The sequence below is a fragment of the Pseudoalteromonas sp. McH1-42 genome, assembly GCF_022347845.1.
In the GTDB taxonomy this organism is placed as follows: domain Bacteria; phylum Pseudomonadota; class Gammaproteobacteria; order Enterobacterales; family Alteromonadaceae; genus Pseudoalteromonas; species Pseudoalteromonas rubra_D.
In genome coordinates this window covers 1-57,671 of the sequence record NZ_JAKRFU010000002.1, presented here as the reverse complement: position 1 = coordinate 57,671, position 57,671 = coordinate 1, and the positions used below count along the sequence as shown (strand labels likewise).

Genomic DNA, 57,671 nt, shown 5'->3' with positions numbered 1-57,671 from the left:
TAAGAGCACCCTATACGCTGAGAATATGGTAATGCCTAACGGCAGGTTTTAGATGTATAGCCGTAAATACTAACATAATTTGGTTACTTGGGATACCGGCAGCGCCAGGCTTTACGGTTTGACTGTGCCAGATAATGGGTCGGACAGGCTCACATCTTGTGTTTACAGGGCGAGGCAAGTAACATAGGGCAAATTTTGCAAGTTGTTTAGGCTCGCCAGACGGATATAAAAAGTTGTTCTGGCAGTGAACCAAATCGGCAATCCCCACTCATATAAAGACGATATTCGTTTACCGTAAATAAATATAACAGGGTTTGCTAAGGAGTTTTATTCGTGCAGTATTGGGTTCCAAAAGCACTGACTTTAGGTGTTTTACTTGGTTTAACGGGATGTAGTGTATTTCCAAATGATGCACATCACAGCAAAAACTACCGCGTTAGTGAAGCCATTAGCGTCCCTGAAGGGCTGGAACAGCCATATCAGGATCCGCAATATAAGATGGCCGTTGCTGATTATGACAATAACTCGGATGACGAAAATAAGCTGTATCGCCCCCCTCAGCAAGTGCTGACGCTGGCACAGGGCAGCTGGGCAGAGAGCAAAGATAGAGTTGCCAAAGTGTATTTCGATAAAAATGATGGTATTGACGATCTGGCTGGTTTCATCTGGCAGTCGTTGGATGGCGTTATGGCGAACCACAATACTCAGATTGCTAAGGATGCCCGTCAGGCAGGCACAGTCGAAACTGACTGGTATGCATTGATCAAAAAAGATGAAGGCTGGTTGTGGGAAGATATTGTTGAAGTATCACGGCAGCGTTTCGCTTTTACTGTTGAGCAAAAAGAACACCAGCGCACTGCTTCTTTGAGTGCGAAGTTACTTGATTATCAAAGTGAAGAGCAGCCGCTCACTGATATGCTTAAACAGCAGTTAGAAGTGCGTGCTCTGAATGAAGTGATCGCAGAATTTGATTATCGTTATCGACTACTGGCAGTTGAACTACGCAAACAGCAGGGCTTGTTATCTCTGGAAGGTGGGTTCGATCAGGATGGTAACGCTGCGATGCTGACACTGGTTGAAAAAAGTGCGGTAATGGATCGTCTGTCGAATTTCCTTGAGCGCGTTAACTTTACAGTCATTCGCCTTGACAGAGACAATGATTTGGTGAAAGTGCGTTATGAAGCTCCTGAGCAAAGCGTCTGGGATTCTATCTGGGGCGAGGAAGCGACGGTCTTGCCTCTGGCGGACGGCGATTATGTCGTGAAAGTATCTACAACGGATGATGGTCAAACGGCGTTGACCTGGTTGGATAGCGAGGAGCAAGTGCTGGATGCACCGACTATGGAGCTGTTGTTGCAATCTCTGTTAGAGGTGTTACGCAGTCGAGGTCTGCAAATATAATATTTTATATAAATCAAAATATTAAAATAAAAACAATGAGTTGAAGTAATATGAAAAAGAGCCTTACGCTCTTTTTCTTTTTAGTGGGTAATCATATGATGTCAGAATCTACGGGTTCAGCGTCGCCAAACTGGCGCACGCTATTTGCGTTTATCGTGCCTTCCCTGATTGGGGTGTTTTTGTTTATGACACCTGTTGCAATCGGCGAAGCCATGACCATTCCTATTGCTGTGATGGCAAAGGCTCTGCAAGGCTGGATAGCCCCCTTTGCGCAGGCTATGATAGTCGCCATAGTTTGCATCACCGGGGTAATGAGTGCTTTTGTTGCCCTGGTGAAACCCAGGCAATTACTAAAAAATCACTTATTCCGGCACTTATTTGCTGTCAGTCCAATTTGGTTAGTGACCCGACTGGCAGGTATGCTGTTCATTCTAATGACCTATTTTAAGGTGGGCCCTGAAGCCATTTACTCTTCAGGTACTGGTGCATTGGTGCTGCATGAGCTTTTGCCTGTGCTGTTTTCTGTGTTTGTGTTAGCAGGTCTTTTGCTGCCTTTGTTACTTAATTTTGGTTTGCTGGAACTGGTTGGTACGTTACTGACGAAAGTGATGCGGCCTTTGTTTGGGGTACCCGGACGCAGTGCGGTGAATTGTGTGGCTTCCTGGCTTGGTGACGGCAGCGTTGGTATTTTGATGACCTCTCGTCAATATGAAGACAAGCACTATACGCAAAGAGAGGCTGCCATCATCGGCACCACGTTCTCTGCGGTGTCTATTACCTTCTGTCTGGTGGTCATTGGTCAGGTTAAACTGGAGCATTTATTTGCTCCCTTTTATCTGACTGTATGTGCCGCTGGTATTACCGCCGCGATTATTGTTCCCCGCTTACCACCATTACGATGGAAAAAAGACTGTTATGTTGACGGCAGTGATGCAAACCCGGGTGCAGAGCTGGTACCTGAGGGTAAAACCCTGTTTGGTCATGCGCTGGACGTCGCACTGGCAAAAGCAGAAAAAGCCCCTGGGGTAAAAGGGACGTTAAAAGAAGGCGTGCATAATGCGCTGGATATGGTGTTTGCTGTTTTGCCTGTGGTGATGGCAGTCGGTACGTTCGCTTTGATCATCGCGGAGCATACGCCTGTTTTTCAGATCCTGGGTAAGCCGTTTATCCCTTACCTTGAGTTGCTTCAAGTACCCGAAGCTGCCAAAGCCGCTGAAACCATTGTCGTTGGCTTTGCAGACATGTTCATTCCGTCTATTTTGGCGGCCTCAAACATTGAAAGCGACGTGACTCGCTTTATTGTTGCAGCATTGAGCGTCACTCAGTTGATCTATATGTCGGAAGTCGGCGCGTTGCTACTGGGCAGTAAGATCCCGGTCAACTTGTTTGAGTTATTCTGTATCTTTATTTTGCGCACGCTGGTGACATTACCGGTGATTGCGCTGATGGCGCACTGGCTGGTAGGTTAAGCTAACTGAAGTAGGGCTGGCGCAGAGCGGCCCTACTTATCTTCCTTTTCCTCGGGTTTGGCCTCTGGCTCTGGTTTGGTTTGCTTATCTAGCTTGCCTTTAACATCAAAGCGGGTCATATATTTCAATAACATAATATTACTGATAATGAACCCAAGGACCATGACAATGATCAGTATCACGTGCCAGGTTGGTAAGGTGTTTTCCATCTTGACTTGCTCCCTATCGCAGGGCCTTCATTGGACGTTCACTTCCATTGTATATCTTAAGCGTTCAATACCTCAAGCATAGACCTGAGTTACTTACAAAACACCCTTGCTACTCACCGTATTAGGCATCAAAGAGCTGAGTCATTTTCCATAATAACAACGTGGTATAGCGCTATTTATGTGTTCTGGAAAGACGGTTTAGGCAAGCTTTGAGAAATATGAGGAACGCGATAATTGTTTGGTTGTCCATATATTAGGTAAGTTGGTGAGATTCTTGAGATCAGCAGCAGCTTTTTTAAGATGCAATTGGTATCATTCCGCTAACAGCGTTGCGACAATATTGATGGCAATAAGCGTGTGATATGACTAATAAGGTGGTTAATTCTTTAATGGAGCATGTTTTAATTTGGCCGGCTCAGTTTCCTTTGCTACTCAAAGGGCTGGTTGAAAATAATGGGGCATTTATCCTGGATGCACTGGAAGCCTGGCCTGAGTGTGAAACACTGACAGACCAACAAGGTGTACGCTCATCGGTTTTACCTCCATTGATGTATATTTTGTGGCTTAAACCATTGGAGCCATTCGAGTCTTGTCATTATCAGCATATTGATGACTACGATGAGGCGCACCAGACTTATTGTGATGACTTACTGGCGCATATTGCCAATGCAGGCGTTAGCCAGGATGAGTTGATTGCCAAATTGTTGGGTGTGTTTGCTCAGTATGCAGATATTAAGGCGCAGCTTGCGTATCATACTGAGGTCTCACCTGCGACACTGCTGCTGAATAAAACTTACACCCGCGCTCTATTGCTACTTCTGCACCACGGTTTAACACTTACAGCACAAGAAGCCTGTGATTTATGGCGTATTGCTGACGAAGAAACACGACAGCAGCTGAGTGATATGCTGAAATCAGTGTTGCAAGACACCGTAGCGACCTTACAGTTGGCCGTTGAGTGTCTGCAAAGCGATGAAGTCTATGTCGGGCTGTTGCAACATTTGTGTGATGGTGACGAAGTTGAACGCCTGCTGGATCAGGCACTCCTGGCTCATGTGATGTCTAAGCAGGCTAAGCAATCTATTGCTCTCAAACTCATAGAGAAAGGGGCCAGTGGACAAAGCAAAGATCAATCTGGTAAGTCGGCCATGATGTGGCTGGTAGAGCAGGGCTTTGTGAGCGCTGCTGAGGCGCTTAAAGAGCAGTATTGCCCCCAATCCTTGGATGATCTTGGCCGTAATCTGATGCACTATGCGGTGCTCTCTAATTCAACAGCCATGCTAGAGCTGGTTGAGTCTATGGGTGTAGACCCGAGACTGGCAGATGTCACTGGAATGACGCCTTATCGCTTGGCAAATCAGGCACAAGCGGTCGCAGCAAAGAAGTTTCTCGAAGCGCGGGGTATCATTGAGTTATCTTTTGCGGCCAAGTATGAGAAAGTCGCACGGGTTTACAGTTTGTATGCATTGGTAGCAATTCTGATGCCGGTGCAACTGAATTTCTTTTTTAATGAGTCACACAGTAACAAGCTGTCTGCAACCATCATGATCTCCAGTCTGACACTGCTGTTTTTCGCGCTTGCTCGTTGGCAAAAGCGCAGTCCGCTCTACCCGCAGGATGCGTCACCCTGGAGCCTGATTGGTGTTAATGTGTTGGCCTGGCTGAGTATGTCACTGCAATTTTTATTCAGTGTCGTGGTGTTGATAGCGGTGATGGGTAGCTAAAAGCAGAGCACAAGCTCTGCTTTTAATGGGGGACAGTAGCGAGAGAATCAAATCACTCGGTAAGTGGCGTATTGAATTCCGCCGGTTTATCAAAATCCCCTGAAATATCATTCAATGCATCACCGTTGAAATAAACCACCAGCTCTTTGCGTTGCTCTGAGTCTCTACCCAGATTGAACACATAAGAGTAATGCCAGATTTCGCTGTTAAACGCGTCTTTAGCCACAGGCGTGCCCAATACATATAAAACTTGCTCTTTTGTCATAGCAATTCTGAGCTTATCGACATCGGACTGCTCCAGGAAGTTACCCTGAGGCACATTTATCCGGTATACCCAGCTGGAACAGGCAGACAGCAATGTCGTTGCAAGAATAATACTAAGCCAAACAAAAAGGCGCTTTTTTAACTGCATGTATGTGTATCCTTATTTTTGGTTGTATGAATGATACAGAATGGATAAAGAAGGTAAAGTAGAATTATTGGTAAGTTTCGACTGTTCACCGTTAAAATAGTTCCATTAATTGTATTGAGTGGTCAAAGCAATGAGCAAACCCCAGCAGCCCTGGTACCTGTACATAATTGAAAATCGATTTGGTCATTGGTATACCGGCATCACCAACGATGTTTCTCGGCGTTTTGCCGAACATGATGCTGGCAAAGGCGCCAAGAATTTGCGTGGCAAAGGTCCGTTAAAGCTGGTTTACAGCTTGGCGGTGGAAGATAAGCGCACTGCAGCCCGGCTCGAATGGCGCTTTAAGCGGTTATCTAAGTCACGCAAGGTTGCGCTCGTTCAGGGGGCGGCTGACACCGATAACGCTGATATAAAAGCACTGATATGTTCCGACACCTGATTCAGTTTGGGCAGGTTTACCTTATCAAACTGGTCTTTTGGAGTGTGGTGATTGGGGTCAATGCCCACGCCAAAATAAGCGAAAGGTATTCCGACTTTATGGAAGGCATAGTGATCACTGGCTCGGAGCCAGTCTACTCGCGGCGTGTCTAAGCGACGTGCCATACTGGTCGCAGATGTATAAACCAGAGCACGGATCTGGTTGTCAAAAGCAGGCTCAATGGCATCGGTAAACTCACTTGCCTGTTTTGAGGCAAGGACATACAAACGATTTTTTCCGCTTACAGCGAGCATATCCAGATTGATATTCAGGGCAACCTGGCTGGGCGTCAGCGTGGCTGCGAAAAAATGTGCGCCGTAGAGGCCTTTTTCTTCGGCATCGGTGGCTACAAATGTGATTTCCCGGTGCCTATGCTGTGAGGCCAGGCGCTGCGCAATGTCCAGCATCACCACCACGCCAGAGGCATTGTCATTGGCGCCGGGATAATAACGCGAGCCCCTGCTGCCCAAATGGTCGTAATGGGCACTGATCACCAATGCTTTGTGGCATACCGGCGCGTTGCAGGGCAAGGTGGCAACAACATTGTGACCATGTCCTAGCTTACCGAGCCCCTGACGAAAGCGAAAAGACTGATAATAGGTATCTAACCCCGCCTCCGCGAAGCGTGTGTGAATATAGCGGGCACTTTCATTTATGGCGATGCCGCCTGAACCCCGACCCGCGTGTTCCGGGCTGGTCAGTACCTTTAGGTCTGTTTCCAGCTGCGTATTCGCATGCGCAGTAGCGGTAATACAACAAAGCCATAGGGCACTAATTTTTAGCCGTTGCACTGAGCCACTCCAGCTTGTTCTGATAGCGTTTCTTGTCATGGTTGAAACTAGCGTGGTTCAACGCCCGGTTTAGAAATGTTCTGCTCAGCTCAAGCTCACCCTGTATATAGTAGACTTTTGCCAGGCCAAAGTAACCTTCGTGGATTGACGCCGACAATTTGTTTGCGGCGCGGTAATGCTTCAGTGCCTGATCGTAGTTTTCAGCGGCAAAGGCTTCGTCACCGAGTGCAATTAAATAATAGGGGTTATCCTTACGCAGTGCATGTAACTGTGTTCTGATCTCTTGCGCTTTGTGTGGTCTGTCAGTCAGTTCGTATAACAGTGCTAAATTACCCAGCGCAGTTTTGTTTTCGTCATTGATGCGCAGTGCCTGTTGATACAGAGATTCGGCTTGTGCGTTGTGATCGTTAATGCGATAGAGCACGGCCAGATTCCCCCAGGCTGCTGAGTAGAGTGGATCAATGTCTATGGCAGCACGAAAGTAGCTATATGCCTGATCCATTTCTTTATTGATCATGTGCATGGCGCCTCTGTTGCTGTAAAACATGGCGGTGATACGCTCTTTACTGATTTTAGAGGTAGCGAATTTTTGTTGTCGGCTGTTGGGGTCAAAGTCAATAACAACCCGGGCCGGGCGCGTATATAGCACCTCGCGATTTTCGCTGTTTTTCCGGGCTCCGGAATTAGTCTGGGTCACCACTAAGTTAACGTGTCCGGTCAGCAGGCTGTAGCCTTTGGTTTGTGCCCAGTACTCTGGGATATGTACGCGTTGAAACTGGCCCTTAAAGCCCAGGTAATCCGATAAGCTATAAGCGAGGATCGACAGTGACAGGCAATTGGCATTGAGGTTATAAAAGGCATCTGAGGCACTGAGGTTGGCACCGCGCATATATGCGAGGCTTGAATCGCCATTTTCAACTAAAAATTGCAGTAACTGCTCTGCCACTTTGATATTAGAGCCATTGTTGCGTTCCAGGTAACGGTCTAATGTGGCCCGAATATTGGCATCTAGTGCAAAGATACTGCTTTGTGTTTCTACTTCATATTGTCTGAAGGGGGCATTATCGAGCAGTACCATGTTGATTTCAGGCTGGACCTTGGTTGTTTCACATCCGCTGAGTAACAAAGTGGAGGCGGCCAACAAAGGGCAAAGATAGCGTCTGGCAAAACGAGTATACGACAACATAAAGACGTTCCTAAATCTACAGCTTACTTTTAGTGTAGCTATTTTGACCGGTTAAGGAAGCAAAAATTGTTACAATCCATTGCAGTAAATACACGTTATATCGGGGAGATGGGCCTGTAAGACAGGTCATAAAAGAAACAATAAAGCAGGTTTTTTGTGTAAGTAAGTGGCCACATACAAGTGGCCACTTGGCACCTAACGCTAGAAGCTGGCAACCAGTTTATCGAGTGCTTTGGCCGAATTAGCCAGCTGCTGGATCGCCTGCTCAGTGTCGAGTTGCTCACTCATTACAGCGTCACTGATCACACTGATCTGCTCGATGCTGCGTCCGACATCTGCGACCACGTTACTCTGCTCCTCGGTGGCTGTCGCGATTAAAGTGGTCATATCGTTGATCTGATCGGCAGTTTCACTAATGGTATTCATCAGCTCTACTGACGTTTGCATATTGTTGACGCTTTGCTGCGCTTGATCAGAGGATTGTGCGATTTGTGTCACGATCGAATCCGATGCAGCGGTAAGCTCCTGGATTGTCGCCTGAATCTCGTCTGTTGATTGGGAGGTTCTACTCGCCAGTGCCCTGACTTCGTCTGCAACAACCGCAAAACCACGACCGTGTTCACCAGCGCGGGCAGACTCTATTGCTGCATTGAGTGCAAGGAGGTTGGTTTGTTCTGAAATCCCTCTGATCACATCTAAAATACTGGCGATGGATTGTGTTTTGCTCGCCAACGTTGCGACCTGATCTGCCATTTGTTGTATATCCAGTGCTAACTGATGCAAGGTAGATTGGCTTTGTTGCACACAACTGTGGCTGTGTTTGGTGTGCTCGCGGCTTTCATCGGTGAGTTTGGCGGTATTGTTGGCACTGCCTGCTATTTCCTGCACCGTTGCGGCCATCTGGTTTATTGCCGCTGCAACAGAGAGTGTTTGAGATTTTTGCTCATCCAATGACGATGAATTTTTCTTTGCCTGGGTAAAAACATGCTCACTGGCAATGCGTATATCGCTGCTTTCTTTCGCAACGTTACAGATCGCGGCTTCTATTTTTTCAATGAACTGATTAAACCCCTGACCCAGAGCTTGTAGTTCAGGTTGCTCCGCATTAGGCACCCGGTAATTCAGTTTTGCATCACCGCTACCGAGCTGACGGAACACGTCAGCCATTTTTAGCAAGGGTGCACTGAGGTTGCGTGCCATCAGCATACTCGCAATACAGACCACAACCACGACGACCAGTGACCAGATCACAATTTGCCACTGTAAAGAAGAGACTTGTGCAAAGACTTCTGATTTAGGCACTTGCGCAATAACAAGCAGATCGGTGCCTGCTATCGGGCTGGCAGCAACCAAAGACGGTGTGCCATTGGCCTCCAGGTCGAGCACAACAAAGTCGCGACTATTGCGCAACTGTCCGGCAGCTTGCGAGCCATATAAGTCGATTAACTTGGTTTTGGCTACTTTGCTCGCGTCAGGATGAAGCTGCACAACGCCCTGAGATTTTTCGACCACAAAAACAAAGCCACTTTGCTCAATGGTCATGTTAGCCAGCATGGTTTGCATGGCATCTATACTTTTTGCAAGGCCGGCCAGACCAATGCCATTAGTTTGCTGATGGTTGACAAACATTTTCACATCGCCCGGCGCTTCCTGGTAAATGCTAATGGAATACTCTTCAGCGCTTTGTGTGAAGTGGAAAAACCAACCATCTTGTTGCTGGTTGAGGACACGCAAAAAGCCGTTTTGGTTCCAGTACTGATGCGTTTCCCTGTTTGCCCAGGAGGCGGTAACCAGTGCGTATTGATTTTGCACGCGCGCCAATTCAGTAAGCAAAACTTGCTCATCTAACTGACCTTTGTTGACCGCATCAAGTAAAAATTGATTGCTTGAAAGTTGTTTTGCCGCACTCTTAAGCTGGCCAATTTGTTGGCTAATCGACTTGTTGATGCTCTCAACCTTGCTGGGTAATTCAGAGCCCAGCATGCGCGTCTCGATCATAGACTTAGCCTGATAGGTTGAAATAAAGCCGATCAGACAAGCGACAACAACCGCGATTAGACTGCCTAGCAGAGTAATACGTTGTGTAATTGTTAAACCAGTGTTATGCATTAAAGTTACTACTTCTATATCCCGTGGCTTATAATTTTAGCATGGTCAATAATTAACACCTATAGGTATAAAGTCGTTGTCACAATACTGTCATGTTTTATAAGGTAAAAAAGCCCGCTGCATAGCAGGCGGGCCTTGGTTTCTAACAAGCGAACTAAAATGGCAAAAAAGGGCAGAGTTCAATGCACTTAAAAGATTATTGTACTCTTTCTTTTCAAATGGTTAGATGATCTTCTTCATGGCTGACATGTAGCCTCGTAAGGTATTTCCAACCACTTCAACCGGATGATTACGGATTGCCGCATTGACTTGGATCAGCGTCTGGTTGTCCACTTCATTGGAGTTGTTCGGCAACCCTTTACCAATGACTTCTGTACCGATTTTTTCCATAAATGGTTTGAGCAACGGTAAGCAAGCATGATTGTATAAATAACAGCCGTATTCCGCTGTGTCTGAGATTGTCCGGTTCATTTCGAACAGCTTTTTACGGGCAATCGTATTGGCGATGAGCGGCGTTTCATGCAAAGACTCATAATAGGCTGACTCTTCGATGATGCCCGCGGCTGTCATCGTTTCGAACGCCAGTTCTACACCTGCTTTAACCATGGCGACCATCAAAATACCGTTGTCAAAGAACGCTTGTTCTGTAATTTCTTGCTCGCAGTTTGGCTGTTTCTCAAACGCGGTTTCTGCGGTTTCAGCGCGCCAGCTGAGTAACTTGGCATCGTCTTCTTGCCAGTCAGCCATCATACCCTGAGAGAACTCACCACTGATGATGTCGTCCATATGTTTATTGTATAAAGGGCGCATGAGTGTTTTAAGGTCTTCACTTAAGTCAAACGCCTTGATTTTCGCCGGGTTGGACAGGCGGTCCATCATATTGGTGATACCACCGTGTTTGAGTGCTTCAGTGATCACTTCCCAACCGTACTGGATAAGTTTTGAGGCATAACCCGCTTCAATGCCTTGTTCGACCATTTTATCAAAGCATAGCAATGAGCCGGTTTGTAGCATACCGCACAGTATGGTCTGTTCACCCATTAAGTCAGACTTTACTTCGGCGATGAAGGACGAGTGGAGTACACCAGCTTTGTGCCCACCTGTTCCCGCTGCATAGGCTTTAGCCTGAGCCAGACCATGACCTTGAGGGTCATTTTCCGGGTGCACTGCAATTAAGGTCGGCACGCCAAAGCCACGCTTGTATTCTTCTCGAACCTCAGTGCCCGGACACTTAGGTGCCACCATGATAACGGTTATGTCTTCACGTACTTGCATACCTTCTTCAACGATATTGAAGCCATGGGAATAGGCGAGTGTGGCCCCATGTTTCATCAGTGGCATCACGGCTTCAACTACCGCTGTGTGTTGCTTGTCTGGCGTCAGGTTAAGAACCAGATCAGCCTGTGGGATCAAGGTTTCGTAGGTACCCACTTCAAAGCCATTTTCGCTGGCATTTTTAAATGACTGGCGTTTTTCATCAATGGCAGACTGACGCAGCGCATAGCTGACATCTAACCCTGAATCGCGTAAGTTCAGACCCTGGTTCAGGCCCTGAGCGCCACAGCCAATGATCACCAGTTTTTTACCAAGCAGGACGTTAACACCGTCCTCAAACTCTTTTGGGTCCATGAAATGGCACTGCGCCAGTTGGGCTAGTTGCTCACGCAGTGGCAGTGAATTGAAATAGTTCGCCATGATTTGTCCTGTCTGATTGTTCTAACATAATGAGTTAGGTTCTAGACTAGTAATAAGTTTAAGTTGCGTAAAATGATATATTTAAACTATTGTATTTCATATTGTGAAATACATAGAGTGAACAATTTGAGATGGACCATAAACAACTTAAGTACTTTCTGGCATTGGCGGATACGTTGCATTTTTCCCGCGCCAGTGAGCGCTGCTATATTAGCCCCCCAACGCTGAGTCGGCAGATAAAACAGCTTGAAGAGGAGGTTGGCGCGCCGCTATTTATCCGTGACAACCGCAGTGTCGCTCTGACATCACAAGGGCAGGCTTTTATTCATTACGCGCAGGCTACACTGGCAAGTTGGCGCCAGTTTAAAAGTGAATGTCTGGATGAAGACAAGCCGCTCAGTGGTGAGCTGAGCTTGTTTTGTTCTGTGACTGCCTCTTACAGTTTTATCTATGACTTGTTTGCCCGTTACCGACAGGATTTCCCTCAGGTAGAGCTTAACTTGTTGACTGGCGATCCGGCAAACTCTATTGCTCAAGTACAGGGAGAAGTGGTTGATGTTGCCGTTGCCGTTCGGCCCCGTAACCTGCCCCAGGGGCTGGAATACCTCAGTATTGGTCGCTCACGGCTGCTGTTTATTGCGCCAACGATGAAATGCCCTTTGAGTGAGCTGCTGGAGCAGCAGCGTGGAGAACTACCCTGGCAACAGGTACCTTTCATTGTGCCCGAGCATGGTGTTTTGAAAGAGCGTCTGGATGTGTTTTTTAAGAAGAAAGCACTACAGCCGAAGATCTATGCACATGTTTCCGGTCATGAGGCCATGGTTGCTTTGACCAGCCTGGGCTTCGGCATTGCTTATGTGCCAGAAGTCGTATTAGAGCAAAGCCCGTTTAGAAACCAGGTTCAGACGTTGGGGTTGCAAAGCGAAGAGATTGAAATCGGCCTGGTATGCAAGAAGAAACGTCTTCAGGACCCGGTGGTTAGTGCCTTATTTCGGGTTGCGGCGCGTTTGTTCGCCGCGTAAAGCGTTTGTTCAGCTAGGGTCACTAGACTAGCCTGCATAGTTAGTTTTAACGAGGCTTTTTCGTGTCAACGGTATTAATCGCACAAGATGAAAAAGGACACAGCATCGCACCTTTTGAGGCATTGCAACAGCATGGTTATGTTATGCGGTTTATGAATATTCATGAGGCAACTCGTAAAGGGTATCCGGCTCAACAAGTAGACAGTATTGTGATTGGTCAGGCTCTGGCAACCAGTGCGCAGTACGATACTATTAATACACTCAAATCCTGCTTCGATGCGCCTTTAATGGTAGCGCTTGACGAGGACAATGAAGATTTGCAGAGCCTGATGCTGGAACTGGGCGCAGACGATGTTATCCCCTGTATGGCCAAACCCCGATTATGGCGTGCCCGGCTTGATGCTTTGATACGTAAACACCCGGCCATATCGGCCATGCAGTCTGAAACGCCAGATGAGCTCCACTTTGGCCAGCTTTACCTGAATTTGCATGAGCGCAGTGTTTCACTGAAAAAGCAACCGGTTAGCTTGACCAGTCATGAGTTTGAGTTACTCTGGCTGTTGGCTTCTCGCGCCCCGGACGTTGTCAGTCGCGAAGACATTTATAAAAAGGTGGTTGGACAGCATTACCAGGCAAACAGTCGCACGGTAGATGTGCGTGTATCATGTTTGCGCAGAAAACTGGGAGATACCGCTGTCGGCGCAGAAAAAATTAAAACAGTTTGGCGTAAAGGTTATCTGTTTGTAAAAGATGCCTGGTGAACCTAAAGCTTAGCTCATAATTTGACGAAATTTCCACATTGGATAGTTCCAATTATTCGAACTATCCATTCGCTCTCGTTTGTACATTGCTTCTTTTTCCTCTTTTGTTCTAGTGACACTGTCGCCTCAATAGTCTATATAAATCAAACATATATTTTTATTTCATATCTAGTTTAGTTGTCCCTAACCGATTTATGTGGGCAGTGAAATTGCGCATTCCTTGATCTAAATCGTGTATTTAGCAACGTAAATAGAATTGATTGCTATTTAAAGCGGTGTATACTTAACGCGACTAAGAATAATTTTTAACATTGCTTTATTAAGGAATGCTCAATGATTTTCAAAAAATCTCTGCTTGCTACTTCTATTTTAGTTGCTACTTTAGGTTTGACCGCATGCGGTGGTTCAAGCTCAAATGACAACAATATCAATAATGGTCAGACCCCTGACACATCAACGAATGCAGCGCCAACCGCTGTTACTCTGACAAGTAAGGATGCAGACGCAACTGAAGTCACTGTGACTGAAAATATGGTTGCGGTAGAGATAGGTACTCTGGTTGTAACTGACAGCGACGATGACAGCCACACTTTTGAAGTGTCTGACTCGCGTTTTGAAGTTGTTGAAGGCGTTTTAAGATTAAAAGCCGGTGAACACCTGAACTATGAATTAGAGCAGGAAGTGACTGTTACGGTTACCGTTAATGACGGTGAAAACACGGAAGAATTCCAGGTTAAGTTTAAAGTACTGGACGAAATGGACTATGATTTCATCAGCCGTTTTGCAGAAGGTGAATCCAGTGTTGCTTACTCAGGCCAGATTGCACGTCACGTGTTAATCAAAGAGTTGTTCAATTACATTGGCAGCGCTCAGTTCGTTACGGACGCACAAGGCGAAAATGCAACAAAAGAAACGCTACTTACTGAGCTAAACAAGTTTTATGCCGTATCTGAAGAAGACTATAACAGCATCTGGGAAGATCGTGCTCTTACTGTGGTGACAGACCCTGCGGCACAGACTACTTTGACTGATATTTCATCTTCTCATAAAAACCTGAGTGGAAAAGTCGCTGGTAATGATGCAAAAGGTCAGTACAAAGATTGGACTGAAGATGGCAGCTTCGCTGGCTGGACAGCCATCGCAGCAGACGGTGAGACCCCAATTCCTGAGCTATTTGTAAAACAATTGTTTGATCAGTTAGCTGAGCGTGCGATTACAGGTAATGCAACCGCACCTGGTGGTGAAGAGATCGACACTATTTATGTGACTGAAACAGGTGTTGACCTTAATCAGTTGATCCAGAAGTTCCTATACGGTGCCGTGGCTTTCTCTCAGTCAGCGGATGATTATCTGGACTATGACACAGAAGGCAAAGGTCTGCAGACTGATAACACGGTTGCCGTTGACGGTAAAACTTACACTAACCTTGAGCATCAGTGGGATGAAGGTTTCGGCTACTTCGGTGCAGCGCGTAACTACATGAGCTACTCTGATGACGAGATTGCAGGTAAAGGCGGACGTGACGGCTTCAGCGCTGGTTACAACGATGCTAATGCTGATGGCAAAATTGACTTTAACTCAGAGTATAACTTTGGTAACTCGACCAACGCAGCTAAGCGTGACCGTGGTACTGTAGATAATGCAAATCCAACTGACCTGACTAAAGACGCATTTGAAGCGTTTTACAATGGTCGTAAGTTGATTAACGCAACTGAAGGCGCGCTTAGTGAAGCGCAAATGGATGAACTGAAAGGCCATGCGAAAGATGCACTGATGGCATGGGAAAAAGCCATTGCAGCAACCGTTGTACATTATATCAATGACACAACTAAAGACCTGGAAGCGCTGAAAGAAGGCGTAAATGGCGGTGAGTACAAAGCATCAGATTTCGCTACACTCGCTAAGCACTGGTCAGAAATGAAAGGCTTTGCACTGAACTTCCAGTTCAACCGTTTCTCACCTTTCTATGCAGAAGGTAATGTCGGTAAATTCGAGCAAATGCATGACCTGATGGGCACGCAGCCAGCGATCGAACCAAATGACGTAGATGCTTACATTGAGAAGCTGGGTCAGGCACGTGACATCCTTCAGGAAGTATACGGCTTTGATGCAGAGAATGTTGCTAACTGGTAAGTTATAAACGATTCTTTGAACTGTCAAAAGGTTAGCGTGTTTTGCTAGCCTTTTGCGTATCTAGACTATTCATTTGAGGCAAATAATGAGAAGACAAACCAGACCTATCTTACTGGCAACGGCCATTGGTTTGGCATTAAGCGGATGTGGTGAAAGCACGTCCAGCTCTGCGGGTCCAGGATACAATCAGGGTACCCCGGTGGTAGAGCCAACGACGTTCGATCAGAAAAAGCTCGTAGCGAACCTGACCGACAACGTTTTCACCCCCACGTTCCAGCAATTTGCTGACAAAGCAAGTGGACAAACCGCTGTGATTAAAGCGTATTGTGACCTGGAAACGGCATTTGATCCGACCTTGCAGGACGATGCTGCGAAAACAGCGCGTGATGAAGCATTACTCGCTGCACAAAATAGCTGGAAAGAGGCGATGGTGAGCTGGCAACATGCTGAATTGATGATCGTTGGTCCATTGCTGGCAGACGACAAAGCACTGCGTAAAGACATCTACTCCTGGCCAGATACCAATTATTGTAATGTTGATCAGGATGTGGCCTATTTTGCTGAGGGCGATATTAATGGTGTCCCTTACGATATCAGCAAGCGCAGTAATAAACGTCGTGGCTTAGACGCTCTTGAGTATTTATTGTTTAACAACGAGCTTGACCACAGTTGCTCTGCGGCAGCCAGTGGTGAAATTCTAGCCCAATGGAATACGCTCGAAGACCAACAACGCCGTGTCATGCGTTGTCAGTATGCAGTTGAGGTGTCCACTGATCTGAAAGCAACGTCAGAGCGACTAATGTTTGAATGGGCGGGCGAACAAGGCTACGCCGCTAAGCTAAAGAATGCGGGAGAGTCCGGTAGTGAATTTGCCACAGTCACTGAGGCGGTTAACCTTATTTCCGACGCGCTCTTTTATATGACCGAAGAGCTCAAGGATTATAAACTTGCAACACCGCTGGGCTTATTTGCTAACCAATGCGGTACTGAAGTGTGTCCTCAGGCAGTAGAATCGCGCTTTGCTGAGCATTCAATAGAAAATATCCAGGCCAATATCGCGGCATTTGAGCAAATCTTCCTTGGTCAGGGTACAGACAGTGAAGACACCACAGGCTTTGATGATTTCCTTGACGAACAAGATGCCAGTCAGACCAAAGAAGTGATGTTGCAGGGTATTGCAGATGCAAAAGCGGCGACAGATGCTCTGAATGGTAGCTTACAGCAAGCGTTAGAAGAAGACACCGCTGGTGTGACGAATACCCATGCTAAGGTCAAAGACGTTACTGATGAGCTTAAAAACGACTTTATTCAAAAGTTGGCGCTGGAACTTCCTAAAACATCGGCAGGTGATAGTGATTAAAGGACTCATGATGAAAAGATCTGTTTTAGCTATGGCTATTGCGCTGGCAGCACCTCAGGTGTTGGCAAACAGTGATGCAAACAATGACGACATGGAACACATTCAAATCCTGAGTCATTACGATAAACTTCGCACAGAAGCGGGCTCTGCGACGTTGTTGAGTGAAGAGCAGCTGGCGGAGTTTGAGTACGATGACATCCATCGTATATTAGCATCAGTACCGGGTGTGAATATCCGTGAGGAAGATGGCTATGGCCTGCGTCCGAACATCGGCTTTCGTGGTGTAACACCAGAACGAAGCAAAAAAATAACCATTATGGAAGATGGTGTATTGATTGGCCCGGCACCTTACTCTGCCCCTGCTGCTTATTATTTCCCTGTGACAACCCGGATGACAGCCGTTGAGGTCTTTAAAGGCCCAGCAGCTATCAAACATGGACCGCAATCTGTGGCTGGTGCACTGAATTTGGTTACTCGTGCGGTACCTGAGTTTTCTGAAGGTGCGATTGATTTGGCCACGGGCAGTGACGGTTACACCAAAGCGCACGCATATTTTGGGTCTGTGGTAAATAATGTTGGATTTTTGCTTGAAGGGGTGAATCTGCAAGCCGATGGCTTTAAAGACCTTGATGGGGGGGCAGATACCGGATTTGAGAAAAATGACCTGCTGGCTAAGTTCAATTATAAGCTGCAGCAAGGGGAGTTCGAGCACACGTTCGGACTTAAGCTCAGCTATGCTGACGAGCTATCTAATGAAACCTACCTGGGTCTGACTGATGCGGACTTTGATGCCACGCCATATCGGCGTTATGCTGCGTCTCAGCCTGACAACATGGATACTAAGCACAGTCAGGTAATGTTCTCCCACCATCTGAAATATCAGGATGTGAGTCTGACATCACGCGTTTATCGCAATGATTATGAGCGCGCCTGGTTAAAGCTGGACGGGTTGACCAACACCGATGCGACCTTACCTGAGATCCTTGCAAATCCGGAAGACGAGCAATATCAACGTTTGTATCAGGTGATCAGTGGCACGGCTGACTCGATTGCTGACAATGGTCGTCCTAATTACCTGTCCATGGGCACCAATGATCGTGAGTACTTCTCGCAGGGGATCCAGGTGGACGGGTCTGCCAAATTTAAGCTGGCAGGGTACGACAATACCTTATCGTTTGGTGTTCGCTTTCATGAAGATGAAATAGAGCGTAAGCACTTCAACGAAACTTACGGAATGAGAGACGGCAGTGCGTTTAATCTGGGCTTAGATAAAGTCTATACCTCCCAAAACACTGAAAATACCAAGGCCTGGTCTGTCTACCTTGAGGACAAGGTCACTATAGATGCCTTAACTTTGGGTGTGGGTATACGTGGTGAGCTGATGGACATGGCGTATCAGAATACCGTTGATGCAGACGACTGGCAGGATAAAACCACCCGGATCTGGTTGCCAGGTTTGAGTGGCTTCTATCAGCTGTCAGAAGACTCAGGTATTTTGTTTGGTGTTCATCAGGGGTTCTCTCCAGCCTCTCCGCAGCAGTCGGTTGATATCGAAATCGAGAAGAGCACCAACTATGAATTCGGCGGCCGCTTTAACGATGGGATAACTCAGCTTGAAGTGGTAAGCTTTTTCAATGATTACAGCAATCTGAAAGAAAGCTGCGGCCAGTCCAACTGTGGTGCGTTGGAAGTCGGCAAAGAGTTCAACGGCGGTGAGGCCCATGTCTATGGTCTGGAAGCTCAGTTTAGTCAGCGTTATCCTCTGAATCTGCAAATTGATATCCCTTACGGGTTTGTTTATACCTACACCAAAGGTGAATTCAAAAACGATCGATATACTAATTTTGCCCAATGGGGTCATGTAAAGAGCGGTGACGAGTTACCTTATCTGCCCGAGCATCAGGCCAGCTTTAACATCGGTGTGTCGGCTCCGGATTGGCGCGTATCACTTGCTGTAAAATATGTCGGCTCTATGTCTGAAGCGGCTGGGCGAAGCTGGGATAGCACTACAGACTCAAATGCACCAAATGGTAGCTATGATCTGGTGCTTGAAGGCAAAGAGGTGTCAGCTATTACAACCGTTGATCTGTCCGCAGTTTATGAGTTAGGTAAATATGGTCAGGTCTACGCTAAGGTCGATAATCTGCTGGATGAGACCAAGATTGTCAGCCGTCGTCCTTATGGGGCTCGGCCAGGCAAACCTCGCCAGTTTACACTGGGTTATAAATATTCATTCTAATCTGGATGAGTTAATGTCAGATGCACAATCCGCTGCTTATCTGACATAATTATGTATACTTACAGGGCCACTCATCAGTGGCCTTTTTTACAGGAGTCTGCCTACTATATGATAGAAACGCTCTGGCAAAGCTTGATATCTTTGCCCGGTTATTTACTGGATGCCAACAAACGCATTTATTGGCTCTACCTGCTTGGTGCGGTTGCAATGGCTGGTTTGGTTTACAACAAACTACAAGGCCCTCGTTCGTTTAAAGGATTTCTGGGGTTTCTGTTCCCACGTGATGTGTGGCTGTCTGACAGTGCGAAACTGGATTATGGCTTATTTGTTGTCAACAAACTGATCAAAGCACTGACGTTTGCGCCTATCGTATTAACTATGGTACCCGTTGCTATTGCTGTCTCTGATGGTCTTGAGTGGTTATTTGGTGCACCATTGCATTTGGCCTGGCATGATTCAGTGGTGATTTTTCTGTTCACACTGATGTTGTTTCTGGTCGATGACTTTACGCGTTACCTGTTGCATCTTGCGTTACATAAAATCCCGTTTCTTTGGGAGTTTCATAAGGTGCATCATTCTGCAAAAGTGCTGACTCCATTCACTATTTACCGCTCTCATCCGGTTGAAAGTTACTTGTATGCATGTCGGATGGCTCTGACGCAGGGGATTGTGGTTGGTCTGGGCTATTTTGTCTTCGGTACGGCGCTGAGCATGTTTGATATTCTGGGTGCGAATGCTTTCGTCTTTTTATTCAATATTTTTGGTTCGAATCTGAGGCATTCACACATCTGGTTCAGTTGGGGGGACAAGATAGAAAACTGGTTTATCAGCCCGGCACAACACCAGATCCATCATAGTGCTGATCCGGCTCATTTTGATACTAATCTGGGTTCGGCACTGGCCATCTGGGACAGAATGGGGCGAACTTTGATCCGTGCATCAGCAGTGACCAACATTGAAATCGGCGTAGGTCGATACGACGCAGGTCATGATAGCTTAAGTGCCATATATCTGAAGCCGCTGCGAGAAGCGTGGTTTAGCTTGCTGCCAAAGAAAGTACGTGGTGGTGTGAAAGAAGAGAAATAGGCTGGCGACGGGCATTGCCAGCCTATAAGGGAGAGTAGGCTCCCATAAATTGAAACTTAGTGCACCTGACCTGGCGAGGTGCGATAGAATCCCAGCGCGTTTAGTTGCTCAATAATCGCTGGGTCGTCTAATCTGTCAGGGGTTGCCTGATCGCGTAAAAAGTGTTCTTTAGGGACTGCATGCATGTCCAGCATTTTGTGAAAAAGAATGTCCCTAATTGTCAACGCTGTCATTCCTGAATCTTGAATAGCATCCAATTGCGCTTGCAGTTTCGCGAGCGGGCCTGCATTTGCATCATCCACCGCTGCAGGAAAGTAAGAAGCCGATTTATTTTTTAACATGCTTGCCCTCTCGAATAATATGGTCCCCACTCAATGTTCCTGATTGAGGGGTATAAGTATAAGATTTAAATTGAGAAAATAGATTAGTGCAACTAACCTACTGAGCCCAGTGTACTTCGAATTGAGGGGCAATTACCAACGATGATGTAAAGCTTTGTAAATCGTAGAGTTACAAAACCGTCAGAGTTATGTGCCTGATTTTTAGACGTCTAGATGTAACTATATGATGCGGAATTAGAAATAATTCTCAGTACCCCTATCGATACTGAGAATTATTTTTTAGTCTATGAAAATAATTTTTCTTTAACGTGTTCTGCGAAGCCGCTACCGGCCTCCAGATAGAAGTTATAAGTTGAATGTACACCCAAATCTTCAAGTTCTTTTTGTTGATCCGGATAGTTGGCGATAGCGGTAACCTGACCTGAAAAGCCTGACGCTTTTAGCTGCTCCAGCGCGTAAATATTCTGCATATGCTTGGGCATTGCCAACATAACCATTGCTACATTAGAGTGATTTACGCGTTGCCAGAAATCTGGGTCAGTTGCATCGGCCAGCAGTACGCGGCGCTCCAGGCTGATGTGTTTTTCTACCACCTCAGGTTTGATATCTACACCAGCGACTGAACCCGGATAGGAGGCATGAATGGTCTCATAAGCACCTGTACCAATACGCCCCATGCCAAAGATCACTATACGCGTGTCGGTCAGATTAACTGGTAATTCTTCTTCTAGTCGCTTATCACTCTCAAACTTAACCAGCAGGGGTTCCAGCTTCACATAAATTTCGTTTGCCTTCTTATTGAGCGGTGTGGCGAGCACAAACGTCACTGAAACTGCCAGTGCAACCACAGCCAGCCAGTCGGCGGTGATCATGCCACTGCTGGCTGCTACAGCACACACGATCAGGCCAAATTCACTGTAGTTTGACAGTGTAAATGCGCTGAGTAGCGATGTCCGGGCACGTAGTCTGAACATATTGGTATACAGATAATAAATGAAGACTTTAACTGGTAACACAACGGCAAGTAATACGGCAATCAGCACAGCTTCGAGCGAGATATTGGCATTCAGGCCAATGTTGAGGAAAAAGCCGACCAACAAGATATCTTTGACATTGAGCAGAGCTTTAGAGAGTTCACCTGCTTTTTTATGCGGGGCAAACAACATGCCTATGATCAGGGCACCTAAATCACCTTTAAGACCTGCTAACTCGAATCCGTGGTAACCGAGCACCAGTGCAAAGAAGAATCCGAATAAGGGTAATAATTCGCCGTGTTTTGAACGGTTGAGTATCCAAAATAGCAGCGGTCGCAACAATGGCAAACCAACCAGCAGAGCAAGCGCCCATACATTGGGAGATTTTCCTGTGCTGATAGCGAGGAAGATTACAGCAAAGATATCCTGCATAACCAGGATCCCGATGGAAATTTTACCATGCAGACTGGCCATCTCGCCTCGTTCTTCCAGTACTTTAACAGCAAAAACGGTGCTGGAGAAACTGAACGCAAATCCAACCAGGCAGGCACTTTGCCACGACAAGTCAACGAATAAAGGCAAGCCAAACGCACCCAGCATCAGCAGCAAGGAGGCGAAAAAAGCAATGCTGGTCACCAAGTGTAAACTGGCGGGTGCCCAAACCTGAGGTTTAATCAGATTCGAGACCTTCAGTTTTAGACCAATACTGAACAGTAATAGTGTGACACCCAAATCGGCTAGTTGGGTGAGTAAGTCGGTACTGCTGTGGCCTAACAGATTGAGCACAAAACCCGCCAGCAAAAAGCCAATTAAAGGCGGGAGTTTAAGTTGGTAGACAGAAAAGCCACAGGCAAAGGCAACGGCAAAGTACAGTAATTCCATAGTGATTCAGTCAAGTCTAAGGTGTTAGCAGTGTAACAAAACAAACTGATATATAAATGAAAAATTGGCCGCTTTAGTGAATAGTAAGTGCTGTATGATGCTAGTAATAAGGTTTATCTCCAACTATTTGGCTGATCACTATAAATTTTCGCTGACAAACCAGAAAAAATGTGGTTAAGATGCGGATAAGGGGACATCCTCGAGAGGAGATAAGATGTTTAAAAAGCTCTTGGCATCCGTAGGTATTGGTGCCGCGAAAGTAGATACAATTTTAGAAACAGAACACCTGCATCCGGGCCAGAAATTTCAGGCGCAGATCGTTGTTGTGGGTGGAGATGTGGAACAAGAAATTAGCGGTTTAGAGTTAGCGCTGATGACGAAAGTCAAGGTTGAAGGAGACAATGGCGAGTACTACGCAAATCAGGTCATTGAAAAGTGGCGTGTGGGTAGCCAATTCACCATAGCACCGGGTGAAAAGAAAGTGATCCCGTTTGAGGCCAGATTGCATTCAGAAACTCCGATTACCGAAATCAATGCACCGTATAACCATAGTTATGTGTGGTTGGAAACCGGATTGGATATCGACCTGGCTTTAGATCCGAGTGACAAAGATCTGTTGCATATATATCCAAATGAAGCCGTTAAAAACTGCTTAATGGCAATGGAGAAACTCGGCTTTCGAATGATTAAAGCAGATGTTGAGCGCGGTTATCTGAAAGCATCGAATTTTCAATCGGTATCTGGTTGTTATCAGGAAATAGAATACCGTCCCGCGAATACGTCCTTGTTCGGACTTCAGGAAGTTGAGTTGTCTTTTGTGCCGGAAGCACATCGCACGCATGTGCTGATTGAGCTCGACAGAGCCTTTCGTGGAGATGGCTACGTAGACCTGACGGTTGAGCATGACCACGTTAACCTGTCTCAGTTGTGTGACCAGCTGGAAAGGCTATTTGCCTGAATCTATTCTACGCCTCATCGGAGGCGTATCTACCCACAGTGATAAAACCCATGCAAGTTAAAACCTTTTACCAGTTGTCACATGACGAGCTCTTCAGTATTTTGAAAACCCGGATTGCCGTGTTTGTTGTTGAACAGGCTTGCGCTTATCAGGAAATTGATGAGGTTGACAGGGCCGCTGATACACATCACGTTTTCTTAATTAAGCAGGGGGAAGTGCAGGCATATGCCCGCTGTTACAAGCCACAATCCAATACCAGTGCCATTGGACGCGTGCTGGTATCGCCAGAATGTCGGGGGAATGGGGTTGCACAAACTTTGATGACCCGAGCGATAGAGACCTGTCACGCTCACTATGGTGCACAACCGATTAAAATCGCAGCGCAAACTTACCTGACTCACTTTTATCAGTCTCTCGGCTTTGTACCTTGTGGCGAGGCATATCTGGAAGACGGGATTGAGCACATAGACATGATATTGCGCTAGAGCTAGAGTGGGTACTGGTATACAGTGGGCACTATATACCAGTTTAGCGGTATGTAGTGCTAATCAGAGTTGTTTAAGTGCTTCGATGGCACCCTGGTAGTCAGGCTCACTGGCCAGATTACTGACCAGCTGCTTGTATACCACTTTATGGTCTTTGTTTAAGACCAAAACCGCTCTGCTTAATAATCCCATATCTTTGATGTAGAGTCCGTACTTAGCGCCGAAGTCACGCCAGACTGAATCTGACAGGGTATCAATCTGGTCGATGTTTTCTGTTTTACAAAAACGCTTTTGTGCAAATGGCAGGTCTGCACTGATGGTGAGCATTGCTACGCCAGCAAACTCCTTAGCTACTTTTTCATTGAAGTACTTGGTTTGTAGACTACAAATCCCGGTGTCCAGGCTCGGCACCACACTGATCAGAACGGGTTTTCCCTGATAGTTGGCTAAGGTAACAGGTACAAAGTTGCCATCGACAACTTTAAAGTCAGGTGCAGTGTCGCCGACTTTAATGCCCTGGCCTAATAAGGTAACAGGCTTTCCCTGAGCGTTGACTTTGCCCGCGTCAACCTGATTTTCAGGCAACTCACTGGCATGGATTGGGTTGGCAATTGTCAATAGAGACGCAGCAAGCAAGGTTAAGATCCGCATAACGTATTCCCTTTTAAATTTTTTGCAATTCTCGTCAGTGTATTATACTGAAATTATATAACCAACCTTTGCAGTAAATTGGATTGTAAATCAGTCAAGCTTTGATTACCATGTAAGTCCTAAAATGCTGCTGTGTCATAACTATAATTAGAAAAATTTCGGCTTCTTACAATGAGTTAGCCGCTAAGCGAAGAGAGCTTTTATGTCAACACCTGTCCTGATATGCGATGATTCAAAATTGGCTCGCCGGCAACTGGCGCGGTCATTGCCGGACGACTGGGATATTAAAGTAGAATTTGCTGAGCACGGCCTGGACTGTATTGAAAAAATAAAAGTGGTCTCGCCTGAGATACTTTTTTTGGATTTAAACATGCCTCACATGGATGGATATGAGGTGTTACAAGCAATAAACGAACAAGGATTGAATGTTTTGACAGTCGTCGTCTCTGGAGATATCCAGCCAAACGCGCACCAAAGAGTCATAGAACTGGGCGCAATAGATTTTATTCGAAAACCCTGTGATGCCGCGAAGCTTGAAGAAATCATCACTCATCATGGGATCAAAGACAAAGCCATTCGGGCCAATCTGGTGCATAAACTCGGGGAGCAGCTTGAGCCTGAGATCCGTGATATCTATCAGGAGATCACCAATGTCGCGATGGGTCAGGCTGGTGATTTACTGGCACGCTTGTTGAACGTCTTCGTAGAATTACCTATTCCGAATGTCAACGTCCTTGAGGTCAGTGAACTGCATATGGCATTGCAAGCCATCGATGCCAGCGCCACAACGTCCGGTGTGTGCCAAGGGTTCATCGGTGGTGGTGTATCCGGAGAAGCCCTACTCCTGCTCAATGATTCCAGTTTTAAAGAAATTGCGTCGTTGATGAGTTATCAAGGAGAGCTCAATCAAAAAGTGGAGCTTGAGTTGCTCATGGACATCAGTAATATTCTGATAGGAGCAATATTGACCGGACTCTCGAAGCAGCTCGACATGCCATTCAGCCAGGGCCACCCTGTGGTACTAGGGCAGCATTGCGAAGTGTCCGAACTGGTGAAGGCAAATAAAGCCAGGTGGCAACGTACGTTAGCGATTGAAATTAGTTACGGGATCGAAAACCATGACATTAATTGTGATTTAATGTTGTTGTTTACCGAAGACTCACTGAAAACACTCAAATATAAAGTTGAGTACCTGCTAGAAGATTAGAATTATGCCTGCATCTGATTTTGACATGAATGAGATCCATTGGTTAATGGATATGTTTAACACAGTTGATGTTGGCCTGGTCGTACTGGACAGGCATTATCGAGTGTGCGTCTGGAATGGTTTTATGGAAAACCATTCCGGGTTATTGCCAAGCGCGGTTAAAGACAAAGACGTGTTCGACTTATTCCCTGGTATTGACGAAGCGTGGTTTAAGAGTAAATCAGAACCGGTTTTTGTATTGAAGAACCGCTCGTTTACTATCTGGGAGCAGCAGCCCTATATTTTTCGGTTCAAGAATTATCGGCCAATTACTGGCAAAGCCGACTATATGTATCAAAATGCGACTTTTATTCCACTAACGACAGTGACCGGCGAAGTGGGGCACATCTGTGTCATCATTTACGATGTGACTGACGAAGCCATGAACAAGCTTGAACTTGAAAAGGTCAATAAAACTCTGGAAAAAATGAGCCGCACTGACAGCCTCACTAAACTGGCAAATCGTGGTTATTGGGAGGAGAGCTTAAGGACAGAGTTCAAACGCTTGCAGCGCAGTCATGGTAGCAGCAGTTTGCTGATGTTTGACATCGACTTCTTTAAACGCATAAATGATGCCTACGGGCATAGCGGCGGTGATGAGGCTATTCGCCATATCTCTGACTTGCTACAAAAGACACTTCGTGAAACAGATGTTGCAGGCCGTTATGGTGGTGAGGAGTTTGCAGTAACCTTAGTTGATACCGACGCCGAAGGCGCCAAAGTATTTGCAGAGAGGCTGCGTAGCTTAATCGAGAATTCAGTTATTTATTATGATAACAAAGAGATTAAATTAACGGTGAGCCTCGGCATTGCATGTTGTGATGACAATTTCGAAAAGTACGAGCAGTGGATAGAGGCTGCAGACACCGCTTTGTACCATTCAAAAGAAAATGGTCGTAACACGGTGACTGTGTACGACCCTTCGATGGCCCATTAATTAAGTCTGATATTTGTAGTGACAAAGAAAAAAGCCCTTATCACAAGGGCTTTTTGCTATAAAGTGTCTTCTTTACTTTCCTGGGGACACTGGCCCAGTATGTTCACTGACCCATCATCCTGAAGCTCTTCAAGTTTAACGGGGAAGCCCCATAATCGATACAGGTGCTTTATTACTTCTTTCTTCGAATCTGCAAGAGGTACTTTGTTATGCGGTACGTACCTCAAAGTTAGTGAGCGGTCACCTCGTATATCAACATTGTAAACCTGAATATTTGGTTCATGATTACTCAAGTTGTAATGAGCAGACAGACTATTTCTGACTTTCTGATAGCCTGATTCATCATGAATAGCGCCGACCTCCAGGTGAGGGGACTTTTCCTGATCTATAATGGTGAACAGCTTAAAATCGCGCATTATTTTTGGCGACAAAAACTGGCTCACAAAACTTTCGTCTTTAAAATTCTCCATAGCAAAGTGCAGCGTATCCAGCCAATCTTTACCGGCAAACTCCGGAAACCAATACTTGTCTTCATCCGTTGGGTTTTCACAGATACGACGTATATCGACCATCATATTAAAGCCCAGCGCATAGGGGTTAATGCCCGAGTAAAATTTGCTGTTGTAGGGAGGCTGATAAACCACATTGGTATGGCTTTGCAAAAACTCCAGCATGAATGCATCACTTAACTTCCCCTCGTCATACAGGTGGTTAAGGATCGTGTAATGCCAAAATGTTGCCCACCCCTCGTTCATGACCTGAGTTTGTCGTTGTGGATAAAAGTACTGAGAGACTTTGCGTACAATCCGAATTATCTCACGTTGCCAGGACTCCAGCAGCGGTGCGTTTTTCTCGATGAAGTACAGAATGTTTTCTTGTGGCTCAGATGGGAACTTTACGTCTTCTCGTTCATCCTGTTGCTTGCCTTGAGGAATGGTCCGCCAGAGTTCATTGACCTGTGACTGTAGATAGTCTTCACGTTCTTTTTGACGCTTCTGTTCCTCGTACATTGATATCTGCTGAGGGCGTTTATAGCGGTCCACGCCATAATTCATCAGAGCATGACAAGAATCCAGTAAGTTTTCTACCTCATCTATTCCGTATTTTTGCTCGCACTTGGCAACATAGTTTTTTGCGAAAACCAGATAATCAATAATTGAAGAAGCGTCTGTCCAGGTTTTGAACAGGTAATTGCCTTTAAAAAAGGAATTATGTCCGTAGCAGGCATGTGCCATTACCAGCGCCTGCATTGGCATGGTATTTTCTTCCATTAAATAGGCAATGCAGGGGTCTGAATTAATCACAATTTCATAAGCCAGGCCCATTTGCCCTCGTTTATAAGTCTGCTCAGTCTGGATAAACTTCTTACCGTAAGACCAGTGTGCATAGCCAATGGGCATGCCAACGCTGGAGTAGGCGTCCATCATTTGCTCTGCGGTGATCACTTCAATCTGGTTCGGATAGGTATCCAGTCTATAATGGGCCGCTACACGGGCAATTTCAGCCTGATACTCCTCAAGCAGGTCGAACGTCCAATCCGGGCCATCATTTAGCGGGTTATACGTCATAGGCACTCCCCCTGTTAGGCTGCATTCTGTTGTCGGTTTTTCTTGAACAGCTCTCTGAATATCGGATAGATATCTTCCACCGACCGAATATGCTGCATGGCAAAGTTGTCAAATGTGTCCGCAATACCTTGGTATTCGCGCCACAGACTCTGGTGAGCACGTGTGGTGATTTCGATATAGGCGTAGTAACGCACCGTGTTTAGCAGTTTGTTCGTCAATATATCAGTACAATGTGGAGAGTCATCCGCCCAATTATCGCCATCAGATGCTTGCGCGGCATAGATATTCCAATCGCCCTGCGCATAACGATCAGCGATAATTTCATCCATTAATTTCAACGCACTCGACACAATGGTACCGCCCGTTTCCTGCGAGTAGAAAAACTCCTGCTCGTCGACCTCTTTGGCTTGTGTATGGTGACGAATATAAACGACTTCAATGTCTTTGTAGGTGCGTGTTAAAAACTGATAGAGCAAAATATAAAAGCGCTTTGCCATATCTTTAGTTGCCTGATCCATTGAGCCTGACACATCCATCAAACAAAACATGACTGCTTTGCTCGTAGGGTGCGGTCGCTTTTCGTAGTTCCTGAACCGCAAATCGTAATTATCAATGAATGGCACTGCTTCAATTTTACGTTTCAGTTCTGCAATTTCCTGCTCTAGCTGTTGGATTTCGGTTTGTTTAGGAACGGGTTCTTGCAACAATAGTTCAAGCTTATCTTCCAACTCTTTAAGTTGTTTTCTTTTACTGGCTGTCATAGCAATTCGGCGTGCAACAGATCCTTTTAAAGATCGCACAATGTCGAGATTACTGGGCATACCGTCATTACAAAAGCCCGCTCTGTGTGTTTTCATTTGTACCAACTTGTCGAGTTGGCTTTTTTGTAAGTTTGGTAACTCAAGGTCTTCAAACAACAGGTCAAGATATTCGTCTTTCGATATGGAAAAAACGAAATCATCCTGGCCTTCACCTTGATCACTCGCATTGCCCTCACCAGCACCTCCGCCCTGGCCTGAGGGCGGACGCTGAATTTTGTCACCGGTTGTGAACTGATCGTTGCCCGGGTGAATGTGCTCGCGATTACCGCCTTTGCCTTGATGGAAAATCGGTTCACTGATATCTCGCTGCGGTATAGAGATGCTCTCACCGCTTGAAATATCAGTGACACTCCTTTTATTGATGGCGTCAGAAACAGCTTCTTTTATCTGTTTCTTGTAACGTCTAATAAAGCGCTGACGATTCAGCGTGCTTTTATTCTTGCCATTCAGTCGACGATCGATGAAATGTGCCATAGAACACCCTCCAACCGCTAATGTTATTGAGATTTTCTAACCCGTAAATACCACTCGGAAAGTAAGCGGACTTGCTTTTGGGTATAGCCTTTTTCCATCATACGATTGACAAAGTCTTCGTGTTTTTTCTGATCTTCAGCTGAGGTTTTCGCATTGAATGAGATAACGGGTAACAACTCTTCTGTGTTCGAGAACATTTTTTTCTCGATCACCGTTCTGAGTTTTTCGTAACTTGTCCAGACAGGGTTTGCACCATTATGGTGAGCACGAGCTCTCAACACAAAGTTGACGATCTCATTACGAAAATCTTTAGGGTTCGAAATGCCTGCTGGCTTTTCAATTTTTTCAAGCTCAGCATTGAGTGCTGCTCTGTCGAATAGCTGGCCAGTATCCGGGTCGCGGTATTCTTGATCTTGTATCCAAAAATCGGCGTACGTGACATAACGGTCGAAAATATTTTGTCCATACTCTGAGTACGATTCAAGGTACGCCGTTTGTAGCTCTTTGCCAATAAACTCGACATATTGTGGGATCAAGTAGCCTTTCAGGTGACTGAGGTAACGCTCCTGGACTTCTGCACTGAATTGCTCACGTTCAATCTGTTGCTCCAGTACATAAAACAAGTGTACAGGGTTGGCAGCAACCTCTGCATGATCAAAGTTAAATACACGTGACAATATTTTGAATGCAAAGCGAGTTGACAAGCCTGTCATGCCCTCATCGACCCCAGCGTAGTCTCGATACTCCTGATAAGACTTCGCTTTTGGATCTGTGTCTTTGAGGCTCTCACCATCATAAACACGCATCTTAGAATAGATACTGGAATTTTCAGGCTCATTGATACGAGACAGAGTTGAAAATTTAGCTAAGGTTTCTAGCGTACCAGGAGCACAAGGTGCAGTTTTGAGTTCACTATTTTCAATGAGTTTTTTGTATATCTTAACTTCTTCCGAAACACGTAAGCAGTAGGGCACTTTAACGATAAAGACCCGATCCAGAAACGCTTCATTGTTTTTATTATTTTTAAATGATTGCCATTCCGACTCGTTGGAGTGCGCTAAAATTATGCCGTTAAAGGGCAGAGCCGAGATACCCTCTGTGCCATTATAGTTGCCTTCCTGCGTTGCGGTGAGTAATGGGTGCAGCACTTTAATGGGGGCTTTAAACATCTCTACAAATTCCATTAAGCCCTGATTCGCTAAACACAGTGCGCCTGAATATGAGTAGGCATCTGGATCATTTTGAGCGTAATGCTCCAGTTTACGAATATCGACTTTACCAACCAATGCGGAAATGTCCTGGTTGTTTTCGTCGCCTGGTTCAGTTTTGGCGATGGCCGTTTGGTCTAAAATTGAAGGGTAGCGTTTTACTACTCTAAACTTGGATATGTCACCGTTAAATTCATGCAATCGCTTAGTTGCCCAAGGTGACATCACTGTTCGCAAATAACGGCTGTTAATGCCATACTCTTTATCAAGTAGTTCACCATCTTCGAGCGGATTAAACAGGCTCAGTGGGTGGTCGTTGACCGGGGAGCCTTTAATTGCATAAATGGGTACCTGCTGCATTAGGTACTTGAGTTTTTCAGCAATTGAGGACTTACCGCCACCGACTGGGCCAAGCAAGTAAAGTACTTGCTTGTACTCTTCCAGGCCTTGTGCGGCGTGTTTTAGGTAAGAAACGATCTGTTCAATGGCGTCTTCCATGCCATAAAACTCATGGAAAGCGGGGTAGCGTGCGATGACGCGATTTGAGAACAGACGGCTGAGCCGCGCATCTGTCGAAGTATCAACCATTTCAGGTTCACCAATTGCCATTAGCAGGCGCTCAGGGGCGCTCGCATATGCAGCTTTATCTTCTTTACATATTTCCAAATATTCCGCAATCGTGAACTCTTCTTCTTGGGACGCTTCGTATCTGGACTGGTAATGCTCAAATATACTCATAATGAACTCCAATAACCTGTTGATGATGCGGTCTCTTAATGCAAGGCTACTTAAAGCTTAGTCGGGTTATTTAAAAATTGCCTAAAAATTCCAGTAATTTAATGTCTATTCAGCTCAATGCATTAGTGTGGAATATGGGCGTCAATTGACCTTAAGGAGCTTTTACTTACAGATTTCATACAAATGGTCAAATTAGGATAGTAAGGCAGGTATCTAAATGCCAATTAGCCCGTCTGAATATGTAATTCAGTTCCTGTATTGGTGTCAGCAGTGCATAACGAAAATGAGCTATGTGTAGTACATCTCAGGTGTTGGAATTGAAGTGTTTAATATTAGGAATAACGGACGATGAAAAGGGTAACAAAAAAGGCGCTAAAAAGCGCCTTTTACACTATCTCAGAATTAAGCAAGGTTCGCGTTTGCGAAATCCCAGTTAACCAGTGCCCAGAAACCTTTCAGGTAGTCTGGACGAACATTACGGTAGTCAATGTAGTAAGCGTGTTCCCACAGGTCTACGGTGATGATTGGCGTTACGCCTGCTTCCGTTAACGGAGTTGCCGCGTTAGAAGTATTAACGATATCCAAAGAACCGTCAGCAAGTTGTACCAACCAAGTCCAGCTAGAACCGAAGTTGTTAACAGCTTTGTCATTGAATGCTTCCTGGAATGCTGCGAAAGAGCCCCATTTTGCATTGATCAGCTCAGCGACCTTACCAGTAGGCTCGCCACCTGCATTTGGTGCAAGGCTGTGCCAGTAGAAAGTGTGGTTCCAGATCTGCGCTGCGTTGTTGAATACGCCGCCTTCTGAATTACATACGATTTCTTCTAAAGATTTGTTCTCAAGGTCTGTGCCTTGAATAAGGCCGTTTAGTTTTACAACGTACGTGTTGTGGTGTTTACCGTGGTGGAACTCAAGCGTTTCCTGAGAAATATGCGGCTCAAGCGCGTTGATAGCATACGGAAGTGACGGTAGTTCAAAAGCCATGTTAATCTCCATTTCGTTGTTAAATTGTCAAAGCAAATAAAAGCAATGTCTTTCTTAGCTTACATTTCTATACGATTTGACGGCATATAGTGATATTATAATTCCTGAGTATTTTACTCAAGTTTTGGCAAACAGCAATGGCAATAGCCAAGACTTGTAAAATGAATGGCTCAGATTGCATTTATTTTGTACGGGCAGAGTAACGGCTGACAGGCGGTGCCTGGCAAAGCGGATGCGATTATGGGTTATGCTATCGTCATTTTGAGGTAAATAATGGAAACCATTGAAAAGATTAAACAGCAAATCGCAGAGAATCCGATCATTCTATATATGAAAGGGTCACCTAAGCTACCTAACTGCGGTTTTTCCTCGCAGGCATCTCAGGCGCTGATGGCGTGTGGTGAACAGTTTGCTTACGTCGATATTTTGCTTAACCCGGACATTCGTGCTGAGCTGCCTCATTATGCCAACTGGCCGACTTTTCCACAGCTATGGGTTGAGGGAGAGCTGATCGGTGGGTGTGACATCATTATCGAGATGTTCCAAAAAGGCGAATTGCAGCCATTGATTGCTGAAACAGCCGCTAAGTATAAAGAAGACGACGCTGAAAAAGCCGAGTAAGTCTGATTTAACTCATGGTGGGGCATGTGACTGTTGGTTGCATGCCCTTTTTTGTTCCTTTTTCCTCCTTTCAGTTCTTGTACCGCACCAGCTTATTTGTGCATTTATCATTGATATCTTTTCTCTTGTTTCACGGTGTATTTTAAGTTTTGCAACACTCGGTTTACGCATGCGTCAAGCTCGCGTCCTGCACAAATCAAGGGGTTGCCAAATTCACAAGGTGAATAGTGAATATTTATTCATTTCAATAGTGGGGTTACGTTAACGTAAACTTCCCTTATTTTGTGGGGTTCGTCCTATTTTTTTGATTTGATACCGGTGTCATTTTGTGGTTCTCTACCTTTATTCAATATTCTTTTATATGAGAAGAAGTGATTTGAGTACCTTTTAATGAGAAATATTCATATAAGTGAATAACTATTCTTTATTGTATTGACTCGAATACTAATCAAGGCTAGCTTTGATTATCTGCCAGTAGTTCGTCTGAAATTACCGGCTGGCAGTTGTAGCAAGGGGAGGAGTCCATGTTATATGACTCGGCATTAGAAAAAGAAAACTGTGGTTTTGGCTTGATTGCGCACACGCAAGGTCAGGCGAGCCATAAGCTGATCCGTACGGCAATTACTGGCCTGGACAGAATGCAGCATCGCGGGGGCATAGCTGCGGATGGAAAAACAGGGGATGGGTGTGGCTTGCTGCTACAAAAACCCGATAGTTTTTTCAGAGCAATTGCAGCTGAGAATGATTGGCATCTTGGGAAAAACTATGCAGTAGGCATGGTGTTTCTTAACCAGGATCCGTCATTTGCCAAGCAAGCACGTGACATCATCAACGAAGAATTAGAAAAAGAAACTTTAACGCTCGTCGGTTGGCGGACAGTGCCGACAGACCCGGGTATGCTTGGCCCAATCGCTACCGAGCAGCTGCCTCAGTTTGAGCAGGTGTTTGTGTCTGCCCCGGAAGGGTGGCGACCAAAAGACCTGGAGCGCCGACTGTACATTGCACGTCGGCGTATTGAAAAGCGTCTGGAAGCAGATCCGGACTTTTACATTGCGAGCCTGTCGGGCCTGGTGACTATATACAAAGGCCTGATGATGCCGGCCGATCTGCCAAACTTTTATCTGGACTTGGCAGACATCCGAATGACAAGCGCCATCTGTGTATTTCACCAGCGCTTTTCGACTAACACACAACCGCGTTGGCCGTTGGCGCAGCCATTTCGTTATCTGGCGCATAATGGTGAAATCAATACCATCACTGGTAACCGTCAGTGGGCAAAAGCGCGGGCCTATAAGTTTGCTTCGCCATTGCTACCAGACTTGCAAAATGCCGCGCCATTTGTCAATGAAAGCGGTTCAGACTCTTCCAGCCTGGACAATATGCTCGAACTATTTCTGGCTGGTGGCATGGATATCTTTCGCGCGATGCGCATGTTGGTGCCACCTGCGTGGCAAAAAAACCGAGCTATGGATGATGAGCTCAGAGCATTTTACGACTTTAATTCAATGCACATGGAGCCCTGGGATGGTCCCGCAGGTATCGTGATGTCTGATGGTCGCTTTGCAGCATGTAACCTGGACAGAAATGGCCTGCGGCCTGCACGGTATGTGATCACGCAAGATGGATTTATTACTTTGGCCTCTGAAGTCGGAATTTGGGATTACGAGCCCGATGAAGTCATTGAGAAAGGCCGTGTTGGGCCTGGTGAACTGTTGGTAGTGGACACACTGCATGGCAAAATCTGGCAATCCGACGAAATCGACGAAGACCTTAAGGCCAGACACCCTTATAAAACCTGGCTAGAGCAAAACGTTAAGCGGCTAACACCATTTGAAGCCCTGGCTGAAGCGGATGCGGGTCAACGGGATTTTGATGACGATACCTTGCTGACTTATCAAAAGCTGTTTGCTTACAGCAATGAAGAAATTGAGCAAGTGATCCGGGTGATGGGCCAAAATGGTCAGGAAGCCACAGGGTCTATGGGAGATGACACACCGTTTGCTGTGCTGTCGGAAGGGATCCGTTCGCTCTACGACTATTTCAGACAAAAGTTCGCACAGGTCACCAATCCACCAATTGATCCGTTACGAGAAAACCACGTGATGTCATTGGCGACCTGCATTGGTCGTGAACAGAATGTGTTTAACGAAACCACCGGGCACGCTAAACGGCTACAGTTTGATTCACCGGTTTTGACCTATTCAGATATTCAGCAATTGCTGGCTGCTGATGACGATCATTACAGTGCGTGTCGTATTTCTTTGAACTACGATCCTCAAGCCGAAAGTCTGCAAAGTGCAATCGCTCGGATCTGTGATGAAGCGCAAGAAAAAGCAGCACACGGTTGTGTGATGTTGTTATTAAGCGACCGAGCTATTAGTAAAGATACTATGCCGGTACCCGCAGCGATGGCAGTCGGAGCGGTGCAGCAACGGTTAGTAAATTCCAATCTGCGTTGTGACTCAAACATTATCGTGGAGACGGGCAGTGCACGCGACCCACATCAGTTTGCTGTTTTGCTCGGGTTTGGTGCAACCGCAGTTTACCCTTACCTGGCTTACGAGACTCTGGTTGCTTTGTGCGACAGCAAAGTCATCGATAAAACCTACCGCGATGTCACCTTAGCTTATCGCAATGCGATTAATAAGGGCCTGTACAAGATCATGTCCAAAATGGGGATCAGTACAATTGCGTCTTATCGTTGTTCTATGCTGTTTGAGGCGGTGGGTTTGTCAGGCGAAGTTGTTGATATTTGTTTTAAAGGCGTAAGCAGCCGGATACAGGGCGCAGGCTTTGCGGAGTTTGAGGCTGACGGCGTGCAGTTACACAAACTGGCGTATAGCAAACGTAAGCTACTGTCACATGGTGGTTTATTAAAATTCGTCCATGGCGGCGAGTATCATGCCTATAACCCGGATGTTGTACAGTCACTTCAGGTTGCAGTGCGCTCTGGTAACTATGCGGATTATCAAAAATATGCGGATCTGGTAAACAATCGTCCAGTGACCAATTTACGGGATCTACTCAAGGTCAATACCAGCGGTCCCGCAATAGATGTTGACCAGGTCGAGCCAGCGACTGAGTTATATAAACGCTTTGATTCAGCGGCAATGAGTATCGGCGCGCTTTCGCCAGAAGCTCATGAGGCCCTGGCGATTGCTATGAACCGGCTTGGTGGCTGCTCCAACTCCGGTGAAGGTGGTGAGGATAAACTCCGATTTGGGACTGAGAAAAACTCGCGTATTAAGCAAGTGGCATCAGGCCGTTTTGGGGTGACACCCCATTATTTGCAAAGTGCAGATGTGATCCAGATAAAGGTCGCACAGGGCGCGAAGCCTGGAGAAGGCGGTCAGTTACCGGGTGAAAAGGTGACGCCATATATCGCTAAATTAAGATATTCAGTGCCAGGGGTCACCTTGATCTCTCCACCGCCGCACCATGATATTTACTCCATTGAGGACTTAGCGCAGCTGATCTTTGACCTCAAGCAAGTCAATCCTAAAGCCATGATCTCTGTCAAACTGGTGTCTGAGCCTGGAGTAGGCACCATAGCGACCGGTGTGGCGAAGGCCTACGCAGACTTAATTACCATAGCGGGATATGACGGTGGTACAGGCGCAAGCCCGCTTACCTCAGTTAAGTATGCAGGCAGTCCCTGGGAGCTAGGCCTCGCTGAGACTCAGCAAGCTCTGGTTGAGAACGGGTTGCGTCATCGTATCCGTTTGCAAACGGATGGTGGCTTGAAGACGGGCCTGGATATCATCAAAGCGGCCATTCTCGGCGCTGAAAGCTTTGGCTTCGGCACCGGACCTATGGTTGCGCTGGGTTGTAAATACCTGCGTATTTGTCACCTCAATAACTGTGCGACAGGTGTCGCTACGCAGGATGAAACACTGCGACAGAAGCACTACCATGGCCTGCCAGAAATGGCGATGAACTACTTCCGTTTCATCGCTCAGGAAGCAAGAGAGCTCATGGCGTCGATAGGGGTAAGCAAGCTGACCGACCTGATTGGTCGAACGGACCTGCTTGAGGTGCTGGAAGGCACGACTGCAAGACAGCAAAAGCTTGATCTGCAACCCTTACTGGCAAAACCTGCGAATCCTTCGGGCGAAACGCTCTTTTGCAGTGCGCCAAATACATCGCACTATCAAGGCCAATTGAATGAGAGCTTACTGGATAAGGCAAAACAGGCGATTGACGATAAAACCGGCACTTCCTTGGTGAATCGGATTAAAAATACCGATCGCTCCGTGGGCGCCATGTTATCTGGCTATATTGCTTCGCGGCACGGCAATCAGGGGATGGCTGCAGATCCTGTCGTGATTGAGCTACATGGCACTGCCGGGCAAGCATTTGGTGTCTGGAATGCCGGTGGTCTGGAAATGACTCTGGTTGGTGATGCGAATGACTACGTTGGCAAAGGTATGGCGGGTGGTAAGCTGGTGCTGCGTCCACCGGTTGGCTCGAGCTTCCAGACGCACCTTGCCACGATTGCTGGTAATACCTGCTTGTATGGAGCCACCGGCGGTAAGTTATATGCAGCTGGTCGTGCCGGAGAGCGTTTTGCAGTTCGCAATTCAGGTGTTCAGGCCATAGTGGAAGGGCTAGGTGATAATGGTTGTGAATACATGACCGGGGGCGTGGTGTGCGTACTGGGTCAGGTAGGGGTTAACTTTGGCGCTGGTATGACAGGCGGTTTTGCCTATGTGCTGGACGAGGCCGGGGATTTTGATAAACGCTACAATCCTGAGCTGGTTGAAGTGCTGTCGCTGGAAGGGCTGGCAACTATGCAGGAGCACTTACGAGGCCTGATCGCTGAACATCTTGAGCATACGGCGTCATGCCGGGCAGAGCAGATCCTGGCTAACTTTGAGCTGTATGTGCCTATGTTTAGGCTTATCAAACCAAAATCTAGCGATGTAAAGAGCTTGTTGGGACACCGTGCGCGTAGCAGTGCTGAATTACGTGTACAGGCACAGTAGGGGGAAGTATGAGCGAAAATGTCTATCAATTTATCGATGTTCAGCGCATCGACCCGAGAAAGAAGCCAATCACGACGCGTAAGAGCTCTTTCGTTGAAATTTACGAACCATTTTCTAAGCAGCAGGTTAGCTCGCAAGCCGATCGTTGCCTGGATTGTGGTAATCCCTATTGCGAGTGGAAGTGTCCGGTGCACAACTATATTCCGCAGTGGCTTAAATTGATCCGTACGGGCAGGATCCAGGAAGCTGCGGAGTTGTCGCACCGGACCAATAGCTTGCCGGAAGTGTGCGGTCGGGTTTGCCCACAAGACAGGCTTTGCGAAGGCTCATGCACATTGAACGATGAGTTCGGTGCCGTGACCATAGGTAATATTGAGAAATACATCACTGACACTGCATTTGCACAGGGCTGGAAGCCCGATATGTCTTATGTGACCTGGACCGATAAAAAAGTGGCCATCATTGGCGCGGGCCCTGCCGGGCTCGGTTGTGCCGATATTCTGGTACGTAATGGGGTGAAACCTGTGGTATTTGATCGCAACCCAGAGATCGGCGGTTTGCTGACGTTTGGCATACCATCATTCAAGCTGGAAAAATCGGTGATGGAGAAACGTCGAGAGATATTTACGGAAATGGGTGTGGAGTTTTGTCTGAATACTGAAATTGGCACAGACATTAGCATGGATGAACTACTATCTCAGTATGATGCGGTGTTTATCGGCGTGGGTACCTATCAGTACATGCGTGCCGGGCTGGACAATGAAGATGCAGATCAGGTGTATGATGCACTGCCGTTTCTGATTGGCAATACCAACCGCGTAATGGGATACGACGAGAATAAGCAGGCGTATATCGACATGGCCGGTAAACGTGTGGTGGTGTTAGGTGGCGGTGATACCGCGATGGACTGTGTGCGCACTTCTGTGCGTCAGTGCGCAAAGTCGGTAACCTGTGCATATCGCCGTGACGAAGCCAATATGCCGGGATCACGCCGTGAGGTAAAAAACGCCAAAGAGGAGGGGGTTAAGTTTAGCTTTAACGTTCAGCCCAAAGGCATCGAATTAGACCAAAACGGTAAGGTAACAGGTGTACGCATGGTCCGAACTGAACTGGGTGAGCCAGACGAGAACGGACGCAGACGGGCACAGGAAGTCTCTGGATCAGAGCACCTGATTGAAGCTGATGCGGTGATTATGGCGTTTGGTTTTAAACCTCATAACCTTGACTGGCTTGCAGCATATGACGTTGCTATCAATGAGTGGGGCGGTATCGTTGCCCCTGAAAAAGGCGCGTTCACACATCAAACTAGCAATGAAAAAATCTTCGCAGGTGGCGATGCGGTACGTGGTTCTGACTTGGTGGTCACAGCTATCTTCGAAGGCCGTAATGCTGCAGAGGGGATCATGGACTATCTTGGGGTATAAAGTTGTGAAACTGCACTGAGTGTGGTTCTGCCTTAAAATAAGCCTACCGTAAATCAGGTGTCCTGTACGGTAGGCTTTTTGATTTTACATCAAACTGCTCTAACTTGCCGCGTTATGCCCCCTGCACCTCAAGCAGCTCTTTAGCACTGGCAAGTGTGGTGCTGCTGATTTTGTCACCACCAAGCAAGCGGGCGATTTCATCAATGCGTTGCTCCAGCACCAGTGGGAGCATAGACGTAAAGGTTTCCCCGCCCTCAACACGCTTGGATACAAAGAACTGATGATGGCCACTACAGGCAACCTGAGGCAGGTGTGTCACACAGATAACCTGAGTTGACTTACCAAGTAAGCGTAGTTGTTTACCGACCTGAGAAGCGGTTGGGCCTGATATTCCCACATCGACTTCATCGAAAATCAGGGTGGGGGTGGTCACGCGATTTGCGATAATCACCTGAATGGCCAGGCTGATCCGCGATAGTTCACCCCCGGAGGCCACTTTGGCCAGTGCTTGCAGAGGTTGGCCTGGGTTGGTCGAAACCAGAAACTCAATTTGATCCATGCCCAGCTCATTGGGGCGTCGGTCTTCATGTTGACTGAGTTGAATCGCAAACTGGCCGTTTTCCATTGACAGTTCATGCATGCTTTCACTGATCAGATCGTTTAACGTCAGTGCCGCCTGTGCTCGGCTTTCGCTAAGCTGTGCTGCTGAGATCTGATAGGCGTGCAGTGCCTCCGCTATTTCGTGTTGCAGATCTTCAATGCGTTCGTTGTTAGAGCAAATGGAAGCCAGCTCTTCATGTAACTGCTGATGATGCTGGTGCAGTAACTCTGGGTTGATTTGATGTTTACGTGACAAGGCCATGGCCTGTGCCAGCCTGTCTTCGACGCTCTGTAGGCGCTCCGGGTCTTGCTCTATGTTTTCACCATAAGCGCGCAGCTCCCGACAGCCTTCTTCGAGTTGCACCGCGGCTTCTCCTAATAACTGGCTGATCTCTTGTAATTTGGGGTCATAATTACTGAGCTCAATGAAAGTCTGTACGCTATGTTGCAGCTGGCCTAATACTGTCTGATCGTCCTGTTCTGACAGGCACATTAATTCGCGTTGGCAGCTTTCAGCCAGCGTTTGGCTATGGCTTAGCCGGGTATGCTCAGTTTCAATCTGCTCATACTCACCCTCTTCCAAAGCGAATTCATCCAGCTCCTGAACCTGGTATTCAAGCAGCTGCTTTTTGGCAGCCTGTGCTTGTTGCTGTTTAATGAGCTCGGCATGTTCTTTTTGCAGCGTGTGATAGTGCTGGTACTGAGCACGTACAGCATGTAGTAAAGTGTCGTGCCCGGCGTAGGCATCCAGTAACCCGAGCTGGTGATCAGGCTTGAGCAATAGCTGGTGAGCGTGCTGACCGTGGATGGCGATGAGGCGTTGGCCTAGCTCTTTTAACTGGGCCGCGGTCACTGAATTGCCATTTATAAAGCTCTTACTACGGCCATTTTGCATGACGACTCGACGCAATATGCAGTTTTGCTCTTCATCATCCAACATGAGATCACTCAGAAATTGCTGTGCGTAGGGGAGCTGCTTGATATCAAATTGAGCGGAAATCTCTGCTTTGGTGGCACCCGGACGAATACTGGCAACATCCGCGCGTTCACCCAAACACAAAGATAATGCATCGATCGCAATGGATTTACCCGCTCCGGTTTCACCTGTGATAGCGGTCATACCTGAGCGCCAGTCGATGGTTAGTTCGTTAACAATGGCAAAGTTTTTAATTTGCAGACTGATAAGCATGCTGTATATCCAAACAGTATAATTACTGTTAATCTATACAGCATTCTTAGGAAATGCAACTTGAAATTGCACTTTGGTGTGTGAGTGCGTTACAGAGCAGCAGCTTTTTGCTGTTGTGTTGAAGAGTCGTTACTTTCGCTCTGTGTTACAGGTTCTTCCTCATTCTGCACCACTTCCTGGGCATCGGCTTGAGCCGGCATATCAGGGGTTTGGATCCGTGATATCAGTGCAGGCAATATTTCGCTGTAAAATGCTTTGTTGTAGGCAAGCCCGGCAGACGGCAATTCACTGACAAACATAAACAATTGGTCAGCTAGCAGCTCCATATTGCCATTTTCACGACATTTATTTAGTTCATTGCCTATGGTGCCAAGCAAGTGATCTGTGACCCGCTCAAGTGCTTCCAGATTGTCGTCATTGTGAGCCTGAACAACAAAAAAGTTGCCGACAATGGCGTTAAACTGAGGCGCATGTTTAGGGCGGATCAATTTATAACTCACAAACTCACTGATTTTACTTTTAAAGTGGCTGCTGATCTCTTTCAGGCGTTCATTGAACACGCGCTTTTCGGCTTCGCGTGCTTTTTTACGGTTATTCTCAATTACCACATAGACACCCAAAATGGTGATTAATAAGGTAATAGATACGAAAACAACGTAGCTCATGTTGGTTTACTTTTCCCTAAAATAGAAAACAAATTTTACTTATTCTGCTGAACTTCCAGCGCTTAGTAAAGCCTGCTGCCCCAATTTAATTTCTGTCTCAGAACATTGTAGTAGGAATAACTGTCAGGATGGATTAAGCGCAGCTTTTTCTCTGCTTTTTTTACGACTACTTCATCTCCGGGTAACAGTGCGAGTACTACATGACTGTCGCAACTGACCTGTAAGCTTGCGGTATTCTCCGGGCTGAGTTTGAGTTTGACCTGTTTACTGGCGTCGACCACTAATGGCCGGCTTGATAACGTATGTGGAAACATAGGCACGAGTGCCATGGCATTGAGTTCCGGGGTCAAAATGGGACCCCCGCCCGATAACGAATAGGCAGTGGAGCCTGTTGGTGTGGTGACGATCAGGCCATCGGATCGCTGAGAAAACACAAACTGCTCGTCAATAAAGGCTTCGAATTCGATCATGTGAGCCACTTTATCGGCGTGCAACACTGCTTCATTAACCGCCAGGTTGGCGCTCTTTAGTTCGGCATGGCGAAATACTTCAACCTCCAGTAAAAAACGCTGTTCTTCAACAAATTTGCCACTCAACACCTGTTCTAACTCTGCTTCAAAATCGTCCGGATCAAGGTCTGTTAAAAATCCTAAGTTGCCTCGGTTCACTCCTATCACTGCCACATCAAATCTGGCCAGCACCCGGGCAGCCCCAAGCATATTGCCGTCTCCACCCACTACCACAGCCAGGTCGCAGCGTTCGCCCAGCGCAACCACATCGAGTATGTGTGAGTCGGGTAGATCTGCTATCTGCTTGCCAACGCGTTGCTCAACAAAAACTTCATAGCCAAGTGCTTGCAAAAAAGTGTACAGGCGTTGTAATGTCAGGGCAGCGCCATCATGGTTGGGTTTTCCAATCAGGCCGATGGTATTAAATGGTGTGCTCATTCAGTGAGTTTCCTTGGCAAAATATCTATTGCCAAGATTATCTTAAAATGAATTCGCTTGAAACTCGCAAATTTAGCCTTATTTATAATGTTATGAAACTTAGTGCACGTGATAAACAAGTCTTCTCTGCCGTAATGAGCCTTTATTGTAATGGTGAAGGTCACCCTGTGGCATCGAGTAAGATAGCAAAACTAAAAGGTATGGCGGTGTGCTCTGCGACAGTGCGCAATGCCATGGCACGCCTCGAAAATCAGGGGTTGCTTTTTTCTCCTCATACATCGGCAGGGCGGGTTCCTTCCGATCTGGGGATCAAATACTGGCTACAGGAGTATTTCGGGCTTGAGGAGATTGCGCCTTATTGGGAGCCTGAGCGTGAGCAACTCACAGGCTTTGCCCATACGTTAAGCCAAAAATACCAGGTGTGTTGTATTGTTGGTTTACCGCAGGTGAGTGAGCAGACCATTTTCCGGGTCGAGGTATTAGATTTTGACCGTAAGCACTGGCTGGTATTACTGATTGACCGCACAGGCCAGTCCAATAATATTCTGATCAATAAACCGGAGTCGAATTCAGATCAGGTGCGCTATCAGTTTGCGGCCTGGATGAATACGGTATTTAGTCAGCAAACGCTTAAAGAAGGGTTACACAGAATGCGGGCGATGGCTAAAAGTGCGATGGCCGACTGCCGGGGCTCTTTGATGCAATGGAGCCGTGAGTTAAGTTTGCAGCTGGGCACAGATAACAGCATTGTGGTTGGAGAACGCTATCTGTATAACCGCCTGGAAGGGAACAACGAACTGAATTTGGGTGTGAGTTTTTTGCATCAGGTAGAGGATCATCTGGCATTTAAAAATGGCCTGTCCGTGTTACTTGGTAGTGAACTTAGCTATTTGAATTTAGAGCGATTTGTTGTTCTGAGTGTGCCTTATTTTACGGCCAGCGAATACCAGAGTCGTTTTTGTTTGATTTGTCCGGCCGATGCGCCAATTGAAGCAATTATCGGTGAATTTACGCAAATCCCCAAAAAAGAAGCTTGAATAACGAATTTGAATCCCCATAATTACGGCAGTTGTAAAGAATCGGAGAGAGTTTTTCATGTCTGAGCAGACAAAAGCCCAAGAGCAGGAACAAGAGTTAGTGCAAGAAGACGTACAGGAAAATACGGCTGAGCAAGCAGAACCAGCGCAAGAGAGTGCACAAACTGAGCAAGCTGAGTTGAGCCCAGAAGAAGAGATTGCAGGTTTGTATGCAGAGCTGGAAGCGGCGAAACAAACTATTGAAGGTCAGAAAGACAGTGTGGTACGTGCCGCTGCTGATTCTGAAAATGTCCGTCGCCGTGCCGCTCAGGATGTAGAAAAAGCACAGAAGTTTGCATTGGAAAAGTTTTCAAATGAGTTGCTACCTGTGGTTGACAACTTAGAGCGCGCCATTGAGTTTGCTGATAAAGAAAACGAAGCGACTAAGTCAATTTTAGAAGGCATCGAAATGACATTAAAATCGTTCAATGATGCACTGGCTAAGTTTGGTGTTGAAGCGGTAAGCCCACAAGGGGAAGCATTTAACCCTGAACTGCATCAGGCAATGTCAATTCAGCCGAGCAATGATGTGTCGCCGAACACAGTATTAGCTGTGATGCAAAAAGGCTATACATTAAACGGCCGTTTGCTTCGCCCAGCTATGGTGATGGTGTCAAAAGCGGCTGACTAAGCGACCGAATGTAAAGTTTTTGAAGCCCGCATTTGTGCGGGCTTTTTTGATCTGATTTGCATAGGCCACAGGCTCCTTTTAAACTAATCAATAGTATGTTTTAGCAGGCATGACCCAATGAATAAAAAAATCATAGCCGCAACCGTTTTAGCCTTAGCGCTGGCAGGTTGCAAAACTTCCCCGACAGGGCGAACTCAGATAGCCCTGTATTCAGAGCAGCAGATGGATAAAATGGGCGTGGCGAGCTTTGAGCAAATGAAGCAGGAGCAGGCCATAGAACGTAATGCCGATACAAATCGTTATGTTAAGTGCATTGCAGATGCATTGATCGCGCAGTTACCTGCGCAGTATGCTCAGCAGCAATGGGAAGTGATTGTCTTTAAAGAGCCCAGTGCGAATGCATTTGCCCTGCCAGGCGGCAAGATTGGGGTCCATACCGGGCTGTTGGATGTGGCCAAAAATCAACATCAGCTCGCAGCTGTGATGGGCCACGAAGTCGGTCATGTGATTGCCGAACATGCCAACGAACGGGTATCTCAAAACAGCTTACTACAGCTTGGGTTGCAGGCTGGCAATGCGGCGCTCGAAATGGGCAATGTGCAGTATCGGAATGCCATCATGCAGGGCCTGGGGTTAGGTGCTCAATATGGAATAACGCTACCATTTAGCCGCGCTCATGAAAGTGAAGCAGATGTCATTGGACTTGATCTGATGGCAAAAGCCGGGTTTAAGCCTGAGGGCGCTGTTGAATTGTGGCAAAATATGGAGAAGGCCGGGGGAGAGCGCCCGATGGAGTTTTTATCAACGCACCCATCGCCGCAAAACAGGATAGCTATGCTGCAAAGTAAGATGGCACAGGCAAATACCCTGGCTGCGAATGCTAAGCGGCAGGGGCGTAATCCATCTTGCCAGTAAGCTAAAGGTGCTGGGCGGGGCTTTGATAAAAGTTACTGCCCAGTTTATCTAGTACAATAAACAGCCTGAGATCCAGCTCCAGTTGATGATAATCCGGCTCCATATGACAACAAAGCTGATAAAATGCTTTGTTATGATCCAACTCTTTAAAATGTGCAAGCTCGTGAACAACCAGTGCTCTCAATACCGCCTCCGGTGCATGTTTCACTAGCTGAGAAAGTACAATTTCATAGCGTATTTTGACTTTTCCGCCATGTTGCTTGCGCGTCTGGCTGTGATGTCCCAGAGTTCCCGTCATTAGATCCCGGCCTTTTGCATAGTTGACTCTATGTAGGCGGGGTACATTTTTCAGGTATTTGTTTTTGTAAACATGACAGTAATCGTAAAGTGCCTGTGTATGTTGCAGCTGATGGCCTTGTGGATATTTATGTCTAAAATAGTTAGTGAGTTTATTGGGCTCCAGCAAGGCCTTGATCTGTGCTTGCAAGCTGGGCGGATAGTGTTGAAAGTACTGCAAATAGTTCATGATGGCGGTAGTAATCCGGAAACAAACATTCTAAGCTAGTTGGCTCATGATCATAACAGGAATAATAATAAATGTATCAGGCCAGTTGTTTATGTGGTGCGGTTAAACTGGAGTTAAACGGATCCATCTCGAGCATCATTCATTGTCACTGTTCTTTGTGCCGTAAATCCTCGGGCACAGCTTATGCGACGAATGGATTTGTCGATCGTGATGCACTGCAGATCGTCTCCGGAGCGGAACATATTCGTCATTATGCTTTTAAACCCGGCAGACTACGGCATTTTTGTGGGGTTTGTGCATCGCCTTTATTCAGTTCTAATGAGGACAACCCTGATAAGCTCAGGCTGCGGCTCGGGCTTCTGGATTCTGATATTTCGGAACGACCTATGTCGCATAATTATGTGACGTCGAAAGCAAACTGGGAAGAGTTGGATGCCAGCTTACCTCGCTATGAGGCTAAAGAGCCGGGCAGAGAATGATAAGCAGGCCACGCAGTACAGCTATCGATGCGCGTACCTGCTTTTTGTAGTGCCGTTTTTGCTGGCAATACCGACTGCTCATCAGAGAGCTGTTTTACCGACTTTTTGAATTTTAATTGCATAATATTGTTCTTATTGTTGTTTACTCTCAAGTAGTTAAATTAAAGTCTGTTGTTGGGGCTGACGTTCAGCAGGAAATGGGTCCAGCACTTGATGTGGTATCCCCAGATCTTGAATAAACTGTCTGGCTAGCAGCGGGGCATCGTGGTTGTCAGCAGTGTGAAAAAACACATAAGGTGTGCGGCCTTCATTCAACCAGACGCGAATTTTGTTAAGCCAGGGCGCATAAAATGCGCGATTAGCTGTTAAATCTGAACAGCCAACAAAGCGCAGCATCGGTGCCTGAGAAGTAGCGATGACATTTACGGGTACCCGAGGTTTCTTTTGCTGAGCATCAATGATGGCGGGGGTTGCCGGGGGCTCACTAAATAACGGCCGGGTGTCCATGATAATACGATTCACACCTGCGTGCATTAAGAGCTGGTTAAAGCGTTTTTCTGCGTCTCCCTTGGCAAAGAAATCCCGGTGTCTGACTTCAATACCCAATGTTAGTTCTTTTGGCATTTGTGTTATGAAGTCTGCAATACGGGTGAGGTACTCGGGGCTGCAACTGGCCGGGAGTTGTAGCATAACCATGCCAAGGCGTGAAAAGAGTGGCTCGAATAAATTGAGCCACTGCTTGAGTTCTTGCTGGCATTGGCTTAACGCCAGTTCGTGAGAAATGTGTTTCGGGATTTTAAAGGTAAAGCGAAAGGTGTCAGGTACGGCGTTTGACCAGGCTGTGATCGTTTCTGGCTTAGGGCTGGCATAAAAGCTGGTATTGCCCTCTACACTATTAAAGATCTGTGCATACTCGCGCAACATATCTGCGGTTTTACAGTCACTCGTAAAAAAACGGCCTTTCCAGTGTGCTGCGCTCCACTGAGGGCACCCCAAATACAGCATCTCATTCGCTCCCATATTGCTTTGCGTTGGAGTCTAACAAAGTCCGGATGGAGAAAAAATCGTAACAGCGAAAGAATCCGGCCATTGTGGGATGACAAAGCGTGGCAATTTTATATAATTGGCGATTAAATTTATCATTCATTATGCCCTTTAGAGTAAGTAGGCAAATAGGATTATTATGCGCTCAATATACTGCGGAAAATTAAACAAGGACCATGTAGGTCAGGAAGTGGAGCTATGTGGCTGGATCAACAAACGTCGCGATCTGGGTGGCCTGATCTTCATTGATCTGCGAGATCGCGAAGGTTTGGTCCAGGTTGTGTTTGATCCAGAAGTAGATGGCCTGATGGATGTTGCTAACACATTGCGTCAAGAGTTCTGTGTTAAAGTGACAGGTACAGTTCGTGCGCGTCCTGAGAGCCAAATCAATCAGGACATGGCGACCGGTGAAGTAGAGATCCTCGGTACTGGTCTGACAATTATTAACCGCGCTGAGCCACTGCCACTGGACTTTAACCAGGAAAACTCAGAAGAGCGTCGCCTGACCTATCGCTATCTTGACCTGCGTCGTCTTGAAATGAGCGACCGCATTAAACTGCGTGCCAAAGCATCAAGCTTTGTGCGCCGCTTCCTGGATAGCAATGACTTCCTGGACATCGAAACGCCGGTACTGACTAAAGCAACCCCTGAAGGTGCGCGTGATTATCTGGTACCAAGCCGTGTACATAAAGGCAGTTTCTATGCATTGCCACAATCGCCTCAGCTGTTTAAACAGTTGCTGATGATGTCTGGCTTTGATCGTTACTATCAAATCGTGAAATGTTTCCGTGACGAAGATTTACGTGCGGATCGCCAGCCTGAATTCACACAAATCGATTTAGAGACGTCGTTCATGACATCTGATCAGGTGCGTGATATCACTGAGCGTTTGATCCGCGAAATGTGGCAGGAATTGCTTGAGGTAGATCTGGGTCAGTTCCCGGTAATGAGCTACGAAGAAGCAATGCGTCGATATGGTTCAGATAAGCCTGACTTGCGTAACCCGCTTGAGCTGATTGATGTTGCTGATCTGGTTAAGGACGTTGAGTTTAAAGTACTTGCCGGCCCTGCCAATGACGAGAAAGGCCGTGTGGCTGTGTTGACTGTTCCGGGTGGTGCGTCATTGTCTCGTAAGCAAATTGATGAGTACACCAAGTTTGTGGGTATCTATGGGGCCAAAGGCCTGGCATGGATGAAGGTGAACGATCTGGACGCTGGCCTTGAAGGTATTCAGTCACCGATTGCCAAGTTTCTGAATGAAGAAGTGATCAAAGGGATCCTGGCACGCACAAATGCGCAGACTGGCGACATCATCCTGTTTGGTGCTGATAAGCGTAATGTTGTCAATGAAGCAATGGGTGCACTGCGTCTGAAAGTGGGCCTGGACCTTGAGCTGACAAACCTGAACCAGTGGGCACCGCTGTGGGTTGTTGATTTCCCAATGTTTGAGGAAGATGACGAAGGTAATCTGCATGCAGTACACCACCCGTTCACGGCACCTAAAGATATTTCAGCGGCAGAGCTGGAAGCCAATCCGGCTGGTGCAATTTCAGATGCCTATGACATGGTATTGAATGGTTACGAAGTCGGTGGTGGCTCTGTGCGGATCCACAACAACGATATGCAGCAGGCGGCTTTCCGTATCCTGGGTATTGATGAACAAGAACAGCAAGACAAATTCGGCTTCCTGCTGGATGCACTGAAGTACGGTACGCCACCACATGCAGGTCTGGCATTTGGTCTGGATCGTCTGGTCATGTTGTTGTGTGGTACAGACAACATTCGTGATGTGATTGCGTTCCCGAAAACGACTCAGGCATCATGTCTGATGACCAATGCCCCTAGCGTCGCTAATCCGGATGCACTAAAAGAGCTCGCGGTAACAGTAACCGCGCAGCAAAAAGATGCTGAATAATTACAGCGAATAGCATGAAAGAGCGGCGACTAAGCCGCTTTTTTTTATTCTGCGAGTCGTACAGATAACTGGAAATTCATACAGTATTTTGGCATGATAGCGAAAAAACAACGAGAGTATGCGCCTTGGCAGTAATTTTAGGCATAGATCCAGGCTCCAGGCTGACCGGGTACGGCGTAGTTAAGCGTCAAGGCAGTCAGTTTCAGTATCTGGGCAGCGGTTGTATTCGGCTTGGTGATAAGCCATTTCCACAACGACTACAGATGATTTATCAGGGCGTAAGCCAGATCATCGAACAGTTTAACCCGCAGGGATTTGCGATTGAGCAAGTCTTTATGGCGCATAACCCAGATTCAGCTTTAAAGCTCGGTCAGGCACGCGGTGCTGCCATTGTTGCAGCTACGATGAACGAGATTGAGGTCTTTGAATACTCAGCCCGGCAGGTCAAACAAGCCGTTGTTGGCACCGGCGGAGCGAATAAGTCTCAGGTTCAGGAAATGGTTAAGCGACTATTAAAACTCCCGGGCACTCCCCAGGCCGATGCTGCTGATGCGCTGGCCATTGCAATTTGTCATGCACATTCAGAGCAAAACCTGATCAAGCTGGCAGGTAACGCGAAAAAAACCGTACGAGGAAGATTGAGGTAATTATGATAGGCAGACTCAAAGGTATTCTGGTAGAAAAACAACCACCAGAGATCCTGTTAGACGTAAGTGGGATCGGTTATGAAGTGCAAATGCCGATGACGTGCTTTTATGAGTTACCTCAGGCGGGTAATGAAGCAACCATCTATACTCATTTTGTGGTGCGCGAAGATGCACAATTACTGTTTGGCTTTAACCATAAAACTGAGCGGGCGTTGTTTCGCGAGTTGATCAAGGCCAATGGGGTTGGCCCTAAACTGGCACTGGCGATTTTGTCGGGTATGTCCGCGGAGCAGTTTGTACAGTGTGTCAATCAGGGCGATGCGTCTACTTTGGTGAAAATTCCGGGTGTAGGCAAGAAAACGGCTGAGCGGCTGGTGCTTGAGATGAAAGATAAGTTGAAGAACTTTGGTCATGATTTGTTGACTCCATTCAGCGATAACGCCATCTTAGCACCTCAGGAAGATCCCACTGTGGCGAATACGCCTGAAGACGATGCGCTGGCAGCATTGTTAGCACTTGGCTATAAACCTGCACAAGCGCAAAAAGCACTGAAAGCGGTGAGTAAACCAGGCATGGATACCGAAGGGCTGATCAAAGAAGCCCTGAGATCTATGATGTAAGAAAGGCTGATTAGGTAATTATGATTGAAGCAGACAGACTCATAGAGCCGGAAGTTCAGGGCAGTGAAGAGGCCGTAGACAGAGCAATACGACCTAAGTTGTTGGCGGACTATACCGGTCAGCAGCATGTCAAGCAGCAAATGGAAATCTTCATTGAAGCGGCGCGCAGTCGTGAAGAAGCACTCGATCACTTGCTGATATTTGGTCCGCCGGGGTTGGGTAAAACGACCTTGGCAAATATTGTGGCAAATGAGCTCGGGGTGAATATTAAAACCACCTCAGGGCCTGTGCTTGAAAAAGCTGGCGACCTTGCTGCAATGCTGACCAATCTGGAGCAAGGGGATGTGTTGTTTATTGATGAAATACATCGTCTGAGTCCTCAGGTTGAAGAGATCCTTTACCCTGCGATGGAAGATTACCAGCTCGATATTATGATTGGTGAAGGGCCGGCAGCCCGCTCAATAAAGCTGGACTTGCCACCTTTTACGCTTGTGGGGGCTACGACCCGAGCAGGATCACTGACCTCACCGCTGAGAGATCGTTTCGGCATTGTACAACGTCTGGAATTTTATTCTGTGGCTGAGCTGGCATCGATTGTGTCGCGCTCTGCACATTTCTTGAATCTTGAGATCAGTGACGCCGGGGCGGTTGAAGTGGCCAAACGGGCGCGTGGTACGCCGCGTATTGCTAACCGTTTGCTAAGACGTGTCCGGGACTTCGCTCAGGTAAAAGGAGATGGCAGTGTCGATGAAATGATTGCCAGTCAGGCGCTGGATATGGTCGACGTTGACAAATGTGGTTTTGATTACATGGATCGTAAGTACTTACTTGCAATCATTGAAAAGTTCACGGGGGGGCCTGTGGGTTTGGATAACCTGGCTGCGGCCATAGGTGAAGAGCGTGAAACCATAGAAGATGTGATAGAACCTTTTCTGATCCAGCAGGGTTTTATTCAGCGTACACCCAGAGGGCGGATCGTATCAGACAGGGCTTATCTGCATTTTGACTTAGTGAAACCAGACGACTAACGCATACTGTTATACCTTCAAACGACCTGACTGGCAGCGTGCAACGCGTTGCCTGGGTCTTTCCCTCCTATTTCCGCACCCGTATTCATTTCGTGCTCATTTTGCTTCATTTATTTTAAGCGGATCAAGAATCTGATGTGCTGGTAAATTGCGGACAAAAAAAAGCCCGCACAGTGTGCGGGCGAAAACAACAAGTTGAAGGAAGTAATCCAGGGAACAGATGAGTACATTAAGGTGTTATCCAAAACTTCCTCATCATGACTGCAGAATAAATCAGACTTCTGCGGCCTAAGTAACTGTGCATTTGCATTGAGAGATGCTGCTCGCTCAGTACGGGGAGTATAATAAGGCGACTGAGGGATTTTATCAAACTAGAAAAATTGCAGTTTTGCTATAAAAAAAACTAATGTGATGAGTTTTTGTAGTCCCTTATTGAGCAAAACATAAACTGATGATGTTCTGTAAGTTTATGTAAAATAAGAGTTTGTCTTTATTATACTCAATTTGTGAATATTAGATTATTTGTTGTTAATTGGTATTACCAATCGGTTTTTGAGGGTTTATTCGGAGATAGTGAATAAAACTTTACTTTTATGCAGGTTGCATAAATAAATAAACACGCTCAACGCTGTACTGTTCCGACCACATTAATTTTCTGTCACAAACACGCGTTAGGCTTTGCAATTAAGGGTTCAAGTTCACTTTGTTATAGGCCGGTTTTACTGCTAACCGTGGGTTATGTAGGTGGGGTTTTGTGTGGGCTGTATTTGCGCCGATGTTGAGTGTAGGTCCGTCAATCGGGCCAAAATAAAGCGTCAAGGGGCTGAATGTGCGAATTATCGGCATTTAAGTGGATTTTACGGCATTGAGATTGTAAGCCCTTATTAGTGTGGTTAAACTACCTGAACCTTTTTGCTGGCTTACAGTCAATACGGTGACGGCTGCCTTGGCCGAGAACACAATTATTTTCTAGGAGTATAACAACGTGGAATCGGGACTTAATTTCGTAGATCTCATTTTAGAAGCCAGTATTCTCGTGCAACTTGTAATGTTGACACTGGTCGGCATGTCGGTTGCTTCATGGGCCATTATTTTTCAGCGCCGCAGCATACTGGCGCAGTCTCTGGCAGATGCGAAGAAATTTGAACAAAAGTTCTGGTCGGGAATGGATTTGGGCAAGTTATATAATGAAATTACGGCCAGAGCGGGCAGCTCTAGTGGCTTAGAGGCGCTATTCGTATCCGGGTTTAAAGAATTTGCACGTCACAAGAAACAAAACACAGGATCGGCGAGCATGATCATAGAAGGGACACACCGCTCTATGCGTGTGGCTCTGTCACGCGAAGTTGAGAAAGTGGAATCCGGATTGTCATTTTTAGCAACGGTGGGTTCTATCAGCCCTTACATCGGCCTATTCGGTACTGTTTGGGGGATCATGAATGCATTTATTGCGCTGGGTGAAGTGAAGCAGGCAACGTTGCAAATGGTTGCGCCTGGTATTGCTGAAGCTTTGATTGCTACGGCCATGGGTCTGTTTGCGGCTATTCCGGCGGTCATGGCATATAACCGCTTTGCAAAGAATGTAGAAAAGCTGGAGTCAAACTACATCAACTTCATGGAAGAGTTTGCCAATATTCTGCATCGCCAGGCTGCCAGCTTAACTGAGGCTAAGCAAAATGTATCAGCATAAGAGACGCCGCCCTGTCGCAGAGATCAATGTGGTGCCATACATTGATGTTATGCTGGTGCTGTTAATTATCTTTATGGCAACGGCGCCGCTGATCACCCATGGTGTTAAAGTGGACTTACCGCAAATGGAAGAGTCAGATCTGGTAGACACCAAAGATGCGCCACCCATTATCGCCAGTATCGATGCCGAGGGCCGTTACTACGTCTCCGTAGGTACCGATCCGGAAGCACCAATGGATGCCGTCGAAGTGGCAGCCATTATTAAGCTGAAGTTACAGCAAAACCCGGAGACCCCGGTGATGATTAAAGGCTCAGGGCATGTGTCATATCAGGAAGTTCTGTTACTCATGGACTTTTTGAAAAATGCCGGTGTGCCGTCTGTTGGGTTAATGACTAAATCGTTTGAGGACAGTTAATGGATGCTTTAACCAGCGGCATATTTAAGTCATTTTTACTGCATTTTGCGATAGCCGGGTTATTGTTTGCAACGGCTAATTTCCAGTTTTCCAGCCCCAGTGTGATGGAAGTTCAGCTTAATCCTGCCGTTAATGAAATAGAAGAAGTTAAAGCTGTGTCAGCGATCTCGGTTGACCAGCAGGCTGTAGAAAAGAAGATTGCTCAGCTTCGTGAAAAAGAAGCGCAACAAAAACGAGCCGAAGAGCAAAGGATCCGCGATTTAGAGCGTCGTGCAGTTCAGGCACGTAAAGACCGTGAAGCCGAAGCCCGTAGGATCAAGAAACTAGAGCAACAGCGTCTGGCTAAGCTTGAAGAAAAGCGTAAGGCAGAAGCGCAGGCGAAACGAGCTCAGGAAATTCAAAACAAAGAGCGTCAGCAGGCTGAAAAAGCCCGTAAAGAAGCCCATGCCGCTGAGCAGGCCGCTAAAGCCGCTGCCGAAAAGCGTAAAGCTGAGGAAGACAGGCTGAGACAGGCAGAAGCGAAGCGCAAGCAACAAGAAGAAGAAGCTAAACGTAAGGCTCAGGCTGCTGAAGAAGCACGTCAAAAAGCCTTGCAAGAGCAACTGCTTCAGGAGCAATTGGCGCAAGAACAAGCCGCCAGGGCAAAAGTCCGCCAGCAACAGATCCTGACGGAAGTCGACAAGTACAAAGCATTGATCATGCAGCGGATCCAATCCAATCTGCTGATTGATGAGAAAATGAAAGGTAAGCAGTGTCGTCTGAACATTCGTCTGGGCTTTAATGGCCTGGTGACACAAGCAGAGTCACTCGGTGGTGACAAACTGGTATGTGAAGCGGCTTTACGAGCAGTACGAATGGCAGATACGTTACCTGTTTCTGAAAATAAAGATGTTTTCGAACAGCTTAAGAATATTAACCTGACGATTAAACCAACTCTATAAAGGAAGACCATGTACAACCATTTAAGAAATTTACTCTTGGTTCTGGCTTTCGCTGCGCAGGGGGTCGCCTACGCCGCACTGGAGATCGTAATTACAGAAGGGGTCGACAGTGCCCGACCGATTGCGATAGCTCCGTTTAAATACATTGGCAATGGCGAAGCACCTGCTGAGCTGAGTTCAGTGATTGCAGCGGATTTGATCCGCAGTGGTAAGTTTAAGCCGGTGGCAGAGGAACAAATGCCTCAGCTACCAACAACGGATGAAGAAGTAGACTACGACGCCTGGGTTGAACTAGGTGTCGAAGCCGTTGTTGTGGGCACCATTACTCAACAGCCTGCGAATCGTTACCTGGTGAAATATGAGCTGATCGATGTGATCCGTGCTCAAATCACCGGAGGGGAAACGCGCATGATGACCAACGGCAAATTGATGAAAAGCCAGGATCATGTCCTGGAGGCGCGCCAGAGCGTTATTGATGCGCAGAGCTTTCGCTATTATGCGCACCAGATCAGTGACGTTGTTTACGAATCTCTGACGGGTGAAAAAGGCGCATTTCGTACTAAAATTGCCTATGTAATAGTGCGTGAAGAGCAGGATAAACCTTATCAGCTGGTTGTGGCAGATTATGACGGCTACAATGAACAGGTGCTGTTGCGCTCTAAAGAGCCGTTGATGTCACCGGCCTGGTCACCGGATGGTAACAAGTTAGCGTATGTCACGTTTGAGAATCGTCAGTCACAAATTTATATTCAGGATATCTATACAGGTAAGCGTGAGATCTTAACCAGTTATCCCGGGATCAATGGTGCACCGCAATTTTCTCCTGACGGCACACAAATGCTGATCGTGTTGTCAAAAGATAAAGGCGGCGCAACAGAAGTCTATTTGATTGACCTTGAAACGCGTAAAGAAAGACGTCTGACTAAGCACCGTAGTATAGATACTGAGCCAACCTGGCACCCAAATGGCAAAGAAATAGTCTATACATCTGAAAGGGGTGGTAATGCCCAGATATATAAGTTAAATTTAGATACAGGAAGATCACGGCGTGTAACTTTTGACGGCGACATGAACTTAGCCGGGTCAATCACGCCAGATGGTAAACAACTGGTAATGGTAAATCGTACATTAGGCCGTTACCATATTGCTAAGAAAGAATTGGATTCTGGGCTGTTTCAGGTATTAACGCGCACCAGACTCGATGAATCACCGAGTATTGCGCCGAACGGCTCTATGATTATTTATAGTACCTTGCATAATAATAAGCAGGTACTGGCGTTGGTGTCGATGGATGGCCGTTTCAAGGCTCGCCTGCCGGTATTAGACGGACAGGTTAAGGCACCAGCTTGGTCGCCATTTTTACAGTAATTTTGCTGGTAAGACTTATAAAAGATATAGGAATATACTCGATGCAACTTAACAAAACTCTCAAGGCCCTTTTGGTCGCGTTGCCTGTGATGACGCTGGCTGCATGTAGCTCGTCGTCAAATGTTGGTGAAGGCGCTGGCAGCGAAACAAACGCAGCTACTGCAAACAACGGCAGCAACGTTGATGTGAACACTGCAACACGTCAGAAATCAGCAGAAGAGCTACTGAAAGAAAAGTATGAAGCGTTGCGTCAAAAGCAGATCGTATACTTCGACTTTGACCGGTCTACTGTACGCAGCGAATTTGTAGAGCTGCTACAAGCACACGCTGATTTCCTGGTTAAAAACCCAAGCGTAAAAGTACTGATTGAAGGTCATGCCGATGAGCGTGGTACGCCTGAGTACAACATCGCACTGGGCGAAAGCCGTGGTAAAGCCGTTGCTAAGTATCTGCAGAGCCTGGGTGTATCTGACAGCCAGATTTCTGTTGTAAGCTACGGTGAAGAGAAACCAATGGACAAAGCGCGCAACGAAGAAGCTTTTGCTAAGAACCGCCGTGCGGTACTGGTATACTAATTGTAAAGAGATGCTATGAAGCCGAATACTATTTTGGCAGCCATCATCTTAGTCAGCGGGAGCTCCCAATTGTGGGCAGCTCCCGCTGCTGTATCTGATGCTGCTGGTGCTACCCAAACTATTGAACAACGTTTGTCTGTGCTTGAGAATCTGATGCGTAACCGCAACCTGATCCAGGCTGAGCTGCAAACGCAACTTGATCAACTTCAGGACGAAGTGAGCCAGATCCGTGGTGTGACAGAGGAACAAAGTTACAAGCTCGAAAAAGTACTGCAGCGCCAACGTGAGCTGTACCAGGAAATCGAAACACGTGTCACACAAGTCTATGAGCAAAGCAAGCAGCTGCAACCCGTTGTGACGCCTGATAGTGCAACTGCGCAGGCTGTGAGCACGGACTTATCTGAAAATGAAGCCTATGACAGAGCGGTTGCTTTGATCATGAAGGATAAGCGCTACGATGCTGCTATTCCTGAATTTGAAGGCTTCTTAAAGCAGTTCCCAAATTCTGTCTATATACCTAATGCACATTATTGGTTAGGTCAGCTTCAGTCTATCAAGAATCAGGATGTTCAGGCCATGGTGCACTTTCGTACAGTGGTTGATCAGTTTGCTGATTCAAATAAGCGGCCTGATGCGATGTTAAAGTTGGGGACCTTGCTGCAAAAAGTCGGGCAATCTGCTGAAGCAAAGACTCTGTTTGAGAATTTAATCAAAGAATACCCCAGTACCACAGCGGCCAAATTGGCGACAGAACGACTCAGCAAAATATAAATGGCTGAATTTTTCTCAGAGTGATTTAAAATTAGGCGCTTAGACGCGAAAATTGAAAAAAACAGGCGATTTCGGTTGCACAAGATTTTTAAATAAGTATTATAAGCGCCCGCAGCAGCCGATAGTGTTACACACTTCTTGCAGCGAAACAATTTAGTGGGTCATTAGCTCAGTTGGTAGAGCAGTGGACTTTTAATCCATTGGTCGATGGTTCGAGTCCATCATGACCCACCATTCAAATTTGTTATATTTACTTT

At 46.6% G+C, this 57,671-nt stretch carries 49 protein-coding genes and 1 tRNA gene; 32 read left to right on the top strand and 18 right to left on the bottom strand.

Annotated features, from left to right (window positions below; translation table 11 throughout):
- Positions 1 to 333 precede the first annotated feature (333 nt).
- Both bamC and MHN31_RS02270 read left to right on the top strand, forming a co-directional pair.
- On the top strand, positions 334 to 1,401 hold the full coding sequence (gene bamC / locus MHN31_RS02275) for an outer membrane protein assembly factor BamC (RefSeq protein ID WP_125560149.1): 1,068 nt from the start codon (positions 334 to 336) through the stop codon (positions 1,399 to 1,401).
- A gap of 98 nt (positions 1,402 to 1,499) precedes the next feature.
- Positions 1,500 to 2,870 carry a YjiH family protein gene (locus MHN31_RS02270; protein WP_138537685.1) on the top strand — a complete coding sequence of 457 codons (1,371 nt, stop codon included), beginning with the start codon at positions 1,500 to 1,502 and terminating at the stop codon, positions 2,868 to 2,870.
- 32 nt (positions 2,871 to 2,902) lie between these two features.
- Here the strand turns inward: MHN31_RS02270 and MHN31_RS02265 are convergent, their stop codons facing one another.
- On the bottom strand, positions 2,903 to 3,079 hold the full coding sequence (locus MHN31_RS02265) for a DUF2897 family protein (RefSeq protein WP_125560151.1): 177 nt from the start codon (positions 3,077 to 3,079) through the stop codon (positions 2,903 to 2,905).
- A 362-nt stretch (positions 3,080 to 3,441) separates the two neighbouring features.
- Here MHN31_RS02265 and MHN31_RS02260 point away from each other — a divergent pair, with 362 nt between their 5' ends.
- Positions 3,442 to 4,803: an ankyrin repeat domain-containing protein gene (locus MHN31_RS02260; protein ID WP_194866838.1), complete on the top strand. Its 1,362-nt coding sequence runs from the start codon at positions 3,442 to 3,444 to the stop codon at positions 4,801 to 4,803.
- Between the two features lie 52 nt (positions 4,804 to 4,855).
- Here MHN31_RS02260 and bamE read toward each other — a convergent pair whose 3' ends face one another.
- Positions 4,856 to 5,215 (bottom strand): outer membrane protein assembly factor BamE, encoded by a 360-nt coding sequence (bamE, locus tag MHN31_RS02255; protein WP_239443358.1) that lies wholly within the window; start codon positions 5,213 to 5,215, stop codon positions 4,856 to 4,858.
- A 130-nt stretch (positions 5,216 to 5,345) separates the two neighbouring features.
- Here bamE and MHN31_RS02250 point away from each other — a divergent pair, with 130 nt between their 5' ends.
- Positions 5,346 to 5,654, top strand: coding sequence for a GIY-YIG nuclease family protein (locus MHN31_RS02250; protein ID WP_049864269.1), 309 nt, complete (start codon positions 5,346 to 5,348; stop codon positions 5,652 to 5,654).
- On the opposite strand, the gene MHN31_RS02245 is transcribed toward MHN31_RS02250, so the two are convergent.
- The 4 genes from MHN31_RS02245 to ilvC all read right to left on the bottom strand — a co-directional run bounded on the left by MHN31_RS02245 (position 5,594) and on the right by ilvC (position 11,474).
- A complete protein-coding gene (locus tag MHN31_RS02245; RefSeq protein ID WP_164517527.1) occupies positions 5,594 to 6,484 on the bottom strand; it encodes a M20/M25/M40 family metallo-hydrolase in 891 nt (296 codons plus the stop codon). The genes MHN31_RS02250 and MHN31_RS02245 overlap by 61 nt on opposite strands.
- Positions 6,465 to 7,670, bottom strand: coding sequence for a tetratricopeptide repeat protein (locus MHN31_RS02240; RefSeq protein WP_239443357.1), 1,206 nt, complete (start codon positions 7,668 to 7,670; stop codon positions 6,465 to 6,467). The genes MHN31_RS02245 and MHN31_RS02240 overlap by 20 nt, the downstream gene beginning before the upstream one ends.
- A 201-nt stretch (positions 7,671 to 7,871) precedes the next feature.
- On the bottom strand, positions 7,872 to 9,779 hold the full coding sequence (locus MHN31_RS02235; RefSeq protein ID WP_239443356.1) for a methyl-accepting chemotaxis protein: 1,908 nt from the start codon (positions 9,777 to 9,779) through the stop codon (positions 7,872 to 7,874).
- A gap of 222 nt (positions 9,780 to 10,001) precedes the next feature.
- Positions 10,002 to 11,474: a ketol-acid reductoisomerase gene (gene ilvC / locus MHN31_RS02230; RefSeq protein WP_239443355.1), complete on the bottom strand. Its 1,473-nt coding sequence runs from the start codon at positions 11,472 to 11,474 to the stop codon at positions 10,002 to 10,004.
- A gap of 131 nt (positions 11,475 to 11,605) precedes the next feature.
- Between ilvC and ilvY the strand changes: the two genes are divergently transcribed.
- From ilvY to MHN31_RS02200, 6 genes are all read left to right on the top strand, one after another.
- Entirely contained in the window at positions 11,606 to 12,496 is an 891-nt protein-coding gene (ilvY, locus tag MHN31_RS02225) for an HTH-type transcriptional activator IlvY (RefSeq protein WP_125560165.1), read from the top strand.
- Positions 12,497 to 12,558: 62 nt separating this feature from the next.
- Positions 12,559 to 13,257 (top strand): response regulator transcription factor, encoded by a 699-nt coding sequence (locus MHN31_RS24335; RefSeq protein WP_239443354.1) that lies wholly within the window; start codon positions 12,559 to 12,561, stop codon positions 13,255 to 13,257.
- A 333-nt stretch (positions 13,258 to 13,590) separates the two neighbouring features.
- Complete coding sequence (locus MHN31_RS02215; RefSeq protein ID WP_239443353.1) at positions 13,591 to 15,390, top strand: DUF4856 domain-containing protein; 1,800 nt, start codon at positions 13,591 to 13,593, stop codon at positions 15,388 to 15,390.
- 85 nt (positions 15,391 to 15,475) lie between these two features.
- Positions 15,476 to 16,750 carry an imelysin family protein gene (locus MHN31_RS02210; protein WP_239443352.1) on the top strand — a complete coding sequence of 425 codons (1,275 nt, stop codon included), beginning with the start codon at positions 15,476 to 15,478 and terminating at the stop codon, positions 16,748 to 16,750.
- Between the two features lie 10 nt (positions 16,751 to 16,760).
- Complete coding sequence (locus tag MHN31_RS02205; protein ID WP_239443351.1) at positions 16,761 to 18,989, top strand: TonB-dependent receptor; 2,229 nt, start codon at positions 16,761 to 16,763, stop codon at positions 18,987 to 18,989.
- A gap of 108 nt (positions 18,990 to 19,097) precedes the next feature.
- The gene (locus MHN31_RS02200; RefSeq protein ID WP_239443350.1) at positions 19,098 to 20,075 is read left to right on the top strand and encodes a sterol desaturase family protein; all 978 of its coding nucleotides are present in this window, start codon (positions 19,098 to 19,100) and stop codon (positions 20,073 to 20,075) included.
- A 56-nt stretch (positions 20,076 to 20,131) separates the two neighbouring features.
- Here the strand turns inward: MHN31_RS02200 and MHN31_RS02195 are convergent, their stop codons facing one another.
- Together MHN31_RS02195 and MHN31_RS02190 are read right to left on the bottom strand one after the other, a co-directional pair.
- Positions 20,132 to 20,416, bottom strand: a complete 285-nt coding sequence (locus MHN31_RS02195) for a hypothetical protein (RefSeq protein WP_125560177.1) — start codon at positions 20,414 to 20,416, stop codon at positions 20,132 to 20,134.
- Between the two features lie 284 nt (positions 20,417 to 20,700).
- Entirely contained in the window at positions 20,701 to 22,272 is a 1,572-nt protein-coding gene (locus MHN31_RS02190) for a cation:proton antiporter family protein (RefSeq protein ID WP_125560179.1), read from the bottom strand.
- Positions 22,273 to 22,486: 214 nt separating this feature from the next.
- On the opposite strand from MHN31_RS02190, the gene MHN31_RS02185 reads away from it, so the two are divergent.
- Both MHN31_RS02185 and MHN31_RS02180 read left to right on the top strand, forming a co-directional pair.
- Positions 22,487 to 23,230: a sporulation protein gene (locus MHN31_RS02185; RefSeq protein WP_138537525.1), complete on the top strand. Its 744-nt coding sequence runs from the start codon at positions 22,487 to 22,489 to the stop codon at positions 23,228 to 23,230.
- A 50-nt stretch (positions 23,231 to 23,280) separates the two neighbouring features.
- Positions 23,281 to 23,715, top strand: coding sequence for a GNAT family N-acetyltransferase (locus tag MHN31_RS02180; RefSeq protein ID WP_239443349.1), 435 nt, complete (start codon positions 23,281 to 23,283; stop codon positions 23,713 to 23,715).
- A gap of 63 nt (positions 23,716 to 23,778) precedes the next feature.
- Here the strand turns inward: MHN31_RS02180 and tpx are convergent, their stop codons facing one another.
- The gene (gene tpx, locus MHN31_RS02175; RefSeq protein WP_125560183.1) at positions 23,779 to 24,366 is read right to left on the bottom strand and encodes a thiol peroxidase; all 588 of its coding nucleotides are present in this window, start codon (positions 24,364 to 24,366) and stop codon (positions 23,779 to 23,781) included.
- Between the two features lie 202 nt (positions 24,367 to 24,568).
- Here tpx and MHN31_RS02170 point away from each other — a divergent pair, with 202 nt between their 5' ends.
- Positions 24,569 to 25,573 carry a response regulator gene (locus MHN31_RS02170; protein WP_125560185.1) on the top strand — a complete coding sequence of 335 codons (1,005 nt, stop codon included), beginning with the start codon at positions 24,569 to 24,571 and terminating at the stop codon, positions 25,571 to 25,573.
- A gap of 4 nt (positions 25,574 to 25,577) precedes the next feature.
- On the top strand, positions 25,578 to 26,549 hold the full coding sequence (locus MHN31_RS02165; RefSeq protein ID WP_125560187.1) for a diguanylate cyclase: 972 nt from the start codon (positions 25,578 to 25,580) through the stop codon (positions 26,547 to 26,549).
- Positions 26,550 to 26,605: 56 nt separating this feature from the next.
- On the opposite strand, the gene MHN31_RS02160 is transcribed toward MHN31_RS02165, so the two are convergent.
- The 4 genes from MHN31_RS02160 to MHN31_RS02145 all read right to left on the bottom strand — a co-directional run bounded on the left by MHN31_RS02160 (position 26,606) and on the right by MHN31_RS02145 (position 32,342).
- The gene (locus MHN31_RS02160; RefSeq protein ID WP_239443348.1) at positions 26,606 to 28,117 is read right to left on the bottom strand and encodes a SpoVR family protein; all 1,512 of its coding nucleotides are present in this window, start codon (positions 28,115 to 28,117) and stop codon (positions 26,606 to 26,608) included.
- Positions 28,118 to 28,131: 14 nt separating this feature from the next.
- Entirely contained in the window at positions 28,132 to 29,412 is a 1,281-nt protein-coding gene (locus tag MHN31_RS02155) for a YeaH/YhbH family protein (protein WP_125560189.1), read from the bottom strand.
- A 23-nt stretch (positions 29,413 to 29,435) separates the two neighbouring features.
- A complete protein-coding gene (locus MHN31_RS02150) occupies positions 29,436 to 31,358 on the bottom strand; it encodes a PrkA family serine protein kinase (RefSeq protein ID WP_010382242.1) in 1,923 nt (640 codons plus the stop codon).
- 402 nt (positions 31,359 to 31,760) lie between these two features.
- Positions 31,761 to 32,342, bottom strand: a complete 582-nt coding sequence (locus tag MHN31_RS02145) for a Fe-Mn family superoxide dismutase (protein ID WP_010382239.1) — start codon at positions 32,340 to 32,342, stop codon at positions 31,761 to 31,763.
- Between the two features lie 273 nt (positions 32,343 to 32,615).
- On the opposite strand from MHN31_RS02145, the gene MHN31_RS02140 reads away from it, so the two are divergent.
- The 3 genes from MHN31_RS02140 (at position 32,616) to MHN31_RS02130 (ending at position 39,372) form a co-directional block, all read left to right on the top strand.
- Positions 32,616 to 32,963 (top strand): Grx4 family monothiol glutaredoxin, encoded by a 348-nt coding sequence (locus MHN31_RS02140; protein ID WP_046006741.1) that lies wholly within the window; start codon positions 32,616 to 32,618, stop codon positions 32,961 to 32,963.
- 524 nt (positions 32,964 to 33,487) lie between these two features.
- Positions 33,488 to 37,948, top strand: a complete 4,461-nt coding sequence (gltB, locus tag MHN31_RS02135; RefSeq protein WP_239443347.1) for a glutamate synthase large subunit — start codon at positions 33,488 to 33,490, stop codon at positions 37,946 to 37,948.
- An 8-nt stretch (positions 37,949 to 37,956) separates the two neighbouring features.
- Complete coding sequence (locus tag MHN31_RS02130; protein WP_239443346.1) at positions 37,957 to 39,372, top strand: FAD-dependent oxidoreductase; 1,416 nt, start codon at positions 37,957 to 37,959, stop codon at positions 39,370 to 39,372.
- Between the two features lie 112 nt (positions 39,373 to 39,484).
- Here the strand turns inward: MHN31_RS02130 and recN are convergent, their stop codons facing one another.
- The 3 genes from recN to nadK all read right to left on the bottom strand — a co-directional run bounded on the left by recN (position 39,485) and on the right by nadK (position 42,773).
- Positions 39,485 to 41,161, bottom strand: coding sequence for a DNA repair protein RecN (gene recN, locus MHN31_RS02125; RefSeq protein ID WP_239443345.1), 1,677 nt, complete (start codon positions 41,159 to 41,161; stop codon positions 39,485 to 39,487).
- Between the two features lie 89 nt (positions 41,162 to 41,250).
- Positions 41,251 to 41,826 (bottom strand): hypothetical protein, encoded by a 576-nt coding sequence (locus MHN31_RS02120; RefSeq protein WP_125560197.1) that lies wholly within the window; start codon positions 41,824 to 41,826, stop codon positions 41,251 to 41,253.
- Positions 41,827 to 41,888: 62 nt separating this feature from the next.
- The gene (gene nadK, locus MHN31_RS02115) at positions 41,889 to 42,773 is read right to left on the bottom strand and encodes an NAD(+) kinase (protein ID WP_125560199.1); all 885 of its coding nucleotides are present in this window, start codon (positions 42,771 to 42,773) and stop codon (positions 41,889 to 41,891) included.
- A gap of 92 nt (positions 42,774 to 42,865) precedes the next feature.
- Here nadK and MHN31_RS02110 point away from each other — a divergent pair, with 92 nt between their 5' ends.
- From MHN31_RS02110 to MHN31_RS02100, 3 genes are all read left to right on the top strand, one after another.
- Positions 42,866 to 43,810 (top strand): HrcA family transcriptional regulator, encoded by a 945-nt coding sequence (locus tag MHN31_RS02110; RefSeq protein ID WP_228553125.1) that lies wholly within the window; start codon positions 42,866 to 42,868, stop codon positions 43,808 to 43,810.
- Between the two features lie 58 nt (positions 43,811 to 43,868).
- A complete protein-coding gene (gene grpE, locus MHN31_RS02105; protein ID WP_010382216.1) occupies positions 43,869 to 44,480 on the top strand; it encodes a nucleotide exchange factor GrpE in 612 nt (203 codons plus the stop codon).
- Positions 44,481 to 44,597: 117 nt separating this feature from the next.
- Positions 44,598 to 45,395, top strand: coding sequence for a M48 family metallopeptidase (locus MHN31_RS02100; RefSeq protein ID WP_239443344.1), 798 nt, complete (start codon positions 44,598 to 44,600; stop codon positions 45,393 to 45,395).
- Between the two features lies 1 nt (position 45,396).
- Here the strand turns inward: MHN31_RS02100 and MHN31_RS02095 are convergent, their stop codons facing one another.
- Positions 45,397 to 45,921 (bottom strand): YgjP-like metallopeptidase domain-containing protein, encoded by a 525-nt coding sequence (locus MHN31_RS02095; protein ID WP_125560207.1) that lies wholly within the window; start codon positions 45,919 to 45,921, stop codon positions 45,397 to 45,399.
- A 71-nt stretch (positions 45,922 to 45,992) separates the two neighbouring features.
- Between MHN31_RS02095 and MHN31_RS02090 the strand changes: the two genes are divergently transcribed.
- Positions 45,993 to 46,400, top strand: a complete 408-nt coding sequence (locus MHN31_RS02090; RefSeq protein WP_194866828.1) for a GFA family protein — start codon at positions 45,993 to 45,995, stop codon at positions 46,398 to 46,400.
- Between the two features lie 156 nt (positions 46,401 to 46,556).
- On the opposite strand, the gene MHN31_RS02085 is transcribed toward MHN31_RS02090, so the two are convergent.
- The gene (locus MHN31_RS02085; RefSeq protein WP_125560211.1) at positions 46,557 to 47,405 is read right to left on the bottom strand and encodes a DUF72 domain-containing protein; all 849 of its coding nucleotides are present in this window, start codon (positions 47,403 to 47,405) and stop codon (positions 46,557 to 46,559) included.
- Between the two features lie 178 nt (positions 47,406 to 47,583).
- Here MHN31_RS02085 and aspS point away from each other — a divergent pair, with 178 nt between their 5' ends.
- The 11 genes from aspS (at position 47,584) to MHN31_RS02030 (ending at position 57,648) form a co-directional block, all read left to right on the top strand.
- Positions 47,584 to 49,359, top strand: coding sequence for an aspartate--tRNA ligase (aspS, locus tag MHN31_RS02080; protein WP_010382205.1), 1,776 nt, complete (start codon positions 47,584 to 47,586; stop codon positions 49,357 to 49,359).
- A 125-nt stretch (positions 49,360 to 49,484) separates the two neighbouring features.
- Entirely contained in the window at positions 49,485 to 50,006 is a 522-nt protein-coding gene (ruvC, locus tag MHN31_RS02075) for a crossover junction endodeoxyribonuclease RuvC (RefSeq protein WP_010382203.1), read from the top strand.
- Between the two features lie 2 nt (positions 50,007 to 50,008).
- A complete protein-coding gene (ruvA, locus tag MHN31_RS02070) occupies positions 50,009 to 50,626 on the top strand; it encodes a Holliday junction branch migration protein RuvA (RefSeq protein ID WP_010382201.1) in 618 nt (205 codons plus the stop codon).
- Between the two features lie 20 nt (positions 50,627 to 50,646).
- Entirely contained in the window at positions 50,647 to 51,654 is a 1,008-nt protein-coding gene (gene ruvB, locus MHN31_RS02065; protein WP_239443343.1) for a Holliday junction branch migration DNA helicase RuvB, read from the top strand.
- A gap of 985 nt (positions 51,655 to 52,639) precedes the next feature.
- On the top strand, positions 52,640 to 53,344 hold the full coding sequence (gene tolQ, locus MHN31_RS02060; protein WP_010382197.1) for a protein TolQ: 705 nt from the start codon (positions 52,640 to 52,642) through the stop codon (positions 53,342 to 53,344).
- Positions 53,331 to 53,759: a protein TolR gene (gene tolR / locus MHN31_RS02055; RefSeq protein ID WP_010382196.1), complete on the top strand. Its 429-nt coding sequence runs from the start codon at positions 53,331 to 53,333 to the stop codon at positions 53,757 to 53,759. The genes tolQ and tolR overlap by 14 nt, the downstream gene beginning before the upstream one ends.
- Positions 53,759 to 54,700, top strand: coding sequence for a cell envelope integrity protein TolA (gene tolA / locus MHN31_RS02050; RefSeq protein WP_239443342.1), 942 nt, complete (start codon positions 53,759 to 53,761; stop codon positions 54,698 to 54,700). The genes tolR and tolA overlap by 1 nt, the downstream gene beginning before the upstream one ends.
- Positions 54,701 to 54,709: 9 nt before the next feature.
- Complete coding sequence (tolB, locus tag MHN31_RS02045) at positions 54,710 to 56,068, top strand: Tol-Pal system beta propeller repeat protein TolB (RefSeq protein ID WP_125560219.1); 1,359 nt, start codon at positions 54,710 to 54,712, stop codon at positions 56,066 to 56,068.
- 41 nt (positions 56,069 to 56,109) lie between these two features.
- The gene (pal, locus tag MHN31_RS02040) at positions 56,110 to 56,643 is read left to right on the top strand and encodes a peptidoglycan-associated lipoprotein Pal (RefSeq protein ID WP_239443341.1); all 534 of its coding nucleotides are present in this window, start codon (positions 56,110 to 56,112) and stop codon (positions 56,641 to 56,643) included.
- A gap of 15 nt (positions 56,644 to 56,658) precedes the next feature.
- Positions 56,659 to 57,414, top strand: coding sequence for a tol-pal system protein YbgF (ybgF, locus tag MHN31_RS02035; protein WP_239443340.1), 756 nt, complete (start codon positions 56,659 to 56,661; stop codon positions 57,412 to 57,414).
- Positions 57,415 to 57,572: 158 nt separating this feature from the next.
- Positions 57,573 to 57,648 (top strand) — tRNA-Lys (locus tag MHN31_RS02030).
- Positions 57,649 to 57,671: the final 23 nt, after the last annotated feature.

What these genes read in the sequence shown, in the direction of transcription:
- MHN31_RS02270 (WP_138537685.1), top strand. Translation starts at nt 1,500, where the DNA reads ATGTCAGAATCTACGGGTTCAGCGTCGCCAAACTGGCGCACGCTATTT.
- MHN31_RS02265 (WP_125560151.1), bottom strand. Translation starts at nt 3,079, where the DNA reads ATGGAAAACACCTTACCAACCTGGCACGTGATACTGATCATTGTCATG.
- MHN31_RS02260 (WP_194866838.1), top strand. Translation starts at nt 3,442, where the DNA reads ATGACTAATAAGGTGGTTAATTCTTTAATGGAGCATGTTTTAATTTGG.
- bamE (WP_239443358.1), bottom strand. Translation starts at nt 5,215, where the DNA reads ATGCAGTTAAAAAAGCGCCTTTTTGTTTGGCTTAGTATTATTCTTGCA.
- MHN31_RS02250 (WP_049864269.1), top strand. Translation starts at nt 5,346, where the DNA reads ATGAGCAAACCCCAGCAGCCCTGGTACCTGTACATAATTGAAAATCGA.
- MHN31_RS02240 (WP_239443357.1), bottom strand. Translation starts at nt 7,670, where the DNA reads ATGTTGTCGTATACTCGTTTTGCCAGACGCTATCTTTGCCCTTTGTTG.
- MHN31_RS02235 (WP_239443356.1), bottom strand. Translation starts at nt 9,779, where the DNA reads ATGCATAACACTGGTTTAACAATTACACAACGTATTACTCTGCTAGGC.
- ilvC (WP_239443355.1), bottom strand. Translation starts at nt 11,474, where the DNA reads ATGGCGAACTATTTCAATTCACTGCCACTGCGTGAGCAACTAGCCCAA.
- ilvY (WP_125560165.1), top strand. Translation starts at nt 11,606, where the DNA reads ATGGACCATAAACAACTTAAGTACTTTCTGGCATTGGCGGATACGTTG.
- MHN31_RS02215 (WP_239443353.1), top strand. Translation starts at nt 13,591, where the DNA reads ATGATTTTCAAAAAATCTCTGCTTGCTACTTCTATTTTAGTTGCTACT.
- MHN31_RS02210 (WP_239443352.1), top strand. Translation starts at nt 15,476, where the DNA reads ATGAGAAGACAAACCAGACCTATCTTACTGGCAACGGCCATTGGTTTG.
- MHN31_RS02205 (WP_239443351.1), top strand. Translation starts at nt 16,761, where the DNA reads ATGAAAAGATCTGTTTTAGCTATGGCTATTGCGCTGGCAGCACCTCAG.
- MHN31_RS02200 (WP_239443350.1), top strand. Translation starts at nt 19,098, where the DNA reads ATGATAGAAACGCTCTGGCAAAGCTTGATATCTTTGCCCGGTTATTTA.
- MHN31_RS02195 (WP_125560177.1), bottom strand. Translation starts at nt 20,416, where the DNA reads ATGTTAAAAAATAAATCGGCTTCTTACTTTCCTGCAGCGGTGGATGAT.
- MHN31_RS02190 (WP_125560179.1), bottom strand. Translation starts at nt 22,272, where the DNA reads ATGGAATTACTGTACTTTGCCGTTGCCTTTGCCTGTGGCTTTTCTGTC.
- MHN31_RS02185 (WP_138537525.1), top strand. Translation starts at nt 22,487, where the DNA reads ATGTTTAAAAAGCTCTTGGCATCCGTAGGTATTGGTGCCGCGAAAGTA.
- MHN31_RS02180 (WP_239443349.1), top strand. Translation starts at nt 23,281, where the DNA reads ATGCAAGTTAAAACCTTTTACCAGTTGTCACATGACGAGCTCTTCAGT.
- tpx (WP_125560183.1), bottom strand. Translation starts at nt 24,366, where the DNA reads ATGCGGATCTTAACCTTGCTTGCTGCGTCTCTATTGACAATTGCCAAC.
- MHN31_RS02170 (WP_125560185.1), top strand. Translation starts at nt 24,569, where the DNA reads ATGTCAACACCTGTCCTGATATGCGATGATTCAAAATTGGCTCGCCGG.
- MHN31_RS02165 (WP_125560187.1), top strand. Translation starts at nt 25,578, where the DNA reads ATGCCTGCATCTGATTTTGACATGAATGAGATCCATTGGTTAATGGAT.
- MHN31_RS02160 (WP_239443348.1), bottom strand. Translation starts at nt 28,117, where the DNA reads ATGACGTATAACCCGCTAAATGATGGCCCGGATTGGACGTTCGACCTG.
- MHN31_RS02155 (WP_125560189.1), bottom strand. Translation starts at nt 29,412, where the DNA reads ATGGCACATTTCATCGATCGTCGACTGAATGGCAAGAATAAAAGCACG.
- MHN31_RS02150 (WP_010382242.1), bottom strand. Translation starts at nt 31,358, where the DNA reads ATGAGTATATTTGAGCATTACCAGTCCAGATACGAAGCGTCCCAAGAA.
- MHN31_RS02145 (WP_010382239.1), bottom strand. Translation starts at nt 32,342, where the DNA reads ATGGCTTTTGAACTACCGTCACTTCCGTATGCTATCAACGCGCTTGAG.
- MHN31_RS02140 (WP_046006741.1), top strand. Translation starts at nt 32,616, where the DNA reads ATGGAAACCATTGAAAAGATTAAACAGCAAATCGCAGAGAATCCGATC.
- gltB (WP_239443347.1), top strand. Translation starts at nt 33,488, where the DNA reads ATGTTATATGACTCGGCATTAGAAAAAGAAAACTGTGGTTTTGGCTTG.
- MHN31_RS02130 (WP_239443346.1), top strand. Translation starts at nt 37,957, where the DNA reads ATGAGCGAAAATGTCTATCAATTTATCGATGTTCAGCGCATCGACCCG.
- recN (WP_239443345.1), bottom strand. Translation starts at nt 41,161, where the DNA reads ATGCTTATCAGTCTGCAAATTAAAAACTTTGCCATTGTTAACGAACTA.
- MHN31_RS02120 (WP_125560197.1), bottom strand. Translation starts at nt 41,826, where the DNA reads ATGAGCTACGTTGTTTTCGTATCTATTACCTTATTAATCACCATTTTG.
- nadK (WP_125560199.1), bottom strand. Translation starts at nt 42,773, where the DNA reads ATGAGCACACCATTTAATACCATCGGCCTGATTGGAAAACCCAACCAT.
- MHN31_RS02110 (WP_228553125.1), top strand. Translation starts at nt 42,866, where the DNA reads ATGAAACTTAGTGCACGTGATAAACAAGTCTTCTCTGCCGTAATGAGC.
- grpE (WP_010382216.1), top strand. Translation starts at nt 43,869, where the DNA reads ATGTCTGAGCAGACAAAAGCCCAAGAGCAGGAACAAGAGTTAGTGCAA.
- MHN31_RS02100 (WP_239443344.1), top strand. Translation starts at nt 44,598, where the DNA reads ATGAATAAAAAAATCATAGCCGCAACCGTTTTAGCCTTAGCGCTGGCA.
- MHN31_RS02095 (WP_125560207.1), bottom strand. Translation starts at nt 45,921, where the DNA reads ATGAACTATTTGCAGTACTTTCAACACTATCCGCCCAGCTTGCAAGCA.
- MHN31_RS02090 (WP_194866828.1), top strand. Translation starts at nt 45,993, where the DNA reads ATGTATCAGGCCAGTTGTTTATGTGGTGCGGTTAAACTGGAGTTAAAC.
- MHN31_RS02085 (WP_125560211.1), bottom strand. Translation starts at nt 47,405, where the DNA reads ATGCTGTATTTGGGGTGCCCTCAGTGGAGCGCAGCACACTGGAAAGGC.
- aspS (WP_010382205.1), top strand. Translation starts at nt 47,584, where the DNA reads ATGCGCTCAATATACTGCGGAAAATTAAACAAGGACCATGTAGGTCAG.
- ruvA (WP_010382201.1), top strand. Translation starts at nt 50,009, where the DNA reads ATGATAGGCAGACTCAAAGGTATTCTGGTAGAAAAACAACCACCAGAG.
- ruvB (WP_239443343.1), top strand. Translation starts at nt 50,647, where the DNA reads ATGATTGAAGCAGACAGACTCATAGAGCCGGAAGTTCAGGGCAGTGAA.
- tolR (WP_010382196.1), top strand. Translation starts at nt 53,331, where the DNA reads ATGTATCAGCATAAGAGACGCCGCCCTGTCGCAGAGATCAATGTGGTG.
- tolA (WP_239443342.1), top strand. Translation starts at nt 53,759, where the DNA reads ATGGATGCTTTAACCAGCGGCATATTTAAGTCATTTTTACTGCATTTT.
- tolB (WP_125560219.1), top strand. Translation starts at nt 54,710, where the DNA reads ATGTACAACCATTTAAGAAATTTACTCTTGGTTCTGGCTTTCGCTGCG.
- pal (WP_239443341.1), top strand. Translation starts at nt 56,110, where the DNA reads ATGCAACTTAACAAAACTCTCAAGGCCCTTTTGGTCGCGTTGCCTGTG.
- ybgF (WP_239443340.1), top strand. Translation starts at nt 56,659, where the DNA reads ATGAAGCCGAATACTATTTTGGCAGCCATCATCTTAGTCAGCGGGAGC.